Source organism: Seohaeicola saemankumensis (genome assembly GCF_042678485.1).
GTDB classification, from domain to species: domain Bacteria; phylum Pseudomonadota; class Alphaproteobacteria; order Rhodobacterales; family Rhodobacteraceae; genus Seohaeicola; species Seohaeicola saemankumensis.
On sequence record NZ_JBHTKR010000006.1, the window covers coordinates 280,676 to 338,346 of the forward strand.

Sequence of the window (57,671 nt, forward strand, 5' to 3'; positions counted from 1 at the left end):
CACAAGGGTGTCATCCATTACACGATCGGCCAGCGCCGTGGCTTGGGCATCGGTGGCCTGGAAGACCCGCTTTATGTGGTCAAGCTGGATGTGGACACGAAGCGCGTGATCGTCGGCCCGAAAGAGATGCTGTCGACCCGTGTCGTGCCGCTGCGCGAGATCAACTGGCTGGGCGATGCGCCTTTCGACAGCGCAGCTGAATGGCATGTGATGGTCAAGGTCCGCTCGACCCGCCCCCCGCGCGAGGCGGTGATCCGCCCGCTGGGTGCGACCACGGCCACGGTCGAACTGCTGACACCGGAAGAAGGCGTGTCACCCGGACAGGCTTGTGTCTTCTACGATCCCGCCAGCACCCGCGTTCTGGGTGGCGGCTGGATCTGGAAAGGCTGAAGCCGCTAGGTCAGACCGATCAGGCAAGCCTGTCGAGTATCGCCTGCGCCGCGCGCAGGCCCGGCGGCGTGCCGCCCTTGCCAAGCCGCTCCATCGTCAGGCGCATTGCGTCCATCTGGGCATCAGGCGCACCCATCACCTTGTCCAGCGCTGTGGCGATTGCCGCGGGCGTGCAATTGCGCCCCAGGCATTCCGGGACGGCGCGGGTATCGGACACCAGATTGACCAAGGTGACGGTGTCGATCTGTAGCATCCGGCCAATCAGAAAACGGGTGAGAGGGTTCATGTCATATGCGATGACCATCGGCGTATCGGCTGCTGCCAATTCCAGCGACACGGTACCCGACGCCGCCAGCGCAACATCGGCTGCGCGAAAAGCGTCGCGTTTTTCAGAAACATAGGCATCGCTGCTCTGTTCCTGCGGATCAAGAATGATCGGCGTGACGGGCCAAGCGCCCACCAGATCCCGGACCAGCGCCGTCACATTGGCGGTCGTGGGCACCACGACGCGCATCCCCTGATGGGTCTGCATCACCCGCGCCAGCGCCTGACCGAAGCGCGGCGTCAGCCGCGCCACCTCGCCCCGCCGCGAGCCGGGCAAGGCCAGCAGCAAAGGCGCATCGCCAATCCCGTGACGGGCGCGGAAGGCCCGCGCCTCGGCCTCGGTCGCCTGCCGCTCGGCCACAACGGGATGCCCCACGAAATCGCAGTTCATGCCTGCGGCTTGCATATAGGGCGGCTCGAACGGCAGCAGCGCCAGCACATGGTCGATCACACGCGCCATCTTGACCGCGCGCCCCGGACGCCAGGCCCAGACCGACGGGGCCACGTAATGCACGGTGCGGATGCGGCTTTTTGCCTTGACCAGTTTCGCGACCCGCAGGCAGAAATCGGGGCTGTCGATGGTCACCAGCACATCGGGCTGTGCGGCGATCACCGCCTCTGCGGTCTGCGCGATGCGGCGTTTCAGATGCAGGTATTTCGGCAGCACCTCGGCCAGACCCATGATGCTCAGCTCATCCATCGGAAAGAGGCTGTCCATCCCCTCGGCCTGCATCAAGGGACCGCCGACACCAAAGAACGCAGGTGTTGTCAACTGCTTGAGGCCCGACATCAAGGCCGCCCCCAACTTGTCGCCAGAGGCTTCCCCCGCGATCAGGAACACCTTCATGCGGCACGCACCCAGAGGAACAATCCCTTGTCGTCCAGGATCCGCAGCACCGCGGGCAGATCAAGGACAAGGACGCCCCCCGCCTCTATCACGATCCCGTCCAGACCCGCATCGGCGGCGCGCATGGCCGTGCCGGGGCCGATGGTGGGCAGATCGACGCGGCGATCCTGGTCGGGCTTGGGCCCCTTGCAGAGGATGGCGCCGTCATGCTGGCCCGCCGCGCGCCCGCCCAGCCAGTCAAGCGCGCTGGTGGCCGCATCGGTGATCGCGTCAAAGCCCCAGGTCAGGGGATCGGGATCGTCCGGCCGGGCCGGACCGGATCCAAGCCGCGCCAGCATCGCGTCCGTGCCATCCGCCCCCTCGCGCGCCAGAACATCACCGCGCCGGACCACGCAGGCCTGGCCCTGATCGGCCCGCCCCATCTCGGCGATCGTCGCCTTGCCCAGGCGCGCGGGCGCGTCATGCTGCGGGCCGGGGCGCGCTTTGGTCGGCACGCCTTCGGGCAACAGCAGGTCGGGGCAGATCTCATGCGCGGCACGGATGGTGAAACCCGCCTCTTCGAACAGCGCGATCACAACGCGCAGCGCACCATCGTCGCCCTGTCCCAACGCCTGCATCATGCGCGGCACAAGGGGCATGGTGGCGGCGTCGATCATCGCAGGGTCAAGCGCGGGTCTGCCGATGGCACCCGCCATGCAGATTTCGGTCACGCCACGCGCCTGAAGATCGGCGATGAAGCTGCCCAACCGTTCCACGCGAAAGGTGATGTCGGGCGACAGGTGATCGGGGGCGAACCCCTCCAGCGCCGCCACCAGCGCAGGTTGCGACTGCGCGGCCACGATGTGATCCGGCAATTGCCCCCGCCCTGCGATCAGCGCCAGCATCAGCCCGGCGTCAGGAAGGACCGGTCTGACCCGGCGCTGACGAAATCGACGATCTGGCGCACGTAATCGCTTTGCGTCTCGTCACCAAGACGACGGGCCCGTTCCTGAAAGGCACCCTCGCCCTGGGCCAGCATCTGGAAGGCGGCGCGCAGGGCGGTGATATCCGCACGCGGCACACCGCGCCGTTTCAGCCCCACCAGGTTCAGCCCGTCCAGCACCCCGCGCGGCGCCTGCACCAGGCCATAGGGGATCACGTCATTCGTCACCATGGTCACCGCCCCGATGATGGCGCCCTGCCCGATCCGCACCCATTGATGCACGCCCGACAGGCCACCGATGATCACGTCATCCTCGATGATGCAATGCCCGGCCAGGGCCGCATTGTTCACCACGATCACCCGGTTGCCGATCTGCACGTCATGGGCCACGTGGCTGCCGGCCATGAACAGACCGTCATCGCCCACGCGGGTGATGCCGCCCCCGCCATCGGTGCCGGTGTTCATCGTGACATGTTCACGAATCCGGTTACGCGCCCCGATGATCAGCCGCGTCACCTCGCCCTTGAATTTCAGATCCTGCGGGATGCCGCCGATCACCGCGAAGGGATGGATCTCGGTTTTCTCGCCCACTTCGGTCTGACCGGAGATCACCACATGGCTGTGCAGATGCACACCGTCAGCCAGGCTGACATGGGCCCCGACATGACAGAAAGGGCCTATGGTGACATCCGCGCCGATCTGCGCGCCGTCCTCGATGATGGCGGAAGGGTGGATCCGGCTGGACATCGCTTACTCCTTGGGCAGATCCATCATGGCGGTGAATTCACATTCCGCCGCCATTTCCCCGTCAACCGTGGCCACGCCCTTGAAGCGCCAGACCTTGCCACCGGGTTTGCCGCGCAACGTGGTGATGGTCATGTGCAGCACATCGCCCGGCACCACCTTGCGGCGGAACTTGCACCCGTCGATCGCCATGAAATAGACCAGCAGTTCCTTGTCCGCCATATCCAGCGCCACGCCCACCATCACCGCGGCGGTCTGTGCCATGGCCTCGACGATGGTGACGCCGGGCATGATCGGATTGCCGGGAAAATGCCCCTGGAAATGCGGCTCGTTCATCGACACGTTCTTGATCCCCACGGCCGAGGAGGTGCCGTCGATATCGACCACCTTGTCCACCAGCAGGAACGGATAGCGATGCGGCAGGATCCGCTGGATCATCATTATGTCGGCGCTTTTCAAAGGCTCTGTCATCTGCCCCCCAAGGGTCTTGCTGTCCGGTTTGTGTTTGTCCGACCAAGCAGGCTGCCGATCAGGCCGGGTGCGGCCCATGGGCCTGCCCGGCCGTTTATGTCGTGTCTGTCAGTAACAATTCACCCCTGAAGGAGCAAGCGGATCGCGGTTCAGTCACCTTTCGGCTTGTCCGGCGCGTCCTGCGGTGGCGTGCCGCCGCCCGGACCCTCGCCGATGCTGCTGTTGATCCTGCGGATCGCCTCATCGGTCACGTCGATGGCGCTGCGGCTCATCACGACGCTGCGCGGATCGATGATCACCACGGCGCCGGCATCTATCATCAGCTGTTCCAGCACGGGCCGGGCGGCGGCGATGAACTGGCGCTGGGCCTCTTCCGTCCGCAGGGCAAGCGCGCGCGCCTTCGCGGTCTGTTCGGTCCTGATCCGTTGCACCTTGACGTCGAAAGCATCCGCAAGCGCGCGGAAGGCTTCGGGGCTCATCGCGGGCCGACGCTGGGTCAGATCCTTTTCCTCGGCCTCAAGCTCGGATTCGATCCTGCGATTCTCGATCTCGAGCTGTGCACCGTCCGCCTGCAACGCCGTCTCGAAGCGGCGACCGAAATCGGACAGGGCGAACATCCTGTCCTGGTCAAGCGACAGGATCGGGCTGCGGATCAGCTGGGTTTCCTGCGCGGTGACATCCCCCCCGACAAGGCAGAGGCACAGCGCAAGCACCAAGGCACATGCGCTCTGCCATGCAGCCCGCCCGCAATCAGAAAACGCCGTCATCGCACCGCGCCCTCCGGGCCGCATCAGAAACGGGTCGAGATGGTCAGGTTGAAGGTCTGCTCATCGTCGAAGTCTTCCTTCTCAAGCGCTTTCGAGAAGTTGAAACGCAACGGTCCGATCACCGAATCCCAGAAGATCGACACGCCAACCACATGCCTGAGCGAGAAATCGTCGTAGATCGTGTTCGCGTTGGTCAGGTCAAGATCCCAGACCGATCCCACATCGTAGAACAGACCGCCACGGATCCCGTATTCTTCGGGCAGACCCAGCGGGAATTCGGCCTCGATCTTGGCCACGGCATACATGTTGCCGCCAAGGGCGTCATTCACCTCGACTGCGCCGCCGGTCGTGCGTACCTCGCGCGGACCGATCCCGTCTGGTGTGAAGCCCCGCATGATCGAGCCGCCGATCAGGAAACGATCGGTCACGCGGCTGGAACCCGAGGTGAAGTTCAGCATACCGCCTTCCAGCGTCGCGCGCAGCGTCACCTCGTCGTTCAGGATAGAGGTCTGCGCCTGGGCGCGCGCGGTTGTCTTGACATAGGTGCTATCCCCGCCAAGCCCCGCGAATTCCTGGCCGAACTGCAACAGCACACCCGCATCTGGGTTCAGACCGCTGCGGCGGTTGTCATAGCTGTAGGTATAGCCAAGCGCGCTGCTCCACAATTGGCCCTGCGCTTCCTCATCCGCGATCAGCGTTCCGGTGAATTCGTAATTGCTGATCTCGACGCTTTCGGCCTTGTAGAAGGTCCGCAACCGCCCGCCCGCGCTGACCGGGAAGGTCAGGCCGGGGCTGAAACGTATGATCGACGTGTCATAATCCGCAAAGGAATTGTTGGTCTCGCGATAGCCAAGTTCCAGGTCCAGCGCCAGGTCGCGGCCCAGCAGCGCAGGCTCGGTAAAGCGGATCTCGTAGGTCTGGTTTTCCTCGGCACCCGAGACATCAAGCTGCAGACGCTGCCCGCGCCCGAGAAAGTTGGTTTCGCTGAAACTTGCGATCAGCGCAAAGCCGCCGTTGGTGCCATAGGCGCCGCCGAAGGACAGGCTGCCGGTGGGCTGCTCCTCGACCTCGACATCGACGATCACCTGATCCGGCGTGGTACCTTCGCGCGCATTGACGCGGGCATCGCTGAAGAAACCAAGCGCGCGGATCCGTTCGGCGCTTTCGCGGATTTCACGCGGGTTGAAGGGATCCCCCTCGGCCACGCGGAACTGACGGCGGATCACCCGGTCCAGGGTCGTGGCATTGCCTTCGATGTCGATCCGTTCGACGAAGATGCGCGGCCCGCGCACCATCGCGAATTCCACGTCCAGGGTCAGGTCGCGCTCGTTGCGGACGATCCGGGGTTCGACGCGGATGAAATTCAGCCCCTTCTGGATCGCCAGACGTTCCAGCCGGGCGATATTGTCTTCCACGATCATGGGCGAATAGACACCGCCTTCGCGCACATTCAGGGCGGCGCCGAATTCATCGGCGTTCACATCCGGAAGATCCGTTGTGGCCGTGATCGCGCCAAAGCGGAATTGCTGACCTTCCTCGACGTTGAAGGTGACGAAAAAACCATCACGTTCACGGGCAAGTTGCGTGTTCACGGCGGTCGTGCGGAAATCGACATAGCCGCGCGAGAAATAGAAATCCTGCAGCACCTGCTTGTCGAATTCGATGCGATCCGCCACGAAAGTATCCCGCTGGATCAGCGCGCGCAGCAGCCCGGCCTGCTTGGTTTCCAGAACGCGGCGCAGGCGCGAGTCGGAAAACACGCGGTTTCCGACGAAACCGATCCGCTCGATCTCGACCAGGCCGCCCTCGAATATCTCGAACACCAGATCAACGCGGTTGTCCGACCGGCGGATGATGGTGGGATTGACGGTGGCCGCCAATCGTCCGGCCTGTGCATAGGCGTCGGCAATGGCGGCGGCGTCGCGCTCTGCGGTGGCGGGGTTAAACACGCGCCGCGACTGCGACTGGATCGCCGTTTCCAGCACCTCGGTCTTCAGGCGGCGATTCCCCTCGAAGCTGATCTGGTTGATCGTCGGGAATTCCGTAACGCTGATCACCAGCGTATTTCCACGCGGTTCCAGCCTCACCTCTTCGAACAACCCGGAGGCGAGGATGCGCTGATAGGCGTCGTTCAATTCCGCCGCCGAGACGGTCTGACCGCGGGAGATACCGGCATAGCTGAGAATCGTCGCTGTCTCGATCCGCTGGTTTCCGTCGATCTGCACAGTGTTGAAACTGTAGGATTGCGCCCAGGCTGGCGCTGCGGGAATCGTTCCCAATGACAGGCCTGCCACCAAAAGCGGCGCAATCCATCCCGAAACGCGCCCTCGCGCGGCAGTCTGCCCCTTGCGGAAAGAGATACTGTCCCTGCTGCGAACGCGGCGCCGCCCACCCATCTGATTGGTCATCGGTCAACCCAGTCATGCATTGCTATTGACCAAGTGAGTATCGGCATTGCGGCCCGTTGTCAAAAGCCCAAAGGCCCCACGCCCTGTGCAAAACGACAGCCTGCGTCCCGGCCCGGAACAATTACACGTTAAAGGCGCGATTTGGCCCGCATATCGCGGCAAAGGACATGCGCGGCCCGGGCCATGCCTGTCTGTCCGGTCATGCGGCGAAAGGTGGAACGGTCCCCGACGGATTACAGCAGTTTCAGCAGGGTACCGACATTCAAGGCCAGGATGATCGTCGCCAGATACAGGATACGGTCCCAGTTAAGGGATACGAGAAGCCCAAGACCACGGCCACTGTTCTGAATCATTTCCATCGGATCATACCCTGCAAACTTGCGTCATCAGGTCAGATAACCATGGAATATGGCCAGATTTTGACAAAGACCCGTTTTCAGGGGGAATCCCCCGACGGTTCTTTCAGGATCAGGGACAGAAGATGTCGTTGCTCAGGGCGAAGACCATCAGCGACAGGATGAGGGTCAGACCGACCGCCATCAGCACCCGCAGCACCTTTTCGTTGGGCGGCTTTCCGGCCACAGCCTCATAGGCGTAGAAGACCAGGTGCCCGCCATCCAGAACAGGGATCGGAAACAGGTTCAGCAGCCCCACCGCAGTCGACAGGACGGCGATGAAATAGATGAAGTTTTCAGTACCCTGGCTGGCCATCGCCCCCGAGACTTCGGCAATGCCGATCGGCCCGGACATGTTGCAGGTGCTGATCGCCCCGGTCACCATGTGATAAAGCCCCGACAGCGAACCGCGGATGATCTGCCACATGTTGGCGACCCCGTTCGACAAGGCGTCGATGACGCCCGGCGTTTCCGTCATCGGGTCGAAGAAAAGCCCGCCGATGATGCCGATACGCCAGTTGGTCTCGAACCCGCCGCCATCCTGCGGCTCGTCGACGCGGCGCGGGGTCAGCGTGACCTGCAAGGTCTGATCGCCACGGCGCACATCCAGCAGCAGGGGCGCGCCCTCTGCCCCTTCGACCTTTTCCCGCAACTGGCTGAAGGCATGGATCGGATCGCCATCGACCGCCAGAATCACATCGTCCGGCTCGAGATCAGCGGCGATGGCCGCCGATTGCGGGGCAAGCTGGGTGATCACGGGCGGCATCGGATGCGGCCCTTGCACCGACATCTCGCGACCGTCGCGCAGAACGGTATAATCCATCAGCGCCGCATTCGGCAGCGCGGCGGTCAGTTCGGCAAAGCCGGCCTCGCCCGCCTGTGGCAGCGGGTGGCCGTCGATCGCCAGGATCACATCGTCCGGCTGGATATCATGCGCCGCGGCCACGGGACGCAGATCGCCCACCGTCAGCGGATCGACCGCAACGCCGCGGGTCAGCCCAATCGCGGTAAAGACCACGATGGCGAGAACGAAATTGAAGATCGGCCCAGCCGCGACCGTGGCCGTGCGCGCCCAGAGCGGCGCCCCATGCATGGTGCTGCGTTTCTCGGCCTCGGTCATGGTGCGGATCACCTGACCGTCAGTTCCCGCCGATGCGGCATCGGCATCCCCGCGAAACTTGACGAACCCGCCAAGCGGCAACAGCGCGATCTGCCATTTCGTTCCCCGCCTGTCGACCCGCGCAAAAAGAACCGGCCCGAACCCCAGCGAGAACACATCCGCATGGATGCCGGACCAGCGCCCGACGATGTAATGGCCGTATTCATGCACCGCCACGATGACCGAAAGGGCCACGACAAAGGCCACCAGGGTCATGGCAAGACCGCCGAACTGGGGAAGAAACGAAACGATATCCAAGTGCTGGTCCTGCTTTCTGATCTGACGGCCGACTTAACGGCCCGTTTGCGCCTGCATGGCCTCATCCGCCCTTACCCGTGCGAGATGGTCCACATGGGCCACCGTATCAAGGGTGATCTCGGCATCAATGAGGCCGCTTTCGGATGACATTCGCGTCAGCACGTCCTCGACAACGCCCGCCATGTCCAGAAATCCGATGCGGCCCGCGATGAATGCGTCCAGCGCACGTTCCTTGGCGGCGTTGAAAACAGCCCCCGCCAGCCCGCCGCGCTGCATCACCTCGCGCGCCAGCCGCAGGGCAGGATAACGTGCCGGATCGGGGGCGCGGAAATTCAGCGTCCCGATAGCAGCAAGGTCCAGCCGTGCCACGGGCAGATCGCGCCTTTCGGGCCAATGCAGCGCATAGCCGATCGCATGACGCATATCCGAGGCGCCGACATGCGCCATCAAGGCGCCGTCCCGGAACCCGACCAGCGCATGGACCAGCGATTCAGGATGCAGGATCACCTCGATCTGATCGGGTGAGACGCCGAAAAACTCGCGCGTTTCGATGACTTCCAGTGCCTTGTTGAACATCGAGGCGGAATCGATCGTGATCCGCTGCCCCATGTCCCAATTGGGATGGCTCGACGCTTCGGCCAGCGTTGCCCCGGCCAGACGTTCCAGCGGCCAGTCGCGGAATGCGCCGCCGCTGGCGGTGATGATGATCCGCTCGACCGCGGCGATATCCTCACCGACCAGGGCCTGGAAGATCGCGGAATGTTCGCTGTCCACGGGCAGGATGCGCGCGCCGTGCCGGGCGGCGGTCGCCATCAGCAAGGGACCGGCCGTCACCAGCGATTCCTTGTTCGCCAGGGCCAGTGTCGCCCCCTGCCTGAGGGCCTCCATCCCCGGTGCAAGCCCCGCCGCACCGACAATTGCCGACATCGTCCAGTCCGCGGGCCGGGCTGCCGCCTCAAGCAGGGCGGCCCGGCCTGCCGCCACTTCCATGGACGTTCCGGCCAGCGCCGCACGCAGGTCATCCAGCAGGTCGTCATGCGCCGTGACGGCAAGCTGCGCGCCCAACCGTCGGGCATCCGCGGCAAGCCGTTCGATGTTGCGCCCGCCGGTCAGGGCGACCACCTCGTACTGGTCGGGCGCCCTGCCGATCAGATCAAGCGTGTTCTGCCCGATCGACCCCGTCGCCCCAAAGATCGAGACCCGCTTCATCGTACGACCGGTACCTGTCCGTAAATCAGCATCACGATCAGCACCAGAAGCGCCGCACCGATCAACCCGTCGAAACGGTCCAGAACGCCGCCATGACCGGGGATCAGGCGCGAGCTGTCCTTGACCCCCACGCGCCGCTTGATCGCGCTTTCGGCAATGTCACCCATCTGCGAGGCAAGCGATGTCCCCATGCTGATCAGGATCAACACGGGCCCCGCGCCGCTGATCGACATGAAAACCGCGCCCAGCACCCCTGCCCCGATCCAGCCTGCGACCGTGCCTGACCAGGTCTTCTTTGGGCTGATGGCGGGCCAGAATTTCGGCCCCCCGATCATGCGGCCGGCGAAATAACCCGCGACATCCGTGATCACCACAACCAGGATCAGCCAGATCAACCAGGTCAGCCCATCCTCGCGATCACGCAAGATGACCAGCGCATAACCGGCCAGCATGATCACCGGGGCATAAAGGTTGAAGATCAGCCTGTGACGTTTGATCAGAACCGCGCCGCAAAGAACCGGCACGGCCAGCGCCAGCACATCCAGCAAGGTGTTCCCGACAATGGCGACCGGCACCCCAAGCGCGGCAAGACCACCAAGCGCGCGGGCCAGACCCTCGGCCCCCGGCACCAGCATCCGCACCAGTTCCCAGAACATCAGCCCGCAAACCGCCACGATCAGCGCCATGAACCACGGGCCACCCAGCCAGATCTCACCGGCCCCGACGGCCACCATGAACAGGGACGACGCGGTCCGGGTCTTCAGGTCATCCCATTTCGAGGTTGCAATCATGGGCTGCTCACGCCTTCACACCGCCATAACGACGGTCCCGCGCACCGTAGCCATGCAGCAGTTTCGCGAATTCGGCGCGGTTGAAATCAGGCCAGAGCGTATCGACGAACTCATATTCCGCATAGGCCGACTGCCAGAGCAGGAAATTCGAAATCCGCGCCTCTCCGCTGGTGCGGATCACAAGATCAGGATCGGGAAGAACATAGGTATCCAGATACTTCGGCAGGGTCTCTTCATCCACATCCGCCGGATCAAGACGCCCCAGCGCCACATCCTGCGCCAGCCGTTTTGTGGCGCGCGCCACCTCGTCCCGGCCGCCATAGTTCAGCGCGATGGTCAGATGCACCCGGTCATTGTCGGCGGTCATCAACTCCAGCTCGTCCATCAGCAGGACCAGCTTGTCATCAAGGCGCACACGGTCACCGATGAACCGCACGCGCACCCCCTCGTCCCGCAATTGCCGCGCCTCGCGGGTGATATAGCGCCGAAACAGGCTCATCAGCCCGGCGACTTCAACCTGGGTGCGGCGCCAGTTCTCGGTCGAAAAGGCGAATATGGTCAGATATTTGACCCCAAGATCGGGGCAGGCCTCGACGATTTCGCGCACCCGCCTAGCCCCGGCGTGATGCCCGAACAGGCGCGGCCGCCCGCGCATCGTGGCCCAGCGGCCATTGCCATCCATGATGATGGCGACATGGCGCGGCCCCTGACGCCCGGCCCCGTCGATCGTGGCGGCGTCGGCATCGCTGGAAGTCGGCCCGTCAGCCGAGATGGTGTCAGAAGTCCGGCGCGCCATGAATGGCCCTTTCATGAAGCGGATCGGCAGGTCGTCAGACCTGCATGATCTCGGCCTGTTTGCCTTCAAGCGCGGCGTCAACCATCTTGGTATAGCGGTCGGTCAGCTCCTGCACCGTGGTTTCCCAGAACTTCTGGTCATCCTCGGACATGCCCTTGGTCTTGGCTTTCTTGACCTGGTCCATGCCGTCCCGGCGCACGTTCCGCACGGCCACGCGGGCGTTTTCGGCATATTGCGCGGCCACACGCGTCAGTTCGCGGCGGCGTTCCTCGTTCAATTCGGGGATCGGCAGCATGATGATCGTGCCGTTGAGCTGAGGGTTGATCCCCAAGCCGCTGTTGCGGATAGCCTTTTCGACAGCACCCACCATCGACTTGTCCCAGACGTTGATCGTCACCATGCGCGGTTCGGGCACGTTGATCGTGCCGACCTGGTTGATCGGCGTCCGCTGGCCATAGGCCTCGACGACCACGGGTTCCAGCATCGAGGCCGAGGCGCGGCCCGTCCGCAACGAGGCGAATTCGGTCTTCAGCGCCGCCATGGCGCCATCCATCCGCCGCTCAAGGTCATCTGTATCGATCTCGAACTCTTCGTCAGACATGGTGGTGTATTTCCCTTGTAACGCCCCGGTTATCGTCGGGGTTCGATCTATCTAGCCTCAACCGTGCACGGTTGTATAGGTACCCCGGCCCGCCAGGATGCCCCTGAAACCGCCGGGCTCGTCCAGCGAGAAGACGATGATCGGCAGGTTGTTGTCGCGCGCCAGCGCAATGGCGCTGGCATCCATCACGCCCAGATGCTGGGCCAGAACCTCGTCATAGGTGACACGATCATAGCGTTTCGCGTCGCCATGTTTCTTGGGGTCCTTGTCATAGACGCCATCCACCTTGGTGCCCTTGAAGATCGCCTCGCAGGCCATTTCATTGGCCCGCAGCGTGGCGGCCGTATCGGTGGTGAAATACGGGTTGCCCGTGCCTGCCGCAAAGATGCAGACGCGCTTCTTCTCAAGGTGGCGCACCGCCCGGCGGCGGATATAGGGCTCGCAGACCTGATCCATCGGGATCGCGCTGATGACGCGGGTGTGGATGTTCAGCGCCTCGAGCGAGGATTGCATCGCCAGCGCGTTCATCACCGTGGCCAGCATCCCCATGTAATCGGCGGTGGTGCGTTCCATCCCCTGGGCGCTGCCTTGCAGCCCGCGAAAGATGTTGCCGCCGCCGATCACCATGCAGATCTCGACGCCCATGTCATGGACCGACTTCACCTCCTGCGCGATACGCTGGACCGTGGGCGGATGCAGGCCGAACCCCTGATCGCCCATCAACGCCTCGCCCGAGATCTTCAGCATCACGCGGCGGAATTTGGTCTGCGGCGGCGGCATGGACTGAGGGTCGGATTGGTCTGACATGGGGGCTCCGTTCGGCTTGTGCAGGTCGCGGGCAAAATGTCGCAAAACGCGGGCAGGTTCAATCCGAGATGCACCGCCTTTGCGATTTCGACGATTTGAGGATAGAGGCAGGGCATGACCATGCCCGACCTGACCGCCATTCCCCCCGACCGCCCCGTGCTGATCGCAGGCCCCACCGCCAGCGGCAAGTCCGCGCTTGCGCTGCGGATCGCCGAAACGCAGGGCGGTGTTGTCGTGAATGCCGACGCCATCCAGGTCTTTGCCAACTGGCGCTTGCTGACAGCGCGCCCATCGCCCGAGGATGAGGCGCGCGCGCCGCACCTGCTTTATGGTCATGTGCCGGGCAACGCGCCCTATTCCGTGGGCCATTGGCTGCGCGAGGTGGCCCCGTTGCTGCACGCGTCCACCCGTCCGATCATCGTGGGGGGAACCGGGCTGTATTTCACGGCATTGACCGAAGGGCTGGCCGAAATCCCGGCCATTGCACCAACTGTCCGCGCCGCAGCCGAGGCGCGTCTGCGTGATGGTGGGCCGGGCGCGCTGCTGGCCGATCTGGATCCGGCCACGCTGGCCCGCATCGACCGGCGCAACCCGATGCGGGTTCAGCGTGCCTGGGAGGTGTGGCAAGGCACCGGGCGCGGGCTTGCGGATTGGCAGGACAACACGCCACCGCCCCTGCTGCCGCTGGCCCGGGCAACGCCGATCCTGGTCGATGCCCCCAAGGACTGGCTGAACGCGCGAATCGCGCGCCGCTTCGATGCGATGCTGGCCGCCGGCGCGCTGGAGGAAGCGCGCGCCAATCTTGACCGCTGGAACCCGGAGGATCTGTCGGCCAAGGCGATCGGCGCGCCGGAACTGATCGCACATCTGCGCGGCGAGATCAGCCTTGATGCCGCGCGCGAGGCCGCGACCATCGCGACCCGCCAATTCGCCAAGCGCCAACGCACCTGGTTCCGCGCCCGGATGCGCGCCTGGACCCTGCATCGGCCAGTTCCCGCCTGAACTGCACGAAGCTGCACCGTGCGAGACTTGTCTTTTTTCAACCATTCCCCTTTAACGGGAGCAGCGGTGTTGATAGCCTGTGCGGATCGGGCGCGCGATACGCCTGAACGGAGCGATATCCATGCAAGCCAGCAACAAAATAACGGATCACGGCACGGCGGCACCCGTGACGATGACGGGCGACATTCGCATCGGCAGCATTGCACAGATGGCCCGCGGCGCGGCCTGGCGGCTGGAACAGTTACACAGCCACGATCATGACCTCCTGCTCTGGATCACACGCGGACAGGGTCGCATGATCCTTCAGGGTCTTCGCAGCGGCATCGGTACGCATAACGCGGTTTTCGTGCCCGCCCATACTCTGTTGGCGCTGGACCTGGGCAAACAGGGGTTCGGCCTGGCGTTGCATCTGCCGGCCCGGCATACCCTCGGACTGCCGGACGAGCCGCACCATCTGCGGATCCGCGACGTGCAGGCCCAGGCCGAAATCGCGGCCATTCTCGACGTCATGCAACGCGAGCAGTCCGGCAACCGGCACTATTCCGACGAGTCGATGCTGGCCCATTCCATGCTTCTGTCCGTCTGGATGCGGCGCCAGATACTGGAACATGCGGATGACAGTCTTCGCATTCCCGCGGCACACCGCCTGGTGCAGGCCTATTGCGCGATGGTCGCGCGCGATTTCGCCAGCCCGAAACTGATGGGCGATTACGCCAATGACCTGGGCGTCACCCCGACCCACCTGACCCGGTCCTGCCGCGAGGCGTCGGGCCTGACCGCGGCCGAGATCCTGACCCAACGCAGCCTTTATGCGGCGCGTGACCAGATCGAAACCACGGATCGTCCGCTGCAGGATATCGGGCAAAGCCTGAATTTCAGCAGCGCGGCCTATTTCTCGCGCTTCGTGCAACATCACACCGGGAAATCGCCCAGCACCCTGCGACGCAATGCCAGGCGGCAAGAGACGTCAGGCGCCGCCAAAGCGCCCACCCCCGGCAAACCAGCCCCCGGAAAACCCGCCCCCGGCCAACCCGCCTCAGGCAAGCCATGACCGGGACGGCTTGGCGCGCCAGCCTGACAGCCTGTGCCTGACACCCTGTGCCTGACACCCTGTGCCAGCCCCCGGCGGGCCAATCCCCGGCAGCACCGCGACCCTCGGATCGGCATCGCCATGTCATCCTGACGCGACGCATCCGTGACACGGGAAATTGACAGGTCTGTCGCGTTTATGGCTTGCATGCGACATCGATGTCGTTTTTGGTACGGGGTGATGTCGGTTTCCGCATGCAAAATGCCGAAACCATGCGTTGACGCAAAGCCCGTTCTGGTGCCGAATGCCCGCAGGGATGAAGCGCGGAAGCGGTCAGGAATCTGCGGACATAATGCAGGCTGACAGGCTGTCGACCGATCAGCCTAATAAAAGCAACAGGGAGTTGAACATGAACGATATGACCTTCAAGGGGCAGCCGGTACACAAGGCCGCCCTGATGTATGCGGATGAATTCAAGGCCGGCAAACTCAGCCGCCGCGAATTTCTGGCGCGCACCACCGGACTGGGCGTGACCGCCGCCGCGGCCTATGCGCTGGGCGGGCTTGGCAGCCCGGTACAGGCACAGGCAACCCCCGCGATGGGTGGCACGCTGCGCTGTCAGATGAGCGTGCGCGCCCTCAAGGACACCCGCACCGCCGACTGGTCCGAGATCGCCAACCAGACCCGCGGCACGCTGGAATACCTGGTCGAGTACAACAATGACGGCTCGATCCGCGGCATGCTGCTGGACAGCTGGACCGTCAATGACAACGCCACCGAATACATGCTGAACGTCCGCAAGGGCGTGAAATGGAGCAATGGCGACGACTTCACCGCCGAGGACGTGGCGCGCAACCTGACCCGTTGGTGCGAACGCGATGTCGAAGGCAACTCGATGGCGGGCCGCGTCAGCGCGCTGATCGACGACGCCACCAACAAGGCCGCCGAGGGTGCGATCAGCGTCGTGGACAGCCACACCGTCAAGCTGACGCTGCCGCGCCCCGATATCTCGATCATTCCGGGCTTCTCGGATTATCCGGCAGCCGTGGTGCACAGCTCCTACAACCCCGATGCGATCCAGAACATCGGGACCGGCCCCTATGTGATCGAAGAGCTGGAGGTCGGCGTGAAATGCACGCTGGTCAAGGCGGATGGCCACACATGGTGGGGCACCGATGTCTATGGCGGACCCTACCTGGACCGCATCGAATACATCGACTTCGGCACCGACAGCGCGGCCTGGCTGGCAGCGCTTGAATCCGAAGAAGTGGACATGCTGCACGAATCCGTCGGCGAGTTCATCGAGATCATGGACGGTCTGGGCCTGATCAAATCCGAGGTCGTGACCGGCGCCACCATCGTGGTGCGCCCGAACCAGCTGGCCGAAGTGAACGGCGTGCGTCCCTACGAGGACAAGCGCGTGCGCCAGGCCATCCAGATGGCCGTCAACAATGCCGTCTGCCTGGAACTGGGCTATGGCAACCTGGGCATTCCGGCCGAAAACCACCATGTCGCACCGGTCCATCCCGAATATGCAGAACTGCCGCCGCAGAAATACGACCCCGCGGCCGCAAAGGCGCTTCTGGATGAAACCGGCCTTGCCGATTTCGAGCATGAGATCATCTCGATCGACGATGACTGGCGCCGCAACACCACCGATGCCGTGGCCGCACAGCTGCGCGACGCGGGCTTCAACGTGAAGCGGACCATCCTGCCCGGATCGACCTTCTGGAACGACTGGACGAAATATCCGTTCAGCTCGACCAACTGGAACCACCGCCCGCTGGGCGTGCAGATCCTGGCGCTGGCCTATCGTTCGGGTGAAGCCTGGAACGAATTCGGCTGGTCCAACGCCGAATTCGACGCCCTGCTGGAAGAGGCCCTGTCGATCGCGGATGCCGACAAGCGCCGCGCGGTCAGCGCCAAGATGCAGGCCCTGATCCAGGAAGAAGGTGTCACGATCCAGCCCTACTGGCGCTCGCTTTATCGCCACATGCGCGAAGGCGTGATGGGTGCGGAAATGCACATCGCCTTCGAGCATCACCACTACAAGTGGGGCATGGCCGCCTGATCGGCCTGACCTGCAGGACCGCGCCCCCCGACCGGGGGCGCGGCACCGCGCCGGTACGCCGGACACGGCAACCGCGGGATGCGCGCGCCGACAGAAAAAGGACAGGTCACCGAAGACCTGCCGCAGCCCGTTTCACGGCGGGCACTTAAACCAGGGGGCACAGCATGGGCCTGTTCATCTTGCGCCGTCTAGGGATCATGATCCTGACGGCGATCTGCCTGACCTTCATCGTCTTCTTCATGACGAACCTTTATCCGAACCTTGAGAAACTGGCCAAGACCCAGGGCAACTTCCGCATGAGCGATGCCGAAGTCTCAAGCTACCTGGGGCGCAACGGATACCTGGAACCCCTGCCCGTCAAATACGGGCAATGGCTGGGCGTGCTGCCCGGCTGGACGGTTCAGGTCGACGACGGCATGCGCGGGCGTTGCGTCGAGGGTACGGTCGCGCCCGAGGTTCTGGCCGCCGCGCCAAGGTTCTGCGGCATCCTGCAGGGCGACTGGGGCTTTTCGACCGTCTTCAAGGACGATGTCAGCGGCATCATCGCAACCCGCCTTGGCCTGACCGGCAAGCTGATGTTCTGGGTCATGATGCTGATGGTGCCATCTGCGCTGCTGGTGGGCGTGCTGGCGGGGATGCGCGAAGGCTCGCGCACCGACAGGACGCTGTCGACCTTCGCCATCACCACGACGGCAACGCCGGAATATGTCTCGGGCGTGATCCTGATCGCGGTCTTCGCCTCCTCCGCCGTGGGGCTGAAATGGTTCAACGGCACCGCGACAAGCGCGATGGAGGATGCCACCTTCAACAATTTCTTCCTGCCCGTGCTGACCATCGCACTTTACGGGATGGGCTATATCGCACGGATGACCCGCGCCTCGATGGCCGAGGTGATGACCGCGCAATATATCCGCACCGCGCGCCTGAAGGGCGTCAAGTTCAGCGACATCGTCATGAAACACGCCCTGCGTAACGCGCTGATTGCGCCCTTCACCGTGATCATGCTGCAGTTTCCCTGGCTTCTGAATGGCGTGGTCATCGTGGAGACCCTGTTCAACTACAAAGGCTTCGGCTGGGTATTGGTGCAGGCCGCAGGCAATAACGACATCGAGTTGCTGCTGGGCGTTTCCGTCGTATCGGTGATTGTGGTTCTGGTGACGCAGCTGATTTCGGACATCGGTTACGTCTATCTCAACCCGCGCATCAGCGTGTCATAGGAGGAGGGGCGTATGGACATTATCGGCTGGGGTGAGATCATCACCCGAATCCTGACCCAATTCACCCCTGTCTGGATCGCACTGGCGGTGACCTTTGCGCTATCCATCAGCTTCAAGCGGCGGCTGGGGCTTTATGGCAAGCTTTTTGACAGCGTGATCGGCATGACCGGGTTCGCCCTGGTGATGTTCTGGGTCTACACCGGCATCTTCGGTGGCGCCTTCGGATGGATCGTGACGCATGACACGCTCTCGCAGATCTCGGGGCTGAAGAACAAGGTGCCCGGCACGCCAGTACCCGATGCCGCGGCGCAGGGGCTCTACCCCTATTACCTGATGGGTGGCGACAACCTGGCGCGCGACGTCTTCAGCCGCATGATCGTGGGCGCCTGGGAGGTGATGAAGATCGCCCCCTTCGCCACGCTTTTCGCCTTCATGGTGGGGATCACCCTGGGCCTGCCGGCAGGCTATTACGGGGGGCGGCTGGATACCTTCCTGTCGTTCCTTGCGAACCTGATCCTGGCCTTCCCGGTGATCTTGCTGTTCTACCTTCTGGTCACGCCGGAAATCGTGCTGACGGGCATTCCGGTCTACATGGCGGGCGTGCTGTTCCTGTTTCCGATCATCTTCCTGACGATCCTGTTCAACTCGCGCTTCTTCACGCAGCCCGCAAAGCGAAACCTTTACGTGGCGCTGACGCTGGTGATCGGGCTCTGGGTCTATCTTGGCATCGCCTGGGACGCGGACCCGCTGGGGCTGATCAGCTTTCCGCCGAACCTGCTGGTGGTCTTCGTGGCGGTGGTCTTTGTCAACTCGCCCACCGTGTTCCGTATCGTGCGGGGCCTCGCGATGGACATCAAGACACGCGACTACGTGGCCGCCGCCCAGACCCGTGGCGAAGGACCCTGGTACATCATGCTGTGGGAAATCCTGCCCAATGCACGCGGGCCGCTGATCGTCGATTTCTGCCTGCGTATCGGCTACACCACGATCCTTCTGGGTACGCTGGGCTTTTTCGGCCTGGGACTGAGCCCGGAAAGCCCCGACTGGGGCAGCACGATCAATGAGGGGCGCAAGCTTTTGTCGATCTATCTGCATCCCGCCCTGCCGCCGGCCATGGCGCTGCTGTCGCTGGTGCTGGGGCTGAACCTGCTGGCGGATGGTCTGCGCGAGGAAAGCCTGCGCGATTGAGGTCGGGTTTCGCGGGGCTCTGCCCCGCACCCCGGAGTATTTTCGGAACGATGAAACGGTCAAACGGGAGTTGAGCGATGGCGAAATGGGACCATGACGGGCCGATCCTCGAGATCGACAAGCTGTCGATTTCCTTCTTCACGCGACTGCGCGAAATCCCTGCGGTGATGGATTTCTCGGTCACCGTGCAACCCGGCGAGGCCGTGGGCCTGGTCGGCGAAAGCGGCTGTGGCAAATCCACCGTGGCGCTGGGGGTGATGCAGGACCTTGGCGTGAACGGCCGCATCGTGGGCGGGTCGATCAAGTTCAAGGGCCGCGACCTGGGCGCCATGTCGGCGGAAGAGCTGCGCGATATACGCGGCAACGAGATCGCGATGATCTACCAGGAACCCATGGCCAGCCTGAACCCGGCCATGCGGATCGGCAAGCAGCTGATGGAAGTGCCGATGATTCACGAGGGCATTTCCGAAAAGGAAGCCGAGGCGCGCGCGCTACAGGTGATCCGCGATGTGAAACTGCCGGACCCGGAACGGATCCTGCGGGCCTATCCGCATCAGCTGTCCGGTGGCCAGCAGCAACGCATCGTCATCGCCATGGCGCTGATGTCGAAACCGGCCCTGCTGATCCTGGACGAACCCACCACCGCGCTGGATGTGACGGTCGAGGCGGCAATCGTGGAACTGGTCAAGGATCTGGGCCGCAAATACGGCACCTCGATGCTGTTCATCAGCCACAACCTGGGGCTGGTGCTGGAAACCTGCGACCGTATCTGCGTGATGTATTCCGGCGAAGCGGTCGAGCGGGGCAGCATCACCGATGTCTTCGACAAGATGCGCCATCCCTATACACAGGCGCTGTTCCGGTCGATCCCGCTGCCAGGCGCGGACAAGAACGCAAGCCCGCTGATCGCCATTCCGGGCAATTTCCCCCTGCCCCATGAACGCCCCGATGGCTGCAATTTCGGCCCGCGTTGCGATTACTTCGAGGCCGGTCGCTGCGATCAGGGCTATATCAAGATGGCCCCCGTGGATGAGGCGGAGACGCATGAATCGCGATGCCTGCGCTTTGCCGAGATCGACTGGAGCGCGCCACCCGCCAAGGCGGAGGTCAAGCAGAAAGGCGAGATCGGCAAGGTGGTCCTGAAGATGGACAACCTCAAGAAATATTACGAGGTCTCGGCCAGCAAGCTGTTCGGCGGCGGCGCGACCAAGGTCGTGAAGGCCAACGAGACGCTGAGTTTCGAAGCGCGCGAAAGCGAGACCCTGGCCATCGTGGGTGAATCCGGCTGCGGCAAATCCACCTTCGCCAAGGTGCTGATGGGGCTGGAAACCGCGACGGACGGCCAGATCCTGCTGGACAATCGCAGCATCGGCGATATCCCGATCCAGGAGCGCGACACCAAGACGGTGGCCGATGTGCAGATGGTCTTCCAGAACCCGTTCGACACGCTCAACCCCTCGATGACCGTGGGGCGCCAAATCATCCGCGCGCTGGAAATCTTCGGCGTCGGCGCCTCGGAAGAGGAGCGGCGCAACCGCATGCTGCAACTTCTGGATCTGGTGAAACTGCCGCGCGCCTTTGCCGATCGCATGCCGCGCCAGCTGTCGGGCGGGCAGAAGCAGCGCGTGGGCATCGCGCGCGCCTTTGCAGGTGATGCGCGCATCGTCGTCGCGGACGAACCCGTCTCGGCGCTGGACGTGTCGGTTCAGGCGGCCGTGACCGATCTGCTGATGGAGATCCAGCGCGAACATGGCACCACGCTGCTGTTCATCAGCCACGACCTGAGCATCGTGCGCTATCTCAGTGACCGTGTGATGGTGATGTATCTCGGCCATGTGGTCGAACTGGGCAGCACCGATCAGGTCTTCAGCCCGCCCTATCACCCCTATACCGAGGCGCTGCTGTCGGCCGTGCCCATCGCCGACACGCGGGTCAAGAAAAAGCATATCGTGCTTGAGGGTGACATCCCCTCGGCCATGAACCCGCCGCCGGGCTGCCCGTTCCAGACGCGCTGCGGCTGGAAATCGCGTGTGCCGGGCGGGCTGTGCGAGCGCGAGGTGCCGCCGGTGCGCCAGTTGGGCGAAGGGCATCAGATCAAGTGCCATCTGTCCGATGCTGAACTGGCAACCATGGAGCCGGTGATCCAGATCGCCGCGGAGTAGGACCTTGTCAGGCTTTGCCGCGCTGCCTGATCCGCCTTATTACGCGGTGATCTTCACCGCGCAAAGGGCCACGGGTGATCACGGCTATGCCGCAATGGCCGCCCGCATGAGCGACATGGCCCTGGCCAGCCCCGGATGTATCGGCATGGAAAGCACCCGTGACGCGGATGGCTTTGGCATCACCGTCAGCTACTGGCGCGACGAGGCGTCGATCCTGGCATGGAAAGCGGATGCACAGCACCTTGTCGCGCAGCAGCTTGGCCAGGATCGCTGGTACACGCATTACAGGCTGCGCGTGGCGCGGGTAGACCGTCATTACAGCGGCCCCGAGAACCGGCCCGCCCTGCGACCCTAGCCGCCCAGGATGACCTTGACGTAGTTCTGTGTCTCGCGGAAGGGCGGCACGCCGCCATGTTTCTGCACCGCACCCGGCCCCGCGTTATAGGCCGCCAGCGCCAGCCGCCAGTTTCCGAAGGCGCGATATTGCTGCATCAGGTAGCGCGCCCCGCCATCGAGGTTCTGATAGGGGTCCGTCGGATCGACGCGCAGAAGACGCGCGGTCTCAGGCATCAGCTGCGCCAGACCCAGCGCGCCCTTGTTTGATCTGGCTTTCGGATTGAAACCCGATTCCTGCTGCACCAGCTTCAGAAACAGATCCTCGGGCACGCCATGACGGCGGGCGGCATCGCGCGCCATCGCAAGATAGGGCCCGGTATAGCGCCCCTCAAAGGACGGCCCGGCGCCCCATTTCGTGGGCGTGTTCACCGATGGGGGCTGCAAGCGTACCGATGAATTGTATTGCTGGCTGGCGCGGTTATCCAGAACACGGGTCTGCGAGGCAAAAAGCTTGACCCGCGATTGCGTGGACAGGACATCGGCCTGCGCGCTGCCGGCCAGTCCAAGGGCCACGATCATGGCGCCTGCAATGGTCTTGTACATCTCTGTCAGCCCCAGGTTTCAGGCAGGCACTATATCGTCCCCGGCGCGATAATCCAGAGTTTGTGGCCCTGTCCCGACCCCATGGGCGCCGCATGGGCCGTTTTCTGCTTCCGTTCCGACGTTAGGCCTGTTTTAACCATGTTGCAGGAAAACAGAGGACGTGATCCACAGGGTCGCGCATCTGACAGAGATTCGAGGAGAGACAGGCATGGCCGGCTCGGTGAACAAGGTAATTCTGATCGGCAACCTGGGCCGCGACCCCGAGGTCCGGACCTTCCAGAATGGCGGAAAGGTCTGCAACCTGCGGATCGCCACATCCGAACAATGGAAAGACCGCGCCACGGGAGAGCGCAAGGAACGCACCGAATGGCACAGCGTTGCTGTCTTCCAGGAAGGGCTTGTCCGTATCTGCGAACAGTACCTGAAAAAGGGCTCGAAGGTTTATATCGAAGGCAAGCTGCAGACGCGCAAATGGCAGGACCAATCCGGCCAGGATCGCTATACGACCGAAATCGTGCTGCAAGGTTATGACGGCACGCTGACCATGCTGGATGGCCCGTCGGGCGGTGGCGGCGGTGGCGGCGGCGGCGGTGGTGCCAGTTATGGCGGTGGCGGCGATTACGGCGGCGACTACGGTGGCGGCTACGACAGCGGCCCCTCGCAGGGCGGTGGCGGTGGCGGTGGCGGTGGGCGCGCCCCTTCGCGCGATATCGACGACGAAATCCCGTTCTGACCTGATGATACCGCCCGCGCCACAAGGCGCGGGCGTTTGACGTAACGACCGACGGAAGGTGCTGCCCATGGCATGGTCTTTCCCCATAGCACGGTTGTTCGGTTCCGAGTTGCGCGTTCACGCCACGTTTTTCCTGATCCTGATCTGGATCGGGATCGTGGGATACGGCGCGGGCGGCATGCCCGCCGCGATCGAGAATGTGATCTTCATCCTTGCCCTCTTCGCCTGCGTCGTCGCGCATGAATTCGGCCATGCCCTGACCGCGCGCCGCTACGGAATCCGCACCCCCGACATCACGCTGCTGCCGATCGGCGGGCTGGCCCGGCTGGAACGGATGCCTGAAAACCCGCGCCAGGAGATTACCGTGGCGCTGGCCGGTCCCGCCGTGAACATCGTCATCTGGGCGGTGCTGATGCTGGCGTTGGGCGGGCGCATGCCGCAGGTCGATGACATGCTGCTGTCGGGCGGCACGCTGGAGGGGTTTCTGGCCCGTCTGGCGGGCTTGAACCTGTTTCTTGCGCTTTTCAACCTGCTGCCCGCCTTTCCGATGGATGGCGGCAGGGTGCTGCGCGCGGCGCTGTCGGCGCGCATGGACCGGGTCCGCGCCACCCAGATCGCGGCGGGCGCTGGCCGAGTGCTGGCCTTCGGAATGGGGTTTCTGGGGCTGCTGTCAGGCAATCCGATGCTGATGCTGATCGGTGTCTTCATCTTCATCGCCGCCGGGGCCGAAGCGCAGGATGTCAGCCTGCGCGCGCTGTCGCGCCGCCTGCGCGTCAGGGATGCGATGATCACCTCCTACGAGGCGCTGCGCCCCGAAGACACGCTGCAGGCCGCCGGACAGGCGTTGATCCGCACCACGCAGCACGAATTCCCGGTCCTTGACCAAGACGACCGGCCCGTCGGACTGCTGACCCGCAACACCATCTTCGCGGCCCTGGGCGATCCGGCCGCGCAGCTGACCAGCCTCAGCGCGGTTCAGCTTGATCCGCTGCCCTGCCTGGCGCCGCATCTACCGCTGACCGATGTTCTGGACCTGATGCATGCCGATCAGGCAGGCGCCGTGGCCATCTGCACGGCGGAGGGCCGGGCCCTGGGCTATGTCACGCGCGAAAACCTGGGCGAGCTGATGATCCTGCACAGCCGCGATCCCGGCTAGGCTCCTGCGGCGGCAAGATCGCCACGCTGCAATGCAGAAAATCGCCTCGGCGGGGTTCTGCGGCCCTTTGCGTCTGGTCTTTTTGGCAAATGCCATGTACCCCGCCGCAAACTTCCCCAAAGGACAGACAATGGACCTGCGAAATATCGCCATCATCGCGCATGTGGACCACGGCAAGACAACACTGGTGGACGAGCTGCTCAAGCAGTCGGGCACCTACCGCGAAAACCAGGCAACAACCGAACGCGCCATGGACAGCAATGACCTGGAACGCGAACGTGGCATCACGATCCTGGCCAAGGCGACCTCGGTCGAATGGAAAGGCACGCGGATCAATATCGTCGACACCCCCGGCCACGCCGATTTCGGCGGCGAGGTCGAGCGGATCCTGTCCATGGTCGATGGTGTGGTGCTGCTGGTCGATGCCGCCGAAGGCCCGATGCCCCAGACAAAATTCGTGACATCCAAGGCACTTGCGCTTGGTCTGCGTCCGATCGTGGTGCTGAACAAGGTCGACAAGCCCGACGCCGAACCCGATCGCGCGCTGGATGAATGTTTTGACCTTTTCGCCAACCTGGGCGCCAATGAAGACCAGCTGGATTTCCCGCATCTCTACGCCTCGGGCCGCTCGGGCTGGGCCGATGCCGATCTGAAGGGTCCGCGCAAGGACCTGGCGGCACTGTTCAATCTGATCGTGCGCCATGTGCCCGCGCCCAGGCAGCAGAAACACGCGGATGAACCCTTCCGCATGCTGGCGACCACCCTCGGGTCCGATCCCTTCGTGGGCCGCCTGCTGACCGGCCGCGTCGAATCGGGCCGTCTGAAAGTGGGCGCCACCGTGCAGGCGTTGTCGCGCATCGGCCAGAAGATCGAACAATTCCGCGTGACCCGCGTGCAGGCCTTCCGGGGCCTTGGACAGCAGGATATCGACGAGGCCGTGGCCGGCGACATCGTCAGCCTGGCCGGCATGACCAAGGCGACCGTGGCCGATACGATCTGCGCCCTGGCCGTGGACGTGCCCCTGCCCGCACAGCCGATCGATCCGCCCACGATCACCGTGACCTTTGGCATCAACGACAGCCCGCTGGCTGGCCGTGATGGCAAGAAGGTGCAATCGCGCGTGATCCGCGAACGCCTGATGAAAGAAGCGGAATCGAACGTCGCCATCAAGATCTCGGACACGCCGGGCGGTGAAGCCTTCGAAGTGGCCGGTCGTGGCGAACTTCAGATGGGTGTGCTGATCGAGAACATGCGCCGCGAGGGCTTTGAGCTGAGCATTTCGCGCCCGCAGGTTCTGTTCCGCGAAGGCCCCAATGGCGAGCGTCTGGAACCGATCGAGGAAGTCACCATCGACGTGGATGACGAATATTCCGGCGTCGTGATCGAAAAGATCACCGGCACCCGCAAGGGCGAACTGGTCGAGATGAAACCCGCAGGCGTGGGCAAGACCCGCATCATCGCGCTGGTCCCGTCCCGCGGCCTGATCGGCTATCACGGTGAATTCCTGACCGACACGCGCGGCACCGGCGTTCTGAACCGCGTGTTCAACAGCTGGGCCCCCCACAAGGGCGCCATCCCCGGCCGTCGCGCCGGTGTGCTGATCTCGATGGAAAACGGCACCTCGGTCGCCTATGCGCTGTGGAACCTGGAAGAGCGTGGGCGCCTGTTTATCGGCGCGCAGGCCGATGTCTACCAGGGCATGATCATCGGCGAACACAGCCGTGACAACGATCTGGACGTGAACCCGCTGAAGGGCAAGAAACTGACCAACGTCCGCGCCTCTGGCACGGATGAGGCGGTACGCCTGACCACCCCGATCACGATGACGCTGGAACAGGCCATCGCCTATATCGACGATGACGAACTGGTCGAAGTGACCCCCCATGCGATCCGTCTGCGCAAGCGCTACCTGGATCCGCATGAGCGCAAGCGCCACGCAAAATCCAAGTGATATCAATGTGTCAGGGCGCGATGCTTATGCGCCCTGACACCTCCAGCCCGCCGTCGGGCAAACGCCGCACGACGATGATCTCACCCGAGGATGGCACGACGCCGGTCAGGGCCGAGATATTGACCTGATGGGTCACCAGCAACAGCCGCGCATCCAGGGGCTGCTCTGCGATCGCGGCCAGGGCCTCACGCGTCTGTGCGGGCCCGTCGGCGCGATTGCCGAAGAAAGAATGCAGGAAAGGCCGTACCTCGAACGTGCCCATGTCCATCAGACGCGCGGTATCGACACAGCGGCACCACCCGCTTGACCAGACCTGATCAAAGGCAATGCCCTGCGCGCGCAGCGCATCGCCGGTACGGCGCGCCTGTTCGCGACCGCGGTTGTCCAGATTGCGCTGGGTGGAACAGTCGCCAAGCACGAAGCCCGCAGGATCCCCCCCGCCTGGCGCGATGGCATGGCGCATCAAGGCTATGGCGCCCGGTTCGCGCAGGGCATCCCAGTCATTGGCCAGAAGGGGCGTCGGCAAGACGAGAAGAAGAAACGCAATAATACGGGACAGCATGGCACCTGCTTTCGGAACGATTGTCCGAAACCTAGGCCAAAGGCTGCCCCGGTCCAGTCCCGCGCGGATTACTCGGTGATCTCGACAATCACCAGTTCGCGTTCGGATGCGCCGCGCGCATGGCTCAGCGCTTCCTGATACTCGGGCGAGTGATAGCAGGCTTCGGCCGCTTCCACAGAGGGAAAGCGCGCCACGACATTGCGCGGACGTTCCTTGCCTTCAAGCTGGACGAAGCGCCCGCCGCGCGCGATGAACGCGCCGCCGTGCTTGGCAATGGCCGGTCCGGCCAGTTGCGCGTAACGGCCATAGGCTTCGGGGTCGGTCACGGTCACATGGGCAATCCAGAGTGCGCTCATCGGTCTTTTCCTTCTTCAGATCCCGTCCACGACGACAAGATCGCGGCGGCTGCTGCGCAGGGCGATCGGCAGGATCGCCTGATATTCGGGGGATTCGTACCAGGCTAGTGCCTGTTCGCGCGTGGGAAAGCTGATGATGACATGGCGATCAGGACCAGAGCCTTCGATCTGTGTCATCGGGCCACCCTTCACCAGGAAAGTGCCCCCCGCCTTTTCGGCCAGGGCCACGGTCTGGCTGGCATAGGTCTTGTAATCCTCAAGGTCCGTGACCTCGATCCGCGCGATGATATAGGCTGTCATTGTCTGTGCTTCCCCTCAGGCGCCAAGCATTGCTTCGACCGCGGCAATCGCCTCGGCCGCTTTCGACGCATCGGCGCCGCCGCCCTGGGCCATGTCGGGACGGCCACCGCCGCCCTTGCCACCCAGTGCCGGCACCGCCGCGCGCACCATGTCCACGGCCGACACGCGACCAGTCATGTCAGGCGTTACGCCCGCCGCCACGGCCGCCTTGCCATCGGCATCCGCGATCAGCAGCACCGCCCCAGAGCCGATACGCTGCTTGTGCTCGTCGATCAGCGCCGGCAGATCCTTGCCGGATACGCCCGACAGGACCTGTGCAATGAAGGCCACACCGTTGATGTCCTTGGCTTCCGGCGCCGCACCTTGCCCGGCGCCGCCGGCCATGGCCAACTCGCGGCGCAGTTGCGCCACTTCGTTGGACAGGGCGCGGCGCTCATCCAGAAGCGCGCGCAGACGGTCCGCCAGATCGGCAGGTTGCGCCTTGAGCGTGTCACAGGCCTGCGCCAGGCGTTGCGCCTCGGCACGAATATGCGCCACAGCCGCCTCTCCGGTCAGCGCCTCGATCCGGCGCACACCCGCGCTGGACGCGCTATCCCCCAGGATCACGCAAACGCCGATATCGCCAGTGCGCGCGACATGGGTGCCACCGCAGAGTTCGATCGACCAGGTCTTGCCGCCATGGCCTTTGCCGGTATCGGCACGGCCCATCGACACGACCCGCACCTCGTCACCGTATTTTTCACCAAACAGCGCCTGTGCACCGATGTCGCGGGCGTCGTCGGGCGTCATGATCCGGGTTTCGACTGGGCTGTTCTGCCGGATGAAGGCGTTGACCTGATCCGCCACACTGGCCAGTTCCGCAGCACTCAGCGCCTTGGAGTGGCTGAAGTCAAAGCGCAAACGATCCGGCGCGTTCAACGAACCGCGCTGTGCGACGTGATCGCCCAGCGTCTCGCGCAGCGCCTCGTGCAGCAGGTGGGTGGCCGAGTGATTGGCCCGGATCGCCGCACGGCGTGCGTGATCGACTTCCAGCGCGCCGTGACCGCCCTTGGCGATCTCGCCTTCCAGGACCTCACCGAAATGGATGAAGACACCCGCCGATTTGCGCGTATCGGTGATCCGCACCAGCAGGTCATGCCCGCGCAGATAGCCGGTATCGCCGACCTGGCCGCCGCTTTCCGCATAGAATGGCGTCTGGTTCATGACGATCTGCACGCTCTCGCCCGCCTTGGCCGAGGGAACTTCGGCCCCGTCACGCACCAGCGCCACAACCTGGCCTTCCGCGGTTTCGGTATCGTAACCCAGGAAATCCGTCGCACCATGCGTGTCGGCAATGTCGAACCAGATCGTGGCATCCGCCGCCTCGCCGCTGCCGGACCATGCCGCGCGGGCCTTGGCCTTCTGTTCGGCCATGGCGCTGTCGAAGCCTTCGGTATCCACCGCACGGCCCTTTTCGCGCAGCGCATCCTGCGTCAGGTCCAGCGGGAAACCATAGGTATCATACAGTTTGAACGCCGCCGCCCCCGGCAAGGCCGCCCCATCCGGCAGGTGGGACAATTCATCATCCAGCAGGCGCAGACCGCGATCCAGCGTCTGCTTGAAGCGGGATTCCTCAAGCCGCAGGGTTTCCTCGATCAGCGCCTGGGCGCGAGTCAATTCAGGATAGGCCGCACCCATCTGGCGCACCAGCGCGGGCACCAGCTGATGCATGACCGGATCCTTCGCGCCCAGCAGATGCGCATGGCGCATCGCACGGCGCATGATCCGGCGCAGCACGTAACCGCGTCCGTCATTCGACGGCATCACACCATCCGCAATCAGGAAGGAGGTCGAGCGCAGATGGTCCGCGATCACCCGGTGATGCGTCTTGCCCGGCCCATCGGGATCGGTCGAGGTGACATGCGCGCTGGCCTCGATCAGGCTGCGAATCAGATCGGTCGCATAGTTGTCATTCGTGCCCTGCAGCAGCGCCGCGACCCGCTCGATCCCCATGCCGGTGTCGATGGACTGGGCCGCCAGCTCGCGCCGGGTGCCATCCTCGAACTGCTCGTATTGCATGAAAACAAGGTTCCAGATCTCGACGAAACGGTCACCATCCTCCTCGGGGCTTCCCGGAGGGCCGCCCCAGATGTGATCGCCATGATCAAAGAAGATCTCGGTGCAAGGTCCGCAAGGCCCGGTCGGCCCCATCATCCAGAAATTGTCATTGGTCGGAATACGGATGATCCGGTCATCCGACAGCCCCGCCACCTTTTTCCAGATATTCGCAGCCTCGTCATCGGTATGGTAGACCGTGACCAGAAGCCTGTCCTTGGGAATATCGAAATCCTTGGTCAGCAGTTCCCAGGCGAAGGGGATCGCTTCGGATTTGAAATAGTCACCGAAGCTGAAGTTGCCCAGCATCTCGAAGAAGGTGTGATGCCGCGCGGTATAGCCGACATTGTCCAGGTCATTATGCTTGCCCCCGGCGCGCACACATTTCTGCGCCGTGGTCGCACGCTTGTAATCGCGATGTTCGACCCCGGTGAACAGGTTCTTGAACTGCACCATTCCCGAATTCGCGAACATCAGCGTCGGGTCATTGCGCGGCACAAGCGGGCTGGAGGGCACAACCTCGTGCCCCTGCTTGGCAAAATAGGACAGGAAGGTCGATCGGATATCGTTCAGCGTTGGCATGGGCGGACTTTCCGTTAAGGTCACGGGCTTTGCGCTGATGTAACGGCCACGGGCGCGCCTGTCCACAGGCGCTTGGTGCACAGTGCCGCGCAAATGCAAAAGGCCCGCCAATCCGGGCGGGCCTTCATAGGGGAACAGGTCGTGACGGACCGCGCCCGTTCAGCTTTCGACAACATCCTCGTCATCCGCGCCTTCGCCGCCCATGTTGAACTCCAGCCCGTGAGAGGCGCGGATCTTGTCCTCGATCGCAAGGGCGACCTGCGGGTTGTCGCGCAGGAACTGTTTCGAATTCTCGCGCCCCTGCCCCATGCGTTCATCGCCATAGCTGAACCAGGCACCCGATTTTTCGACCACGCCGGCCTTGACCCCAAGATCAAGCAACTCGCCGGTCTTGGAAATCCCCTCGCCATACATGATGTCAAATTCGACCTGCTTGAAGGGTGGCGCGACCTTGTTCTTGACGACCTTCACGCGTGTCGCGTTGCCCACCACCTCGTCGCGGTCCTTGATCGCGCCGATACGGCGGATGTCCAGGCGCACGGAGCTGTAGAATTTCAGCGCATTGCCGCCCGTGGTGGTTTCGGGGCTGCCAAACATCACGCCGATCTTCATCCGGATCTGGTTGATGAAGATCACCATGCAGTTCGAGCGGCTGATCGACCCGGTCAGCTTGCGCATGGCCTGGCTCATCAAACGGGCCTGCACGCCGACGTTGCTGTCACCCATGTCGCCTTCAAGTTCGCTTTTCGGGGTCAGTGCCGCGACACTGTCCACGACGACCATGCTGACCGCGCCGGAACGCACCAGCGTATCCACGATCTCCAACGCCTGTTCGCCGGTGTCGGGCTGGCTGATCAGCAGCTCTTCCAGGTTGACGCCAAGTTTCTTGGCATATTGCGGATCCAGCGCATGTTCGGCATCCACAAAGGCGCAGATCCCGCCCTTTTTCTGCTCTTCCGCCACGCAATGCAGCGTCAGCGTGGTCTTGCCCGAGCTTTCGGGGCCGTAGATTTCGATGATCCGCCCCTTGGGCAGCCCGCCGATCCCCAGCGCGATATCGAGACCGAGCGACCCGGTCGAGGTCGCCTCGATGTCGCGCATGACGTTCTCGCCGCCCAGCTTCATGATCGAGCCCTTGCCGAACTGCCGTTCGATCTGGGCCAGCGCACTGTCGAGCGCCTTCTGCTTGTCCGCGTTTTTCTTGCTGTCCATTGAAAGAAGATCTGCCATTGCCATTGTTATGACCCCTTATTCCACACCCGGTCGCGGGCGGCAACGATTGCCTGTGTTCCTGTCTTGTTCTTGGTTTTGGTTATGAGACCAAAACAGGAACATTTCAAGATCAATTTTCACTGTTCCACTTTTGCCCAAACTGGTTAAGGAGTAGTTTAAGGTTGTGAAGACTGTTCGGTATCCCGCGACAAGAGAGGTCACATGCTAGTTTTCTGGAAGCAAGGTCTGGTCTTTCTGTCGGTTCCGAAAACGGGAACCACCGCCTGGGAGGAGGCCCTCGCCCCCCATGCCTCGATCGCGGTTCTTGACCCGCCCGAGCTGAAACATGCGCCGCTTTATCGCTACAACCGGTTCTTTCGGCCGATGTTCGAGAAGGCCTGCAAGACCGACACGGTCGAAACCCTGGCCGTGATGCGCGAACCGATCAGCTGGCTGGGCAGCTGGTACAGGTTCCGCAGGCGTCCCTTCATGCAGGGCAAACCCAATGCCACCTTCGACGTCAGTTTCGACGATTTCGTGACCGCCTACATGCAGAAGGAGACGCCCGGCTTTGCCAATGTCGGAAGCCAGGCCCGCTTTCTGGAACCCCGCCCGAACGGCACCGCGGTCGATCATCTGTTTCGCTATGAGGACCAGGCGGGGCTGTTGCGCTTCCTCGAAGCGCGGCTGGATATGCGAATCGTCCTGCCACGCAGCAATGTCTCGCCCGAGATGGATCTGGAGCTTTCGCCAGCGGTCCAGAGCAAGCTGCGGCGCGTCTGCGCCGAAGAGTTCGACCTGTGGGATGCGATCCCGGTGCGCGGCGCGTGACAGGCTACGCCGGCCGGGGGCAAGGCCTCAATGCAACTGCCCCTTCACCGTTTCTGTCAGATCATTGAGCGAGAACGGCTTGGGCAGAAAGACCGAGTTCGGAATGCTGGCCTGCGCGTCGCCGAATGACTCCTCGGCATAGCCCGAGACGAAAACCACCCTCACGTCTGGCCGCTGCTTGAGCGCCTCGCGCACCCAGCTTGGCCCATCCATGCCCGGCATGATCACATCGGTCACGAATATATCAACGCTGAGGCTGGCATCTTCCAGCGTACGCAGCGCCTGTTCGGCCGATTCCGCTTCGATCACGGTATAGCCGCGCAGCCGCAGGGCGCGTGATGCGAAAGCGCGCACAGGCGCCTCATCCTCGACCAGCAGCACCACGCCATCGCCCAGGCGCTGGCCCTTGCCCGACACCACCGGTGCTGGCGCCGGTGCGGCCGGGGCCATGACAAGGTCATGCCCCGGAAACAGCAGCGTGAAACAGGTGCCCTGCCCCAGGACGCTGTCCACGAAGATGTAGCCACCGCTCTGCTTGACGATTCCATAAGCCGTGGACAGGCCAAGGCCCGTCCCCTCGCCCGTGCGCTTGGTCGTGTAAAAAGGCTCAAAGACCTTCTGCAACTTGTCGGCCGGTATGCCATGGCCGTGATCCGACACCTTGACCGAAACATAGGATCCGGGCGGCAGCGTCACCCGGTCGCGCTCCATCGGCTTGCGCAGCAGCAACCCTTCCGTCTCGATCCGGATTTCGCCACCCCCGGGCATCGCATCCCGCGCATTGACCACCAGGTTCATCAACACCTGCTCCAGTTGCCGCTTGTCGGCGCGCACGGCCTGCTGCACCGGTTCATGGGTCAGCGTCAGGGTGATCTTCTCACCCACCAGCCGGTTCAGCAGATGGGTCAGGTCCGACAGCGTGTCACGCAGATCCAGCACCTCGGGCCTGAGGGTCTGCTTGCGCGAAAAGGCAAGCAGCTGCCCAACAAGAGCCGCGGCGCGATTGGCGTTCTGATGGATCTGCACCAGGTCGCCATAATCCGGATCGCCCTGATCATGGCGCAGCAACAACAGGTCGCAATGCCCTGAAATCGCGGTAAGAAGATTGTTGAAATCATGCGCGACCCCGCCCGCCAGTTCGCCAATGGCCTGCATTTTCTGGCTCTGGACGAATTGCGCCTCGAGTGTCTTGAGTTCGGTCGCATCGGACAGAACCGCGATCAGCGCGGGGCGGCCACGGTCCTGCACACGGTTGAGCGTGACCTGAACGAAAACCTCGCTATCCGCCCGCGTCAGACGCAGGAATTCGCACTGCGGACCGGCACGCCCCATCGCGGCCTCGGCCAGCCAATCGGCGATCGAGCGGCCCAACCCCTCCATCAGATCGGACATGCGGCAAGGTGCGCCATCCCGAATCCCCAGCAGTTCCCGTGCCGGACGATTGGACAGAAGAACATCCCCGTCGGGATCAAGCTTCAACAGTGGAACCGGCAAGGCATCAAAGAAGTGCCAGCCTTCATGCAGATCGGTGCCGCCCGTCTGAACCGTGCCGGCGCTGTCGGGCATAGGCAGCAGGAACAGCTCGCGCCGCCCGATGCCCGGTTCGGTTTCGATCACAAGGCAGGGCCTGTGCCCCTGCGACGTGGTAATCCTGTGAATCTGCCCCTGGCGAAACGGCAATTCCGCACACAATCGGTCCAGCGACTTCACACGCTCCCCGACCAGGCGCCGTGCCGCGTCATTCATCGACAAAATCGTGCCGCCGCGCCCAACCGTCAGCATCGCGACATCCGCCCCGGAAAGGCCGCGTGCCGCCACCGGACGGTTTGCGATATCTTCGGCGCGCCAGAGATAACCGCCCCCTTCCAGCCCCTGTACCGCAAGACGCAGGTGCCCCCCACGGATCACGATATCCTCGCGCGCGGCACCTGTGGACGCGGCCTTGGCCTGAAGCCGAAAAAGCACCGCGTCGGGATTCGCCAGGACGCCACGAAATACCGATTGCAGGGTCTGGCCAGCCAGGGGCGCGAAACGCGTCACCGCGGCAGGATTGCTAAATGTCACCTCGCCATCCGCATCGGTCAGGATCGTGGGGGTGATGTCCCGGGCCACAAGGGTCCGGATCGCCGCCGCGCGCCGCATCGCGGACATGCGCTGCAGGCGCTGCCCCGCCCAAGCCAGGAAAAGCGTGGCCACCAGCACGGACGTCGCCGAAAGGAACAGTTGCGCCACAGCGTCGTCGGCAATCGTCAATGCAAGCGCAAGCGACAGCGCCGCAAGCCCGGCCAACGCGCCCGCACGGGCCATGATGCGGCTGCAAACCCGGGCTATCGACCCGCTGTCGCTGTCACCTGTTACCCAATCCAAACCACTTACACCCGACATCAACCGCGAATCACGTATTCACAGAATGACCGCTGAAAGCTTAATCGCTATTTAATTTTCGCCAAAAACGCGATTCCTGAAAGATTTTTCAACCCTTGCGTAGCTGCGCCAGGAAAAATCCATCCCCCGAGGGGCCGGGATCCCAGCGCCGGACCGCGATCTGCCGCCAATCGGGATGCGCCGAGACAAACGCCGCGATCCGGGCTTCGTTCTCGTCCCGCAACACCGAACAGGTGGCGTAGGCCAGAACCCCTTGCGGCGCCACAAGCCCGGCCGCCTGTTTCAGGATGCCATCCTGAATGGCGCAGAGCTCCACCAGCCGCTGCGGTGTCAGATCCCACTTGCCCTCGGGCGCACGACGCCACGCGCCTGACCCGCTGCAGGGGGCGTCGCACAGGACCAGATCAAAGGGAGCCGCCTGCGCCAGGGCGGCCGTCTCAAGCGTCTGTATCCGCACCCCGGCGCGCGCCGCCCGCGCCGGAAGATCCTTCATTCGCGCGGGCTGAATATCATGCGCCATGACCTGCGCGCCGCCTCGCGCGGCCATCGCAAGCGACTTGCCACCGCCGCCAGCACAGAAATCCAATATTTTTCCGTCTCTTGGCAGAGAAAGCTCATCCATCGTGGCCTGGCTTGAACCATCCTGCAATTCGACAAGCCCCTCAAGATAGGCCCGCGATTGCGCCACCTTCCGCGCCCCGTCACCCACCTTCAGGGCCGTGCCGGAAACCGGATCGGGTTCCGCGATGATCCCGTCCTCGGCCAGTGCGGCAAGCGCCTGGCCCGGATTGGCCTTGGCCAGGTTGACACGCAACATGACCGGGGCACGGCTCTGCAGGACGGTGGCGACCTGAGCCGCCCTGTCGCCAAGGCTGTCCAGCAGCAGGGGCCACAGCCAATCGGGCATATCTGACGCCTCTGGCCCTGGCGCGGGCGGGCGTCCTGCCTGCCGCTCGTCCGGGGTGAGGGGCGGCAACGCATGGCCCTGCCCCGTCAGCAGCGTGTCGGGATCACGCCCTTCGGCCCGCAGCAGCCCCAGCATCAGCCCGCGCCCGGTCATCGCCCCGCCAAGGGCCGCAAGAGAGCGTTTGCGACGCAGCGCATCGAACACAAGGTCACGCAGGGCCGCGCGATCGCCCGATCCGGCAAACCGGCTGCGTCTTGCCCAACCGATCAGCGCCTTTTCGGCGGCCTCTCCGGCCAGCACCTGGTCAAGCACCTGTGCCGCCGCGGCAAGCCTGGCCGCCGGTGTCATGACGGCACCGTCACGGCGGGCGCAGGCACCGGGCCGGTCTGATCTGGCGCGGCAGGCGCGTGTCGGTGCTTCATTTGCCTTGCTCCATTCCCTTGGGCGCATTACCGCGTGGCAGCCCTGCGGCAGGGCCTCTATCTGGACGATCCGCAGCGGCGGCGCAAGCTTGGCCTCGCGCCGGGCCATCGCGTGATGCTTGCATTCGGCACAGGCTGATAGGAATGTCGCCCCATGGATCAGGACCCACAACGCCCCCGCTTGCGCATCCGCATCGTCTTTGGCGCAGACGAGATGATCGGCCCCGGAAAGGCCGAATTGCTGGAACGGATTGCCCGCACCGGATCCATCGCGGCCGCGGGCCGGGAGATGGGCATGAGCTACAAGCGCGCCTGGCAATTGATCGGCACCCTGAACGAGATGTTCAATGACCCTCTGGTCGACAGCACGCGCGGTGGCCCGGGCGGCGGTGGCGCGCGCCTGACCGAGGCGGGCCAGCGCGTGCTGACCCTATACCGCGCCTTCGAGCATGAGGCCTCCGATGCCGGGGCCACCCAGCTGGACGCCCTATGCGCGCTGCTCAAGGATGACGCCCGACAATAACCGCCCCCGCGCCCAAGGAACGCAGGCACAGATCAACAGGCACAGCCGTTCCTCAGGATAACCCTTGCGGATATTCACCCCCCTGCGTCACCCTCACCTCGACGCGCGCGCCGAAATGGCTTTGGCCGACGGAAAACGAAAAAGCATCAAGGGCCGCATCGGGAAGAACCGCCGCACCATCCGTCAGCGCGTTCAGGCCGGGCCAGCCATCCCTGATCCAGATCGCCCCTGCGGGTATCCGTGCGGTGACCCTGGCCCGGGCGCGAAAACATCCGCCCGCGTTCCACGCCTCGATCTGGTCCCCGTCGGCAATCCCCCTGGCCTCGGCATCAGAGGGGGCGATCCAGAATTCGGGCGCGGCCTCGCGCGCAGCAAGCGTCGGAAGCGCGCGCGCATGGTCATAGAAGGAATGGAAATGCGCGAAGGTGCGCCCATGGGCCAGGATCAACCCGCCGGATCCATCCGATGTATCGGCCGCCACCGGAAGCGGGGGCAGCCCCATCGCGGCGGCCCGTTCGGAATGGAATTCGATCTTGCCGGACGGGGTCGCGAAGTCGAATGTCGGATAAGCCACATGCGATATCTTCAGCGGAACCCGGCCACCGGCCGCGCGCATCATGGCAACCGTGGCATGGCCCGTGGCAGGATGATCAAGCGCCGCGTTCATCGCCGCCTCCTGATCCGCCCAGGGGTAGACGTCCGCGACACCCAGACGTTGTGCAAGCCCTTGATAGAGCGCGTATGCCGGCCGGGCATCACCCGCCGCAGGCAGAACGCGATCCGACAGATGCACATGCGTATTCGTGGCTTTCGCGCCGATCTCTTCCAGCCAGATCGTTCCGGGCAGGACGATATCGGCCACCTCCCGGATCATCTGGTTGGGGAAAATGTCATAGGCAATCACCATCTCGGCCTTGTTCAGGGCCGCGCGCACCCGGTTGGTATCGGGAAACGAGGACAGGAAATTGGACCCGATCGCGACAAAGACCTTGATCGCACCGCGTTCCAGCGCTGTGATCACCGCCTCCATCTGGTTGGGCACATAGGTGCCGGGCAGGCGACGATCGGCGGCGCTCAGGTCGGCGAAGCCGGCACCATGGCTGCGGCTGCCATGGCGCGGACCGATCCCGCCACCGGGACGGCCGAAATTGCCGCTCAGCCCGACAAGGCAGGAAATCGCGCGCGCCGCATTCCATGTATTGTCGCCCTTGTGCAACGAGGATCCGCCGATGACGATCATCGCAGGCCGGGTTGCCGCATAGCTGCGCGCCAGCGCGATGATACTGTCAGCAGGCACGCCCGTCTGTGCCTGCGCCCAAAGGGGTGTCATCGGCTGCACATGCGCCTTGAGGGCATCGAAACCCACCGTATGTTCCGCCACGAACCCTGCGTCCCAGTTGCCATCAGCGATGATCACATGGATCATCGCCAGCGCCAGCGCGGCATCTGATCCGGGCCGCACAAGGATCAATTCGTCGGCCAGCGCCGAAGCTTCGGTCTTGCGTATGTCGATCGCGACGATCCGCGCGCCGCGCCGTTTCGCGCGTTCGACATGACGCAGGGTATTGGCCTGGCTGACAGTATTCACACCCCACAGGATGACCAGATCGGAATGCGCGCTCAGATCCTCCTTGGTCGAGGTTTCAAGCGCCCCGGTCAACCCCAGGCCGAAGCCGCCCAACCCCCAGCATGTCATCGCCGGGTTCCAGAAGTGGCAGCCGTAAAGATTGGCGAAACGCTCCATCTGACCGCGCTTCAAGCCAAAGCCATAGTCGTTCACCGCATTGCCGTGACCCTGCCAGACGCCGACAGCCTCGCGCCCGACCACCTGCATCTGCCCCGCGATCCGGTCCAGCACATCGTCCCAGCTTGTGTCCGCCCAGTCCGCGCTGCCGCGCGACTGGCGCACCAGGGGCTTCAGCAACCGGCGATCGTTGCCGACGATCTCATGCGCGGCCTTGCCCCGCATGCACAGAAAGCCTTCGCTATCGGGGTTCGTCTCATCCCCCGCGATGGCGATGCCGCCCCCCTTTTCGACCGTGACGGTCATGCCGCACAGGGTCGGATGGCAGTTCATCGGACACATGGTCTTGAAGATGCCTTGATCAGCCATGATGCCCCCGCGTTGCGCCATGGGTCAGCATAGACCGCCCCCTTGCCGCAAGCCAGCCCATGGTGGTCCGGGCACATGGCTCCGCGTCAGATCGGACCATCGGGGCCGCCTAGAGGACAAAAGCATAGATCAGGACCCAGCAGGACAGCACAACGCCACAGACCAGCGTATAGGCGCCATTCCACACCACCCCCACCCGCAGCGCGCTGATCCCGGCGAAATGCCCGATCAGAAGCGTTGTCGCGGTGAAGGGGGAACTTGCACCGCTCAGCGCCCAGCCCGCCGTCAGCGCCACCACCAGCGCGGTGGGTTCCACCCCAAGGCTGGCGGCCTCGGGGATCAGGGGCGCCAGAAGCGTCACCGCAAGGATCGGGTTCATGCCGAATTGCCCGGCCAGCGGAATGATCCAGACGAACGAGACCAGGATCAGCCAGGGTTGAACCATGGAAAGATCCAGCCCCGCCCGCAGCATCAGGGGCCCGACCAGTTGCGCGCCGACCGTGCCGATGTAGCCCGCCATCATCAAAAGCACCAACTCGCCCCGGTAACCGGGCAGTTCCTGCAACACGTAATCGCTGATACGACGGGCCACCTTGGCAAATGGCACCTCGGACCAATGCTGGATGAACATCCAGACCAATGCGATGGAAGGGACAAGCACCGCGACAAGCCCCACGATACGAACATCCGTCAGTTGGGCCAGGCTGACCACGCCGACGACCAGGACGGCCAGAAGCGCCACAAGCGGCAACATCGTGGCCCAGGTTCCCTGCGGCGCGGTCCGGGTCGGCGTGACGGCCAGATGCGGTTTGAACACCGTATCAAGCGTCCAGCCGATGCCCGCCAGGATCACGGATGTGACCAGACCCGGCAGCATGGCCTGTGACCAGCTGGTTCCCGGGATCACGCTGATCGAGATCGCCACCGCAAAGGACAGGGGCGACCACGGCAGGGTGGACACAAAGGCCCGCTGGATCGCCAGCAGCATCCGCCTGATCCGGTGCGCGCGGATTTCGGCATCGGGTTCCAGTTTCGCATTCGCCATCGCCAGCGCGCCCAGCAATTGCAAGGAGCCGTAGTTCAGCAGCAAGGCAAAGGCCTGACCTCCCAGGGTCAGCGCGGCATAGCGCCGTCCGGGGCGTTGCCCCGCCAGAAACGTGCCGGCCCGCTGGATCGCGGGCGATGTCGCCGCGACGCTACGCAGCGTCGACAAGGCCGTGAAAAACGCGCCGATGAATGCCGATGTCACCAGCCCGTCGACCACGATCGCGCGCCAACCGGCATGGGTGGCCGCCAATGCGATGCTGATCAGGACGGCCACGGCGACGAAAGCCTTGCGCGACAGACGCACCTGAAAGACTAGGATCGCCATCAAGGCCAGCACCAGCATTGCCTTGAGCGGTTGCGTCCATGCGGCCAATCCCCACTCGTTGCAAATCACAAGAACGGTGATCGCGCATAGCAGAAGTCCCGATACCTTGTCGCCCAAGCTGCGCATTCCCATAGGCTGTTCGGTGGCTGTTCCGGGTTGCTGTTCCGGGTGGTGCTCTGCCCTTGTGTGCAGCCTTGCCTGCGGAACTGCAAGCGCCTTGGCCATGAAGGTTTCAGCGCCACGGGAAAAATGCGCCAAAGCCCCTGACGCAAGGCAGCGCTGCCCGTTTCGCAGCACAATCGCCATCCGGTCCGGCAGGATCGGCCAGAAAGGATCGGTGATGCGGGGTCGGCTATGCAGGATTGGCAGGGCAGGACCGCGATCACACGGCCACGCGTTCCCCCAGTTCCACCACGCGGTCGCGCGGCAAATGGTAGAAATCCGATGGATCGGCCGCCATGCGATAGAGCAGCGCATAAACCCGGTCGAGGATCCGCTTCCAGCCAACCGGGCCGGTCACCACTGGCCGTCTTCGGCCCAGAAAGAAGGTCGTGCGCATCACGTCGAACTTCAGCCCCGCGCGCCGCGCCGCACCCAGGGCACGCGACACATTGGGGGTTTCCATGAAACCGAAGCGCAAGGTCAGGCGCGCGATATGCGGCCCCATCACCTGAAAGCTGGCGCGCTCGGCGGGATCGGCCAAGGGCACGCGCAGCGTCTCGATCGTCAGGATCACGGTCTGCTCATGCAGCACGCGATTATGCTTGAGGTTGTGCAGCAGCGCCGAGGGCACGACCTCGGGATCAGGGCTGAGAAAGAAGGCCGTACCGGGCACGATATGCACAGAGCTGTCGGCCATCGACCTTGCGAAACCGTCGATCGGTACAAGCAGGCGGTGGGATTTTGCCAGAATGGTCTGCGTGCCGCGCCACCAGGCACACATCGCGGCGCCCAGCACCAGGGCGATGACCACGGGCACAAAGCCGCCATCCATGATCTTGGTCAGGTTGGACATCAGGAACACGATCTCGATCGCGGCAATGGGGGCCACGATCACCAGTGCCAGCGGCAGCGGCAGCAGTCCCGACCGGACCAGGTAAAGACAGGCCAGCGCGCTGGTCACGATCATCGTCCCCGTCACCGCGATGCCATAGGCATGGGCCAGCCCTTCCGAGGTTTGAAAGGCCAGCACCAGCCAGACCACACCGGCCAGCAGCAGCCAGTTGATCGTGCCGATATAGATCTGCCCGCTCTGATCCGCCGCGGTATGGCGGATCATCATGCGCGGCAGAAGGCCCAACTGGATCGCCGCACGCCCCATCGAGAAGGCGCCCGAGATCACCGCCTGCGCCGCGATCACCGTCGCTGCCGTGGCCAGCGTCACCAGCCATGGCAAGGCGCCCGGCGGCACCATCGCGAACAGCGGGTTCGACAGCGCGCCCGGATCTGTCAGCACCAGCGCGCCCTGGCCAAGGTAGTTCAGCATCAACGCCGGAAAGACCAGCGCGAACCAGGCCACCATGATCGGACGACGACCGAAATGCCCAAGGTCGGCATACAGCGCCTCGGCCCCTGTCACGGCCAGAAAGACCGCGCCCAGCACCGCGAAGGCGACCATCTGGTGTCCGGTCAGGAAAGCCACCGCCCAGACCGGGTTGAAGGCCGCCAGCACCTCCGGCGCCTTGAGGATATGCCACAGCCCCAGACCCGCCAGCACCGAGAACCACAGCACGGTGATCGGCCCGAAGGTTCTGGCGATTGTCTTGGTGCCGCGGCGCTGCACTGCAAAAAGCCCCGCCAGGATGCCCAATGTCGCAGGCACGACCCATGCATCCAGCGCGGGCATGACCAGCCCCGCGCCCTCGACCGCGGACAGGACCGAGATCGCAGGCGTGATGACCGCATCCCCGAAAAACAGCGCCGCGCCGATGATGGCCAGGGAAAGCACCGGGATCGACCGGCGCCCGATGGCCAGTCGCACCATCGTGTACAAGGCAAGGATCCCGCCCTCGCCCCGGTTATCAACCCGAAGCAGGAAGAAAACGTATTTGAGGGTGACAATCAGGATCAGTGTCCAGATCAGAAGCGACAGCAGACCCAGCACTTCGGCCGGTGTGACAGTGCCACCGGCCGCGACAGGGCGCAGCGCCTCACGAAAGGCATAAAGCGGGCTGGTCCCGATATCGCCATAGACAACCCCGACGGCCCCGATGGTCAGGGCGGCGAATGTCTGCTTCGCGGGAAGGGTGACGGGGTCATCGCCCTCTTCGCGAAGGTAGTCTGCAATGTCCAGTTCGTCCTCGTCCAAGACTGGCAACCGGCTTTCATCCCGTAAAAACGGGCCCTGCGTTTTGAATGATGTCATGATGTGTCTGAGCGACAGGTCCGGTGCACATCGCGCGGGTCTTCGCGCATGTCGCAGTTCCGGCGGGGATCCGCAAAGGCTCCTGGCAGCAACCGCATCAATGCGGTCGATTCGAATTTTATCACAGGAGCATGACACGCCGCAATGCAGCGCATGTGCCCGGCTGTCATGGGCGTGGGCCATGGTGGAGTGCCTCGCAACCGTCGGTCCACAAGGATCAGGACAGAGCCGAAAGGCCCGCATTCCGGCCACAGCGCCGCCGGTCAGAACCCGGGCTGAAAATATCCAAGGCCGGAAGGCTGGTGCAAAGGCACCGCGCGCCCCAATTAGGCAGGATGGAAAAGCTGAAGTCCCTCTGGCGGGGCGATCTTGCGCTAGGCGATGCGTTCTGGAACTGGGCCGTCATTGGCGGCCTGATGGTGAACCTGTCGACCAGTATCGCGCTGCTGATCCTGGTGAGTTTCGATCTGGTGTGGCAGGCGCTGATCGTGGGAAAGGGCCTGTCGCTGCCCTATAATGCCATGGCCCTTGTCGGTGTCTGGCGGTCGGCCGCGCGCTACGGCGGCCCCGCCTACCATGCGGATCTGGCGCGCGGCACCGGGCTTGCCCTGATGGCTGTCCTGAGCCTGACATGACCGTGAATGACCCGCAAACAATCTGCCGCGCCGCCAATCGTGGTCGATTGTCATTCCCCCGCGACGGTGGGATAATCTCGTCATGAAAGCCGCCCGTCTGATTGCAGGAGTGTCACGCCAGGCCCAGGCCGCCTGGACGGTGCTGCTGTCGCTGCTGCTGGCCTGGTCCGTTGGCACAACCGCGCCCCAGGCCGGGGCCGGGCCGTCTGTCCGCAGCGACGCGATCAGCATTCTGGGCACACCGGAACTGGCGGCCCTTCAGGTCAAGTCGGGCCCCGCGCAACGCGCCCCGGATGAGCGTTTCGGCGCAGATCCCGACCCTTTCCTGTCGCCCCCTCTGACTGCGCCGGGCTTTGCCGCAGATGCCGGTGGGGACCTGACAGGACAGCAGACGGTCAGCCGCCTTGCACATGATCAGTCCCCCCATGCCCCCAGGGCGCCGCCCGCAGCCTGACGGATCCGTGGCATGACGCGGGGGTATGAACATGCCCCCCTGCCACAAAACCCTTGATGCGGCGGCATCCGATTGCCATCCGATCCTTTGCCCCTTCCGGCGTGTCCGGCGGCGGCCTCTGCGGATCGGCAGGCACGCATGGCAGCCCGAACTTGCAGATCATACCGGCCTTGACGGACCGGGCCCCGCGCCCTGCCCTTGTCGGCCCAAGGAAACAACGATGTCGAAAACCATCTTCTGGAAACGCCTCCTGATCTGGAGCGTTTGCCTCTGGGGGCTTGTCTTTGCCCTTCCCAATGCATTCTACCCGCAGGTCGAGCGGTATAACGATGCCCTCGCCCTGCAGACCGAAACCGGCGCCCTGCCCCCGGAAAAAGCCGCCGATCTGGCGGGTTGGCAGGCGTGGTTGCCGTCCGGGCTTGTCAACCTCGGGCTGGATCTGCGCGGAGGCGCGCATCTTCTGGCCGAGATCCAGGTCGAAGATGTCCATTCCGCCCGCATGGATGCCTTCTGGCCGCAGATCCGCGACACGCTGCGCGATCAGCGCGACAAGGTGGGCACCATCCGCAGACTGGATGCAGCACCCGGCGAATTGCGGATCGCCCTGTCCGATCCCGCAGGGGAACAGGCCGCCATCGCCGCCCTGCGCGCGCTGGCCTCGCCCGTCACATCACTTGCGGGCGCAGGCCAGAGCGATATCGAGGTCCGGGCCGAAGCGGGCGTCCTGATCGTGACCCTGTCCGAGGCCGAACGCGCCGCATCCGACGAACGCACGCTGCAACAAAGCCTTGAGATCATCCGCCGCCGGATCGACGAGGTGGGCACACGCGAACCCACGATCCAGCGTCAGGGCCAGAACCGCATCCTGATCCAGGTGCCGGGCATCGGGTCGGCCTCGGAACTCAAGGCGCTGATCGGCACGACAGCGCATCTCAGCTTTCATCCGGTCATCGGGCGCGCCGCCAGCGCCGATGCGGCAACCCAGCCCGGCACGCAGATCCTGCCCGCGATGAACGAGCCGGACGTGTTCTACATTGTCGATCAAAGCCCGGTCGTCAGCGGCGACAACCTTGTGGATGCACAGCCCGCCTTCGACCAGAACAACCGCCCCGCCGTCAATTTCCGCTTCGATCCCACCGGCGCACGGGCCTTTGGCGACTACACCGCCGCGCATATCGGCCAGCCCTTTGCCATTGTCCTGGACAAGGAGGTGATCAGCGCCCCCGTGATCCAGAGCCATATCCCCGGCGGATCGGGTATCATCACCGGGCAATTCACCGTCGAGGACAGCACGGATCTGGCCGTGCTGCTGCGCGCCGGCGCCCTGCCTGCTGGAATGTCCTTTCTGGAAGAACGCACCATCGGGCCGGAACTGGGACAGGACAGCATCGCTGCCGGTCAGCGCGCAGCCGTCATCGGCATGGCGGCTGTGGTCGTCTTCATGCTGGCCTGCTACGGCAGCTTCGGCGTCATGGCGGTCGTGGCGCTTGGCATCAACATGACATTGCTGATGGCCGCGCTGTCGCTGATCGGGGCCACCCTGACCCTGCCGGGGATCGCGGGCATCGTGCTGACCATGGGCATGGCGGTGGATGCCAACGTCCTGATCTTCGAGCGCATCCGCGAGGAATTGCGCCAAGGCCGCCCCGCCGGTCGCGCCATCACGCTGGGCTTTGAAAAGGCCCTGTCCGCGATCCTGGACAGCAACCTGACCGGCCTGCTGACCGCGCTGATCATGTTCGCCATCGGATCGGGAGCCGTGCGCGGCTTTGCGGTGACGCTGGGCCTGGGAATCCTCACCTCGATGTTCACGGCGGTCTATGTGACGCGGCTGATCATCGAAACCTGGATGCACTGGCGCAAACCGGCCATGATCACCCTGCGGGGGTGGATCAGGCTGGCGCCCGACACGACCACGATCGACTTCTTCCGCGCGCAATGGGCGACCTTCGGGCTGTCCCTTTTCGCGGTTCTGGCCTCGCTTCTGTTGATCGCGACGATGGGGCTGAACTTCGGGATCGACTTCAAGGGCGGCACGACCTTCCGCACCGAATCCGTGCATGAGATCGACCTGGGCGCCTATCGCGCGGCGCTGTCCACCCTGCAGCTGGGCGATGTGACGATTTCCGAAGTCTTCGATCCGGCCTTCCGCGCCGATCAGCATGTCGCCATGATCCGCGTGCAGGCGCAGGACGGGATCGAGGCGATTTCGACCGCAACCATCGCGCAGGTCCAGGACACGCTGCGGGCTGTCGATCCGGCCATTGCTTTCACGGCGGTGGATTCGGTCGGCCCCAAGGTGTCGGCGGAACTGATCTGGTTGGCCCTGGCCGCAGTCGGCGCGGGCGCGTTCGGCATCCTTGCCTATGTCTGGATGCGTTTCGAATGGCAGTTCGCGGTGGGCACCGTGGCGGCGCTGGCGCATGACGTGATCGTGACGATGGGGGTCTTCGCGCTGTTCCAGTTGCGCTTTGATCTGACCATCGTGGCGGCGCTGCTGACGATCCTGGGCTATTCGGTCAACGACACGGTCGTGATCTTCGACCGGCTGCGCGAGAACCTGGCGAAATACAAGGCCATGCCGCTGCGCGACCTGATGAACCTGTCCGCCAACGAGACGCTCAGCCGGACCTTGATGACGGCGGTGACGACGCTGATCGCACTTGCGGCGCTGCTGATCTTCGGCGGCGATGTGATCCGCGGCTTTGTCTTCGCGATGCTGTTCGGCGTGATCATCGGCACGTGGTCAACGCTTTATGTCGCGAAAAACATCGTCCTGTTCCTTGGGCTGGACCGCAGCGACAAGGCGAAACGCAAGGTGCAGCATGAATTCGCCCATATCGACGCCTGAAGCCTGAAACCAGACGACCGGGCACACCTGCCACCGCGCCGGTGTGCCCTTTCCCTTCGGGGAGCCTGATCATGGACCGGGCATGGACCGGGCGGGGGGGGTGATACAGGCAGAACGCTATGCCGGACCAAGCCATCCAGACGTCTGCCAGCCCAGGATGCGCCTTGCGCGGCGGGCAATCGCCTCGTCGATCAGCTTGCCATCCACCACACCGGCGCCCTTCTCGTTTTCGGCCAGGGCGCGTTGCGCCCAGTCAATCTCGCTTTCGGTCGGGCGGAAACAGTCCATGATGGTGGCCACCTGACGAGGGTGAATGGCAGCCTTCCCGGAAAACCCGAAAGCCCGGGCGGCACGACATTCATCGGCCAGAGCGGCATTGTCCTGCACGTCAAAAAACGGCGAGTCGATTGCAGGCACACCGGCCTCGGCCGCCGCTTCCACAAGCCGGGACCGCGCGGATTGCAGCGGTGCCCAACTGCATTCCGCACCGATGTCCGAGGAATAATCGCCCGCGCCGAAAAACACCGCGTCTACCCGACCTGCCAGGATCGCACGGCTGTCGGCAAGGCCCGTCGCGCTTTCGATCAGGGCGACCACCTTCACACCCGGCGCCAGCATCATCCGCACCTGCTGAACCTGCCACCTGTTTTCGGTCTTGGGCAGAATGACCGCTTCGGGTGGATGTCCCGCCGCCTGCAGCATCAACAGATCCGACAAGCCTGCGGCAGTCGTGGTGGCATTCAAACGCACGACAACCGGCACGGCGCGGGCCTCAGGCATGGCAAGATGGGTCGCGACCGTCGTACGGGCCGCATCCTTTGCACCAGGCGCGACCGCGTCCTCCAGGTCCCAGATCACCGCATCCGCACCGGATGCCGCCGCCTTGAAAAAGCGATCCGGACGGTTTCCCGGAACAAAAAGCCAGTTGATCATGAGGCTCCCTCCTGTGTTGCGCCAGCCGCCATGGCCAGGTTGCCGATACCCTCTTTGCCCGTGACTGGCCGGGCTTTGCCTTGGTCAGCATGACGCCCCGGTTCTGGAATTGCCCGGCAAGGCGTGCTGGCGTGAACACCGAACGCGCCCAGTGCTTGCCCCTCAGGCCAGACAAGGTGATTGGACGCGACCACAAAATTCATCTGCCCTGCCGATGCTGCAACATCATCAGCAGCGCAATCATCACAGCGGCGGCAAGCGTCACCGCCAAAAGCGGCACCATGAAACTGCCGGTCCAATGGGCCAGCGTACCGAAGGCCACCGGCCCCAGAACCCCGCCAATCTCGGCCGAGGTGAAAAACAAGCCGCCGGCAAGACCCAGCCGTTCCTCGGGAACACCGGGTGTCTCCATGAGCAGCATGATCGCCACGGTCATCATGGCCCCCCGTGCAAGCCCTTGAAGCATCAGCCCCGTCGCAAGCAAGCCCGACTGTTGAAATTGCAAAAGCACGCTTGCCACAAGAACCGCGGCGAACAGGCCCCCCATGACAACCAGTCGCCGTTCGGGCGTGGCAAGACGCGGTATGACCAACACGCCCAGAATGCCGATCGCCGGAGGCAGTGCCGCCCAGTAGCCCGCGGCCACCGCCGAGAACCCGTAGCCGCGCAGGATCTCAGGCATCCAGTTGTTGAAGCCGTGATTGATGAAGAACACGCCCACGGCCATGGCCAGGATCAGACGCACGGCCGGTACGGCCAGGATTTCCGTGAAGGCGCCAAGGTTGAACTTCTTGCTGTCGCCTGCCGCGCTCAGGGACGAGGCCCTGCCACGGGATACCAGAAGCCAGACAAGCCCAGAGGCCAGAACAAGCCCCGCATATACCGCCATCACCCCGCGCCAATTACCGCCCACCAGCGGCAGGACCACCGCATTGGTCAGACCCAGGGCCACCAGCCCACCAAGATAGGGACCGGTCACATAAAGCCCCATGGCGGTGGCGCGTTCCTTGCCCTGGTAGAGCCTGGCGATGACGAGGGGCGCGCCCACCGAGATCATCGGCCCGCCCGCGCCAAACAGCGCAACCGCCAGAAACAGCTGAAACGGCGTCTCGGCCAGACAGCGCAGCAAGGCCGAAGCCGCCATGATGACCGTGGCAAGGGCCAGCATCCGCCTTGCCCCCACCTGATCAATCAGCATTCCGCAAGGAATGGCGCAAAGAATATAGGCAAGCGGCCAGGATCCCAGGATCGCGCCAATCACCGCGTTGTTGGCGTCGATATCTGTCCGGATCTCGGCCACCAGCGGGGCCATCGAGGCAATGATGACCCCGAAGCTGAAATAGATGCCCCAGACCCCCACCAGCACGGGCCAACGCGCCGCCCCGGCGGAAACCGGGCCTTCTGATGCATCAGTCACGCAAGGCCTCAATAACTGCGCGGCAAGCCGAGAACGTGCTGGCCGAGAAAGCCGTAGATCATGTTCTTGGAGATCGGGGCCGTCTGATACAAACGGGCCTCGCGCCACTTGCGCTCGATCCCGTATTCACGGGCAAAGGCGAAACCGCCATATGTCTGCATGCAGACCTCGGCACAAGCCCAGGAGGCATCGGCCGCCAGCAGCTTGGCCATGTTTGCCTCGGGCCCTGCCTTTTCGCCGGCATCGAACATGGCTGCGGCCTTTGTGACCATCAGCTCGGCGGCCTGCGCCTTTGCATAGGCATCGGCGATCGGGAACTGGATACCCTGGTTGGCGCCGATGGGGCGGCCGAAAACAGTGCGGTCATTGGCATATTCGCAGGCTTTTTCGATAAAGAACTTGGCATCACCGATACACTCATAGGCAATCAGGATACGCTCTGCATTCATGCTGTCGACGATATATCTGAACCCCTGCCCCTCTTCCCCGACAAGCGTATCAGCCGGAATTTCCACGTTGTCGAAAAACACCTCGCAGGTGTTGTGGTTGATCATCGCGTCGATCTTGGACAGCGACATGCCGCCCTTCCTGGCCTCGTTCATGTCGATCAGGAAGACCGAGATCCCATCCGACCGCTTCTTGCATTCAGCGACGGGCGTGGTGCGGGCCAGAAGCAGCATGAGGTCCGACTCGAAGGCGCGGCTGGTCCAGACCTTCTGCCCGTTGACCACATAGCTGCCGCTGGCTGTCTTTTCGGCCTTGGTCTTGAGCTGCGTCGTATCGCTGCCCGTGGTCGGTTCGGTCACGCCGAAAGCCTGCAGCCGCAACGCGCCCGATGCGATTTTCGGCAGGTATTTTTTCTTCTGTTCCTCCGATCCGTGCTTCAGCACGGTGCCCATCGTATACATCTGGGCATGACAGGCCGCAGCGTTGCAGCCTTTGGCATGGATCGTCTCCAGCACCGCGCCCGCCGCCGACAGCGGCAGGCCCGAACCGCCGTATTCCTCGGGGATCAACGCCCCCAGGAACCCCGACTCTGTCAGCGCATCCACGAAGTCATGCGGATAGGCGTCTTCCTTGTCGAGTTTCAGCCAATACGCATTCGGGAAATCCTCGCACAGCCGGGCGACCGCGTCGCGGATATCCTGCCAGCCGGGTTTGACAGGCATCGAGATCAGGTCGGAATCGTGTTGGGTCATTTGGGGCGTCCTTCAGATAACGTGCTTTGCGCGCAGCGCGGCGATTTCATCGGCCGACAGGCCAAGCTCGCTCAGGATTGCGTCGGAATGCTCGCCCGCGTCCGGGGCCGAGACATAGACCGATGCGGGCGTGCGTGAAAGTTTGACGGGTTGCGCGACAAGACGGGTCTGGCCGCGCACGGGATGTTCGACGGCTGCCGCCATGCCAAGATGCTGCACCTGCGGGTCGGCAAAGACCTCATCCATCATGTAGATCGGACCGGCGGGCACACCCACCTCCTCAAGCGCCTCGACCCAGGCGACAGTGGTCCTTTGCGCGAAAACGGGCCGCAGCAGATCCCACAGTTCCGGCCGGTGCCGGAACCTTGCGGGATTGGTGGCGTATCTGGCATCCTCTGCCCATTCCGGCTTGCCGATCAGCTTGCAAAAGGCCTGCCATTGCGCGTCGCTGCCCACGCCCAGGTTCAGGTGGCCGTCCTGTGTTGCCACCACGCCCATCGGTGTCACATAGGGATGATCATTACCGGTCGAGCGCGGCACTTCCCCCTCGACAAGATACCGCGCCGCCTGGAAATCCATCAGCGCGATCTGCGCCTCCAGAAGCGAGCTTTGCACCCATTGCCCCTGGCCCGATGCGGCCCGTTCCTGCAGCGCCACCAGAATGCCGATCGCGGCGTAAAGACCGGAAGAGCTGTCAGCCACCGCAGCGCCTGCGCGCATCGGCCCTTCGTCGGGATTGCCGGTGACCCCCATGAGCCCGCCCATGCCCTGCGCGATCTGGTCAAACCCCGCACGGCGGGCATAGGGTCCCGTCTGGCCAAAGCCCGAAATCGAGGCAAGGATGATCCGGGGATTGACCGCTGCCAGATCGTCATAGGCAAGGCCCAGACGATCCTTCACGTCGGGGCGAAAATTCTCGACCACCACATCGGCGCCTTCCACCAGACGCATGAACACCGCACGCCCTTCGGCTGACTTCAGGTTCAGCGTCAGCGACCGCTTGTTGCGGTGCAGGTTCAACATGTCGTAACCGTGCCGCGCGCCCGAAACGCCCGCCGATGGATCCGCGCCTTCCGGGGCCTCGATCTTGATCACATCCGCTCCGAAATCGGCAAGCACGCGGCAACAGGTGGGGCCGGCCCTTACACGGGTCAGATCAAGAACCTTGAGGGATCGCAGGGCCGTGGAACGTTCGGTCATCATCCTTGCTCCATGACGCGGGCCGCACCCTTGGCATCTGCCCTGGCATACCAGTCGCCAATGCCGCTGGACGTCAGGAAGATCGTATCGTCGCGCGCCATCAGCAGATCCAGCGCCGCCTCGAAATGATGGGCGATATGGGGCACGCCGATGATATGCGGATGCAGCGCCAGCGTCATCACGCGGGGCTGGGATTTCAGTTCCCGCTCGAACACGGCAAGCGTGGCCTCGACGCGCTTGAGGTATTCGTCGGTCGACCCGTTCTGGATCGCGTAGACCGGCACATCGTTAAGCTCGAACGTATAGGGCAGCGCCATCAGCGGACCATGCTTGGTCTTCATCCATGTGGGCAGGTCATCAAGCGCCCAGTCATGCAGGAACTCGACCCCCTCGGCCTTCAGGATGTCGGGCGTGTCCACGGTCTCGCCCAGCCCCGGCCCCAGCCAGGCGCGCGGCCGCGTGCCGCCCGCCTTTTCCAGACGGTCAAGGCAGCGGCGGATCACCTCGGCTTCGTTTTCCGCCTGCTTCAGTGATTGCTGGAACCAGCCGTGACCCACCAATTCCCAACCAGCATCGGTCACCGCATCCATCAGCGCCGGATAGACATCCGCCACCTGGGCATTCAGAAAGGCCGAGCAAGGCAATCCCTTCCGCGCCAGCATGTCCAGAATGCGGGGCATACCGCAACGCAGCCCGTATTCCACCCAGGAGAAATTCGGCACATCCGGCGGCGCGGGCGTCGCCCCGTGCGGTGCCGGGATGATCCCGCGCGGCATGGCCCTTTCGATCGGCCAGTATTCGATGTTCATCACGATATGGACAATCAGCGGCTTGCCCTCTGGTCCGACCAGGGGCGCGCGGTCCGAGGAAAGCTGGAACGGTATGCGTGGGTTTGACTGCATGCTCTCACTCCACATGTAGACGGATGTCGGATGGTTTCCAGGACAGCCGCACCTGCGCCCCCGCTTCGGGCATGGTGTCATCGCTGCCCGCAATCACGCGGCTGACCATCTCGGTCCCGTCCGGCAAGCGCACCATATGCGAGGTCGTCAGGCCAAGATAAACGCTTTCGTCATAGGTTCCGACGAACGAATGGCCATCGGGCGGCGTATTGGCGCCATTGGCGCGGTCCAGCAAGACGCATTCCGACCGGATCGACAGGCTGACCTGCTGCCCGGCCGCCACGACAAGCCCGCGCGTATCAACCATCAGGCTGGCACCTGCCACATCGACGGTTGCACGGGTCGCGTCGGTCTTGGTGACCTTGCCCCTGAGCATGTTGTTTTCACCCACAAAGCTCGCGGTAAAGCTTTTCTCCGGCGCGCGGTAGATGTCGCGGGCCCGCCCGTATTCCACCAGATCGCCATTCGCGATCAGCGCGATGCGGTCGGCGACGGTCATCGCCTCTTCCTGGTTATGCGTGACATGGATGAAGGTGATCCCCACCTTTTCCTGCAGATGCTTCAGCTCAAGACACATGTCCTTGCGCAATTGGGCATCCAGCGCCGCAAGCGGTTCGTCCAGAAGAAGAATGTCGCGGTCAAGCACGATGGCGCGCGCCAATTGCACCCGCTGCTGCTGGCCGCCCGACAGCTCATGCGGCTTGCGATGGGTGAACTGGGACAGGCCGACCTGTTCAAGGGCGTAATCGACCTTTTCGGCGATCTGCGCCTTGGGCAGCCCCGCAACCTTGAGGCCATAGCCGACATTCTGGGTCACGGTCATATGCGGAAACAGCGCATAGGCTTGAAACACCATCGTGGTGGGGCGCTTGTCGGGGGGCAGATGCCCGACGCTGCGCCCATGCAGCAGAATTTCGCCACGGGTGGGCTTGTGAAAGCCGCCGATGGTCCGCAGCAGCGTGGTCTTGCCGCCACCCGACGGCCCCAACAGCACGAAATACTCGCCCGCGGCGATCGAGACATTCACGTCCTTCAACGCAACGAAGTCGCCGTAATGCTTGGAAAGGTTTCGCACCTCGACGGCGGGTGCATTCTGTTCGGTCATGGCGGTCGTCCCGTTTTTTATGACATTACCGGCTCGGCCTTGGCGCGCGCGATGCGGCCCAGGCTTTCGGCGCGGATCATGGTGAAAAGGATGATGGAGCCGATAACGGCAATGGCGACAAAGCTGACCAATGCGGACATCGCATAGCTTTGCGGCGACATGCCCGTGTTCAGCATCTGGCTGATCAGCACGGTGGTGAACGTGTCGAACCCGCCCTTCAGAAGGCTGGTGCGCGTGTATTCGTTGAACACCAGGATCACCGTGAAGGCGCAGGCCGAAAATACCCCGGCGCGGATCTGCGGAAATTCGATATCCCAGAACGCCCGCCAGCCATTCGCGCCACAGGCACGCGCCGCTTCGGTCTGTTCCTTCCGGTAGCGCCCCATGGTGATCAGGATCACCACAAAGGAATAGGGGATGGTGTAGATGATCAGCCCGATCGTCGCCGTCAGGAAACTCAACCGGAACCAGCTATCGAAAACCGATGTTCCGATCTGATCGCCCAGCCAGATGAACGTGAAGTTCAGGTTCTTGAAGAACACCAGAAGCGCCGATCCAAGGATGTCCGGCGGCACAAAGAGCGGCGCCAGAAGCAGGAAGACCGGGAAAATCTTGTTCTCGGCCGCCTTGTAGTATTTCGCGGCCAGCAGCGCCATCGGCACGGCGATCACCGTGACCACAAGCGCAAGCGAAAGCGTCCAGCGCAAGGCACCTATCAGCAGCTCGTCCGAAAAGATCAGCCCGTACCATTCCCAGGTGAAGACATATTCGTTCGCGCCAAAGCCATTGGCGTTGAACGACACATACATCACGTAAAGGACCGGCGTCATCAGCGTCAGCACGACCAGCAGCAGATAGGCCCATTTCAGGCGATACAGCCAGATGTTGTCATAATCATTCATGTCTGGTCTCAGCTCAGCGGGGTGAGGATCTTGGTAAGATCGAACAGCTTGTGACCGATCCACAGCAGCGTCATCAGCGTCGTCATCATGATCGCGCTGACCGCCATGGCCAGCGGAAAATCAAGCGCGGTGATCGCCTGCGTCGCGATCAGCCCGGCATTCACGGCGCCCGCGCCGCCAAGGATGTTGGGCAAAAGCGCCACGCCCAGCCCGTTGACGAAGATGAAGACCGAACCGGCAAAGATGCCCGGCGCCGCCAGGGGCAGGATCACGTCCTTGAAGCGCCGCCAGGGCCCGACGCCAAGGTCGTCACAGACCTCGAAGATGTATTTCGGCACCGCCTCCATGGCGAGAAAGCCGGAAAAGACGATGAACGGCAGGAACGAAAGCACCTCTCCGATCACCACGCCGGTATGGGTATAAAGCAGGGCCGTGATCGGCTCGTCGATAAGCCCGAGATCCATGAGCGTGGAATTCACCAGACCGTTGCGCTGCAAGACCGGGCGCAGCGCGAAGACGCGAATGATCTCGGACACCATGAATGGCAGGATGAACAGAAGAACAACCCGATGCTGCGCCACCTGCGGGATCGACTTGCGTACGAACACGGCAATGGGAAAGCCCAGCACAAAGCAGATCGCCACCGAGATCAGCGAATATTTCATGGAGTTCAGGAAGTTGGTCAGCCGTGCGGAGAAAAAGAAATTCTCGTATGAGAACAGCGTGAAGCCCGGCTCCATCCAGAACATGGTCCGTTCAAAGACCGAGAAGACCAGCGTCATGGCCATCGGAATGGCAAAGAACATGACCATGAAGATCAGGGGCGCGCGAAAAACCCATGGCACGAGCCTGTCGCGCCATGGGGTCTTGTCAGCGCCAGCGAGGTGGACCTCGCTGGCTGGAGTGTTTGACATTTCGGCCATTGGCGATCAGGCCGCCTGAACCTTGGCCCACCAGTCCTGATAGGCACGCATGTTCGTGGGGAATACGTTCTGCCAGGAATTCCCTGCAACCAGGCTGCGCTCCTGCTTGCGGGCCAGACGCTCGGCCATGATGGCCTTGGTGTCGGCATCGAAATCGTCAGGGTGGGCATCCACGTATTCGCCAACCCCGGTCATCTGCGGGGTAAAGCCGAGACCGGCAAGCGTGCGCGCACCGAACCATGGCGACAGGTACACATTGGCCAGCGCATAGAAGGCATCTTCCATGCCACGTTCCTTGCCGCCACGGGTCAGCATGACGACATTGTTCCAGGTCTGGTGACCCTCTTTCATCGTGCCATAGCGAATGTCCTGACCGTTCTTGCGCGCGGCGAAAATCTGGATGACTTCCCAGCAGGACGACACCAGCACCTCTTCCGAGGACAACAGATCCGCCCCGTTCTGCACCCCGTCCCAGAAGGTCCGGAAATGGCCCTTTTTCTTGAGGTCGATCAGGAATTCGCAGGTCTGGCGCACCTCGTCCTCGGTCATGTCAGAGGGGTTGTCGATCGACCCCTTGCCCGATTGCTTCAGATAGATGGCCGTATTGGTCAGCGTCGGGCCGAAGTCGTTCTGCATGGCGGCGCGCCCGCGGAACTGGCTGTCGAACAGCGCCTCCCACGAGGTCAGCTCTTCGCCGATCACGCCGTGATTGAAGGCCAGGCTGTCGGCGTTCGAGATATAGGGAACCGCATAGACCTTGCCGTCATGGCGGATCGTGTCGGCCGCATCGCCCCCGTCAAGGTAGCGGGGCAGAATGTTCTGCCAGTTCGGGATCTTCGTGATGTCCAGATCGGCAATGGCACCCTGGGATGCAAGCGCATCCTCCATCCCGCCGCCATTGTCGGTCATGGCGTCGTAAAGCGCGTTGCCATCGCCCACGACCATCTTCTGGATGGATTCATCGGCACGGGCGGATTTGGCGATGGAATTGATGCCGATGCCGGACTGCGCTTCCATATCGGACCAGTCCTGCGCGCCCACCTTGGCAATGCCTGGCGCCCAGAGTTTCAGTGATTCCTGCGCGCGCGCGGGCAGGCCAAAGGCTCCGGCGGCGGCACTCGCCCCCATGAGGGTCATGAATGCACGGCGGTTGAACTCGTTCTGGTTCATGAGACGTCTCTCCTGATGGTTGGGCCCGACGCGATGCGGCGGACGGGATCTTTTTGCCCCCGGTCTTGCCGCCGGGTATCTCGCAGATGTCGCCCGATCTGCGCCTTCTGCCAGCCCTCGCAGGCCATGCGCTTTCGGTGCGCTGTCGGTGCGTGGCTTTGGATTATGTCGACAAAAAATCTAAATGCAAAAAAATTCTGTATACAGAAATGACTTTCGCGCAGAGGTCTATTTTTACGCTATTTTTTTGGCTCTTTGGCCGAAATATCCAACGGAACAGCGGAACGGCCGTGAAAATCTGGCTTGCTTTGCATGCCATCATAGGCGACTTTTCAACGAAATTGTCAATTTTTGCATGCGAAATGATCAAAAGCACAGTCACCACCGAATCAGAGCTGATACGGATCTGCCGTCGCGACATCGCGGACGAGGTGCTGTCGATCGCACGGCTGAGCCTTCTGGACTGGCTGGGATGCGTTTTTGCCGCGCGCGCCACACCCGTGGCAAAAGCATGGGCACGCGCGCTTGGTGCGGATGGCGAGGATGCGCTGCCCAACGCCCTGTCGCCCACGCGGATGGATCCGCAAGGCGCGGCGCTTGCGCTGGGCGCGTTCGGCAATGTTCTCGAGATGGACGATCTGCACCGCGCCTCCATCCTGCATCCGGGCGACACGATCTGCGCCGCGGCCCTTGCCGTGGCAATGCGTCGCCCGACCTCGGGCCCGGCGCTACTGGCGGCGATCGTGCGCGGATACGAGATTGCGATCCGCATCGGCACGGCCGTCGCCACCGGCGGCTATACGCCATTCTACAACTCGGGCACCTGCGGTGTCTTCGGGGCCGCGATGGCCGCGGGCGATCTGAAAAGGCTGGATCAGGAACAACTGGCCGATGCAATCGGCCAGGCGGGAATGCAGGCGGCGGGGATATGGCAATGCCGGCTGGAACCCGGCTTTTCCAAACAGCTTGCGACCGCCCATGCCGCGCGGGCGGGCGTTCTGTCTGCCGAGCTGGGCGCGGCCGGCTTTCTCGCCCCGCGACGGATCCTTACGGGCAAGATGGGTTTTTTCAAAAGCTACTATCCCGAGGCCGATACGACCGCCCTGACAGTGCCCGCGCCATGGGCCATCACCATGATGAGCTACAAGCCATTCCCCGCATGCCGACACACGCATCCCGCCATTTCAGCGGCATTGGCGCTTGGGGCGGGGCTGTCGGAACCCCTGCGACAGGTTGACATCCATACCTACCGCGCCGCCCTTGATTTTTGCGACAATGCCGCGCCGGACACACCCGATCAGGCCCGGTTCAGCCTGCAACACGCGGTGGCGATCGCGCTGCAGAAAGGCGCGCCGGAGATTGCCGATTTCGACCCGCCTGCAATTCAGTCACCCCCCTTGAAAACGCTGCGCGGGCTTGTCCGTCTGCATCTCGATCCGGAGTGCGACGCCGCCTTTCCACGCCAGTATGGCGCGCGGATCGTGGTCACGACCGCCGACGGCAGGGTACGGGACGCCACCTGCCCCGCGGCCTGGGGTGACCCGGAAAACCCGATGTCCCAGCCTGACCTGATTGCCAAGTTCCACCGCAATGCAGCACATGGCGGCCTGCCGCCTGC

At 63.5% G+C, this 57,671-nt stretch carries 49 protein-coding genes (2 of these 49 running past the window's edge); 17 read left to right on the forward strand and 32 right to left on the reverse strand.

Annotated elements, in window-relative coordinates:
• Positions 1-390: the 3' end of a tRNA 2-thiouridine(34) synthase MnmA gene (gene mnmA, locus ACFQ3C_RS16100; protein WP_380793892.1), read on the forward strand. Its footprint begins 753 nt before the window's first position; only the last 390 of its 1,143 coding nucleotides appear in the window; its start codon lies beyond the left edge, outside the window; its stop codon occupies positions 388-390.
• A gap of 19 nt (positions 391-409) precedes the next feature.
• Here mnmA and lpxB read toward each other — a convergent pair whose 3' ends face one another.
• From lpxB to pyrH, 12 genes are all read right to left on the reverse strand, one after another.
• On the reverse strand, positions 410-1,561 hold the full coding sequence (gene lpxB, locus ACFQ3C_RS16105; protein ID WP_380793894.1) for a lipid-A-disaccharide synthase: 1,152 nt from the start codon (positions 1,559-1,561) through the stop codon (positions 410-412).
• Positions 1,558-2,445: an LpxI family protein gene (locus ACFQ3C_RS16110; RefSeq protein ID WP_380793896.1), complete on the reverse strand. Its 888-nt coding sequence runs from the start codon at positions 2,443-2,445 to the stop codon at positions 1,558-1,560. The genes lpxB and ACFQ3C_RS16110 overlap by 4 nt, the downstream gene beginning before the upstream one ends.
• On the reverse strand, positions 2,445-3,230 hold the full coding sequence (gene lpxA / locus ACFQ3C_RS16115; RefSeq protein ID WP_380793898.1) for an acyl-ACP--UDP-N-acetylglucosamine O-acyltransferase: 786 nt from the start codon (positions 3,228-3,230) through the stop codon (positions 2,445-2,447). Before lpxA ends, ACFQ3C_RS16110 begins: the two co-directional genes overlap by 1 nt.
• A gap of 3 nt (positions 3,231-3,233) precedes the next feature.
• A complete protein-coding gene (gene fabZ / locus ACFQ3C_RS16120; RefSeq protein WP_380793900.1) occupies positions 3,234-3,698 on the reverse strand; it encodes a 3-hydroxyacyl-ACP dehydratase FabZ in 465 nt (154 codons plus the stop codon).
• 149 nt (positions 3,699-3,847) lie between these two features.
• Positions 3,848-4,465, reverse strand: a complete 618-nt coding sequence (locus ACFQ3C_RS16125; RefSeq protein ID WP_380793902.1) for an OmpH family outer membrane protein — start codon at positions 4,463-4,465, stop codon at positions 3,848-3,850.
• Positions 4,466-4,488: 23 nt separating this feature from the next.
• Entirely contained in the window at positions 4,489-6,873 is a 2,385-nt protein-coding gene (bamA, locus tag ACFQ3C_RS16130) for an outer membrane protein assembly factor BamA (protein ID WP_380793904.1), read from the reverse strand.
• Positions 6,874-7,341: 468 nt separating this feature from the next.
• On the reverse strand, positions 7,342-8,685 hold the full coding sequence (gene rseP / locus ACFQ3C_RS16135) for an RIP metalloprotease RseP (protein WP_380793906.1): 1,344 nt from the start codon (positions 8,683-8,685) through the stop codon (positions 7,342-7,344).
• 33 nt (positions 8,686-8,718) lie between these two features.
• On the reverse strand, positions 8,719-9,894 hold the full coding sequence (gene dxr / locus ACFQ3C_RS16140) for a 1-deoxy-D-xylulose-5-phosphate reductoisomerase (protein WP_380793908.1): 1,176 nt from the start codon (positions 9,892-9,894) through the stop codon (positions 8,719-8,721).
• On the reverse strand, positions 9,891-10,685 hold the full coding sequence (locus ACFQ3C_RS16145) for a phosphatidate cytidylyltransferase (RefSeq protein ID WP_380793910.1): 795 nt from the start codon (positions 10,683-10,685) through the stop codon (positions 9,891-9,893). Before ACFQ3C_RS16145 ends, dxr begins: the two co-directional genes overlap by 4 nt.
• 7 nt (positions 10,686-10,692) lie before the next feature.
• Complete coding sequence (uppS, locus tag ACFQ3C_RS16150) at positions 10,693-11,481, reverse strand: polyprenyl diphosphate synthase (RefSeq protein ID WP_380793912.1); 789 nt, start codon at positions 11,479-11,481, stop codon at positions 10,693-10,695.
• 34 nt (positions 11,482-11,515) lie between these two features.
• Complete coding sequence (gene frr / locus ACFQ3C_RS16155) at positions 11,516-12,082, reverse strand: ribosome recycling factor (protein WP_380793914.1); 567 nt, start codon at positions 12,080-12,082, stop codon at positions 11,516-11,518.
• 57 nt (positions 12,083-12,139) lie between these two features.
• A complete protein-coding gene (gene pyrH / locus ACFQ3C_RS16160; RefSeq protein ID WP_380793917.1) occupies positions 12,140-12,889 on the reverse strand; it encodes a UMP kinase in 750 nt (249 codons plus the stop codon).
• Positions 12,890-13,003: 114 nt separating this feature from the next.
• Between pyrH and miaA the strand changes: the two genes are divergently transcribed.
• The 7 genes from miaA (at position 13,004) to ACFQ3C_RS16195 (ending at position 21,914) form a co-directional block, all read left to right on the forward strand.
• Positions 13,004-13,891 (forward strand): tRNA (adenosine(37)-N6)-dimethylallyltransferase MiaA, encoded by an 888-nt coding sequence (miaA, locus tag ACFQ3C_RS16165; RefSeq protein ID WP_380793921.1) that lies wholly within the window; start codon positions 13,004-13,006, stop codon positions 13,889-13,891.
• A gap of 121 nt (positions 13,892-14,012) precedes the next feature.
• Entirely contained in the window at positions 14,013-14,942 is a 930-nt protein-coding gene (locus ACFQ3C_RS16170) for a helix-turn-helix domain-containing protein (protein WP_380793924.1), read from the forward strand.
• A gap of 397 nt (positions 14,943-15,339) precedes the next feature.
• Positions 15,340-16,992 carry an ABC transporter substrate-binding protein gene (locus ACFQ3C_RS16175; protein ID WP_380794124.1) on the forward strand — a complete coding sequence of 551 codons (1,653 nt, stop codon included), beginning with the start codon at positions 15,340-15,342 and terminating at the stop codon, positions 16,990-16,992.
• A gap of 164 nt (positions 16,993-17,156) precedes the next feature.
• Positions 17,157-18,209, forward strand: coding sequence for an ABC transporter permease (locus tag ACFQ3C_RS16180; protein ID WP_380793928.1), 1,053 nt, complete (start codon positions 17,157-17,159; stop codon positions 18,207-18,209).
• A gap of 12 nt (positions 18,210-18,221) precedes the next feature.
• Positions 18,222-19,397, forward strand: coding sequence for an ABC transporter permease (locus ACFQ3C_RS16185; protein ID WP_380793933.1), 1,176 nt, complete (start codon positions 18,222-18,224; stop codon positions 19,395-19,397).
• A 77-nt stretch (positions 19,398-19,474) separates the two neighbouring features.
• The gene (locus ACFQ3C_RS16190) at positions 19,475-21,559 is read left to right on the forward strand and encodes a dipeptide ABC transporter ATP-binding protein (protein ID WP_380793938.1); all 2,085 of its coding nucleotides are present in this window, start codon (positions 19,475-19,477) and stop codon (positions 21,557-21,559) included.
• A gap of 4 nt (positions 21,560-21,563) precedes the next feature.
• A complete protein-coding gene (locus tag ACFQ3C_RS16195; protein ID WP_380793942.1) occupies positions 21,564-21,914 on the forward strand; it encodes an antibiotic biosynthesis monooxygenase family protein in 351 nt (116 codons plus the stop codon).
• Here ACFQ3C_RS16195 and ACFQ3C_RS16200 read toward each other — a convergent pair.
• Positions 21,911-22,498 (reverse strand): lytic transglycosylase domain-containing protein, encoded by a 588-nt coding sequence (locus tag ACFQ3C_RS16200; RefSeq protein ID WP_380793944.1) that lies wholly within the window; start codon positions 22,496-22,498, stop codon positions 21,911-21,913. The genes ACFQ3C_RS16195 and ACFQ3C_RS16200 overlap by 4 nt on opposite strands.
• 208 nt (positions 22,499-22,706) lie before the next feature.
• Between ACFQ3C_RS16200 and ssb the strand changes: the two genes are divergently transcribed.
• From ssb to typA, 3 genes are all read left to right on the forward strand, one after another.
• Positions 22,707-23,231: a single-stranded DNA-binding protein gene (ssb, locus tag ACFQ3C_RS16205; protein WP_380793946.1), complete on the forward strand. Its 525-nt coding sequence runs from the start codon at positions 22,707-22,709 to the stop codon at positions 23,229-23,231.
• A gap of 67 nt (positions 23,232-23,298) precedes the next feature.
• Entirely contained in the window at positions 23,299-24,387 is a 1,089-nt protein-coding gene (locus ACFQ3C_RS16210) for a site-2 protease family protein (RefSeq protein ID WP_380793948.1), read from the forward strand.
• Positions 24,388-24,517: 130 nt separating this feature from the next.
• Positions 24,518-26,338 carry a translational GTPase TypA gene (typA, locus tag ACFQ3C_RS16215; protein ID WP_380793950.1) on the forward strand — a complete coding sequence of 607 codons (1,821 nt, stop codon included), beginning with the start codon at positions 24,518-24,520 and terminating at the stop codon, positions 26,336-26,338.
• Positions 26,339-26,348: 10 nt separating this feature from the next.
• Here typA and ACFQ3C_RS16220 read toward each other — a convergent pair whose 3' ends face one another.
• The 5 genes from ACFQ3C_RS16220 to recA all read right to left on the reverse strand — a co-directional run bounded on the left by ACFQ3C_RS16220 (position 26,349) and on the right by recA (position 31,468).
• Positions 26,349-26,900: a histidine phosphatase family protein gene (locus ACFQ3C_RS16220; protein ID WP_380793952.1), complete on the reverse strand. Its 552-nt coding sequence runs from the start codon at positions 26,898-26,900 to the stop codon at positions 26,349-26,351.
• 68 nt (positions 26,901-26,968) lie between these two features.
• Positions 26,969-27,256, reverse strand: coding sequence for a DUF1330 domain-containing protein (locus ACFQ3C_RS16225; RefSeq protein WP_380793954.1), 288 nt, complete (start codon positions 27,254-27,256; stop codon positions 26,969-26,971).
• A gap of 15 nt (positions 27,257-27,271) precedes the next feature.
• Positions 27,272-27,556 carry a DUF1330 domain-containing protein gene (locus ACFQ3C_RS16230; RefSeq protein ID WP_380793956.1) on the reverse strand — a complete coding sequence of 95 codons (285 nt, stop codon included), beginning with the start codon at positions 27,554-27,556 and terminating at the stop codon, positions 27,272-27,274.
• 15 nt (positions 27,557-27,571) lie between these two features.
• A complete protein-coding gene (gene alaS / locus ACFQ3C_RS16235; RefSeq protein WP_380793958.1) occupies positions 27,572-30,232 on the reverse strand; it encodes an alanine--tRNA ligase in 2,661 nt (886 codons plus the stop codon).
• Positions 30,233-30,391: 159 nt separating this feature from the next.
• On the reverse strand, positions 30,392-31,468 hold the full coding sequence (gene recA / locus ACFQ3C_RS16240; protein WP_380793960.1) for a recombinase RecA: 1,077 nt from the start codon (positions 31,466-31,468) through the stop codon (positions 30,392-30,394).
• A gap of 198 nt (positions 31,469-31,666) precedes the next feature.
• Here recA and ACFQ3C_RS16245 point away from each other — a divergent pair, with 198 nt between their 5' ends.
• Entirely contained in the window at positions 31,667-32,275 is a 609-nt protein-coding gene (locus tag ACFQ3C_RS16245; RefSeq protein ID WP_380793962.1) for a gamma-glutamyl kinase, read from the forward strand.
• A 27-nt stretch (positions 32,276-32,302) separates the two neighbouring features.
• Here ACFQ3C_RS16245 and ACFQ3C_RS16250 read toward each other — a convergent pair whose 3' ends face one another.
• A complete protein-coding gene (locus ACFQ3C_RS16250) occupies positions 32,303-34,582 on the reverse strand; it encodes an ATP-binding protein (protein WP_380793964.1) in 2,280 nt (759 codons plus the stop codon).
• 166 nt (positions 34,583-34,748) lie between these two features.
• The gene (locus tag ACFQ3C_RS16255) at positions 34,749-35,915 is read right to left on the reverse strand and encodes an RsmB/NOP family class I SAM-dependent RNA methyltransferase (protein ID WP_380794127.1); all 1,167 of its coding nucleotides are present in this window, start codon (positions 35,913-35,915) and stop codon (positions 34,749-34,751) included.
• 228 nt (positions 35,916-36,143) lie between these two features.
• Between ACFQ3C_RS16255 and ACFQ3C_RS16260 the strand changes: the two genes are divergently transcribed.
• Positions 36,144-36,512, forward strand: a complete 369-nt coding sequence (locus ACFQ3C_RS16260) for a winged helix-turn-helix domain-containing protein (RefSeq protein ID WP_380793966.1) — start codon at positions 36,144-36,146, stop codon at positions 36,510-36,512.
• A gap of 52 nt (positions 36,513-36,564) precedes the next feature.
• Here ACFQ3C_RS16260 and ACFQ3C_RS16265 read toward each other — a convergent pair whose 3' ends face one another.
• The 3 genes from ACFQ3C_RS16265 to ACFQ3C_RS16275 form a co-directional block, all read right to left on the reverse strand.
• The gene (locus tag ACFQ3C_RS16265) at positions 36,565-38,625 is read right to left on the reverse strand and encodes a molybdopterin-containing oxidoreductase family protein (protein WP_380793968.1); all 2,061 of its coding nucleotides are present in this window, start codon (positions 38,623-38,625) and stop codon (positions 36,565-36,567) included.
• 109 nt (positions 38,626-38,734) lie between these two features.
• Positions 38,735-40,129, reverse strand: coding sequence for a hypothetical protein (locus ACFQ3C_RS16270; protein WP_380794130.1), 1,395 nt, complete (start codon positions 40,127-40,129; stop codon positions 38,735-38,737).
• A 250-nt stretch (positions 40,130-40,379) separates the two neighbouring features.
• Positions 40,380-42,362 carry a potassium transporter Kup gene (locus ACFQ3C_RS16275; RefSeq protein WP_380793970.1) on the reverse strand — a complete coding sequence of 661 codons (1,983 nt, stop codon included), beginning with the start codon at positions 42,360-42,362 and terminating at the stop codon, positions 40,380-40,382.
• 335 nt (positions 42,363-42,697) lie between these two features.
• Here ACFQ3C_RS16275 and ACFQ3C_RS16280 point away from each other — a divergent pair, with 335 nt between their 5' ends.
• From ACFQ3C_RS16280 to secD, 3 genes are all read left to right on the forward strand, one after another.
• Positions 42,698-42,997 (forward strand): hypothetical protein, encoded by a 300-nt coding sequence (locus tag ACFQ3C_RS16280; protein WP_380793972.1) that lies wholly within the window; start codon positions 42,698-42,700, stop codon positions 42,995-42,997.
• 82 nt (positions 42,998-43,079) lie between these two features.
• Positions 43,080-43,451, forward strand: a complete 372-nt coding sequence (locus ACFQ3C_RS16285) for a hypothetical protein (protein ID WP_380793974.1) — start codon at positions 43,080-43,082, stop codon at positions 43,449-43,451.
• A 220-nt stretch (positions 43,452-43,671) separates the two neighbouring features.
• Positions 43,672-46,302: a protein translocase subunit SecD gene (secD, locus tag ACFQ3C_RS16290; RefSeq protein WP_380793976.1), complete on the forward strand. Its 2,631-nt coding sequence runs from the start codon at positions 43,672-43,674 to the stop codon at positions 46,300-46,302.
• A gap of 117 nt (positions 46,303-46,419) precedes the next feature.
• On the opposite strand, the gene ACFQ3C_RS16295 is transcribed toward secD, so the two are convergent.
• The 9 genes from ACFQ3C_RS16295 to ACFQ3C_RS16335 all read right to left on the reverse strand — a co-directional run bounded on the left by ACFQ3C_RS16295 (position 46,420) and on the right by ACFQ3C_RS16335 (position 56,053).
• Positions 46,420-47,235 (reverse strand): aldolase/citrate lyase family protein, encoded by an 816-nt coding sequence (locus ACFQ3C_RS16295; RefSeq protein WP_380793978.1) that lies wholly within the window; start codon positions 47,233-47,235, stop codon positions 46,420-46,422.
• A 199-nt stretch (positions 47,236-47,434) separates the two neighbouring features.
• Positions 47,435-48,652: an MFS transporter gene (locus ACFQ3C_RS16300; protein ID WP_380793980.1), complete on the reverse strand. Its 1,218-nt coding sequence runs from the start codon at positions 48,650-48,652 to the stop codon at positions 47,435-47,437.
• An 8-nt stretch (positions 48,653-48,660) separates the two neighbouring features.
• The gene (locus tag ACFQ3C_RS16305; protein ID WP_380793982.1) at positions 48,661-49,851 is read right to left on the reverse strand and encodes an acyl-CoA dehydrogenase family protein; all 1,191 of its coding nucleotides are present in this window, start codon (positions 49,849-49,851) and stop codon (positions 48,661-48,663) included.
• A 12-nt stretch (positions 49,852-49,863) separates the two neighbouring features.
• Entirely contained in the window at positions 49,864-51,051 is a 1,188-nt protein-coding gene (locus ACFQ3C_RS16310) for a CaiB/BaiF CoA transferase family protein (protein ID WP_380793984.1), read from the reverse strand.
• Positions 51,051-51,953 carry a polysaccharide deacetylase family protein gene (locus ACFQ3C_RS16315; RefSeq protein WP_380793986.1) on the reverse strand — a complete coding sequence of 301 codons (903 nt, stop codon included), beginning with the start codon at positions 51,951-51,953 and terminating at the stop codon, positions 51,051-51,053. Before ACFQ3C_RS16315 ends, ACFQ3C_RS16310 begins: the two co-directional genes overlap by 1 nt.
• A 4-nt stretch (positions 51,954-51,957) precedes the next feature.
• Positions 51,958-53,058 (reverse strand): ABC transporter ATP-binding protein, encoded by a 1,101-nt coding sequence (locus tag ACFQ3C_RS16320; RefSeq protein WP_380793988.1) that lies wholly within the window; start codon positions 53,056-53,058, stop codon positions 51,958-51,960.
• A gap of 17 nt (positions 53,059-53,075) precedes the next feature.
• Positions 53,076-53,960, reverse strand: a complete 885-nt coding sequence (locus ACFQ3C_RS16325; RefSeq protein WP_380793990.1) for an ABC transporter permease — start codon at positions 53,958-53,960, stop codon at positions 53,076-53,078.
• An 8-nt stretch (positions 53,961-53,968) separates the two neighbouring features.
• Positions 53,969-54,874: an ABC transporter permease gene (locus tag ACFQ3C_RS16330; protein WP_380793993.1), complete on the reverse strand. Its 906-nt coding sequence runs from the start codon at positions 54,872-54,874 to the stop codon at positions 53,969-53,971.
• Between the two features lie 15 nt (positions 54,875-54,889).
• Positions 54,890-56,053 carry an ABC transporter substrate-binding protein gene (locus ACFQ3C_RS16335; RefSeq protein WP_380793995.1) on the reverse strand — a complete coding sequence of 388 codons (1,164 nt, stop codon included), beginning with the start codon at positions 56,051-56,053 and terminating at the stop codon, positions 54,890-54,892.
• Between the two features lie 362 nt (positions 56,054-56,415).
• On the opposite strand from ACFQ3C_RS16335, the gene ACFQ3C_RS16340 reads away from it, so the two are divergent.
• Positions 56,416-57,671 carry the 5' portion of an MmgE/PrpD family protein gene (locus tag ACFQ3C_RS16340; protein ID WP_380793997.1) on the forward strand. Its footprint extends 121 nt past the window's final position, so 1,256 of the gene's 1,377 nt are visible here — the first part of the coding sequence; the start codon lies at positions 56,416-56,418; the stop codon falls past the right edge of the window.

Bases quoted from the DNA above. Each gene is read 5' to 3' on its own strand.
- lpxB (WP_380793894.1), bottom strand. From the start codon at position 1,561: ATGAAGGTGTTCCTGATCGCGGGGGAAGCCTCTGGCGACAAGTTGGGG.
- ACFQ3C_RS16110 (WP_380793896.1), bottom strand. From the start codon at position 2,445: ATGCTGGCGCTGATCGCAGGGCGGGGGCAATTGCCGGATCACATCGTG.
- lpxA (WP_380793898.1), bottom strand. From the start codon at position 3,230: ATGTCCAGCCGGATCCACCCTTCCGCCATCATCGAGGACGGCGCGCAG.
- fabZ (WP_380793900.1), bottom strand. From the start codon at position 3,698: ATGACAGAGCCTTTGAAAAGCGCCGACATAATGATGATCCAGCGGATC.
- ACFQ3C_RS16125 (WP_380793902.1), bottom strand. From the start codon at position 4,465: ATGACGGCGTTTTCTGATTGCGGGCGGGCTGCATGGCAGAGCGCATGT.
- bamA (WP_380793904.1), bottom strand. From the start codon at position 6,873: ATGACCAATCAGATGGGTGGGCGGCGCCGCGTTCGCAGCAGGGACAGT.
- dxr (WP_380793908.1), bottom strand. From the start codon at position 9,894: ATGAAGCGGGTCTCGATCTTTGGGGCGACGGGGTCGATCGGGCAGAAC.
- ACFQ3C_RS16145 (WP_380793910.1), bottom strand. From the start codon at position 10,685: ATGATTGCAACCTCGAAATGGGATGACCTGAAGACCCGGACCGCGTCG.
- uppS (WP_380793912.1), bottom strand. From the start codon at position 11,481: ATGGCGCGCCGGACTTCTGACACCATCTCGGCTGACGGGCCGACTTCC.
- frr (WP_380793914.1), bottom strand. From the start codon at position 12,082: ATGTCTGACGAAGAGTTCGAGATCGATACAGATGACCTTGAGCGGCGG.
- pyrH (WP_380793917.1), bottom strand. From the start codon at position 12,889: ATGTCAGACCAATCCGACCCTCAGTCCATGCCGCCGCCGCAGACCAAA.
- miaA (WP_380793921.1), top strand. From the start codon at position 13,004: ATGACCATGCCCGACCTGACCGCCATTCCCCCCGACCGCCCCGTGCTG.
- ACFQ3C_RS16170 (WP_380793924.1), top strand. From the start codon at position 14,013: ATGCAAGCCAGCAACAAAATAACGGATCACGGCACGGCGGCACCCGTG.
- ACFQ3C_RS16175 (WP_380794124.1), top strand. From the start codon at position 15,340: ATGACCTTCAAGGGGCAGCCGGTACACAAGGCCGCCCTGATGTATGCG.
- ACFQ3C_RS16180 (WP_380793928.1), top strand. From the start codon at position 17,157: ATGGGCCTGTTCATCTTGCGCCGTCTAGGGATCATGATCCTGACGGCG.
- ACFQ3C_RS16185 (WP_380793933.1), top strand. From the start codon at position 18,222: ATGGACATTATCGGCTGGGGTGAGATCATCACCCGAATCCTGACCCAA.
- ACFQ3C_RS16190 (WP_380793938.1), top strand. From the start codon at position 19,475: ATGGCGAAATGGGACCATGACGGGCCGATCCTCGAGATCGACAAGCTG.
- ACFQ3C_RS16200 (WP_380793944.1), bottom strand. From the start codon at position 22,498: ATGTACAAGACCATTGCAGGCGCCATGATCGTGGCCCTTGGACTGGCC.
- ssb (WP_380793946.1), top strand. From the start codon at position 22,707: ATGGCCGGCTCGGTGAACAAGGTAATTCTGATCGGCAACCTGGGCCGC.
- ACFQ3C_RS16210 (WP_380793948.1), top strand. From the start codon at position 23,299: ATGGCATGGTCTTTCCCCATAGCACGGTTGTTCGGTTCCGAGTTGCGC.
- typA (WP_380793950.1), top strand. From the start codon at position 24,518: ATGGACCTGCGAAATATCGCCATCATCGCGCATGTGGACCACGGCAAG.
- ACFQ3C_RS16220 (WP_380793952.1), bottom strand. From the start codon at position 26,900: ATGCTGTCCCGTATTATTGCGTTTCTTCTTCTCGTCTTGCCGACGCCC.
- ACFQ3C_RS16225 (WP_380793954.1), bottom strand. From the start codon at position 27,256: ATGAGCGCACTCTGGATTGCCCATGTGACCGTGACCGACCCCGAAGCC.
- ACFQ3C_RS16230 (WP_380793956.1), bottom strand. From the start codon at position 27,556: ATGACAGCCTATATCATCGCGCGGATCGAGGTCACGGACCTTGAGGAT.
- alaS (WP_380793958.1), bottom strand. From the start codon at position 30,232: ATGCCAACGCTGAACGATATCCGATCGACCTTCCTGTCCTATTTTGCC.
- recA (WP_380793960.1), bottom strand. From the start codon at position 31,468: ATGGCAATGGCAGATCTTCTTTCAATGGACAGCAAGAAAAACGCGGAC.
- ACFQ3C_RS16245 (WP_380793962.1), top strand. From the start codon at position 31,667: ATGCTAGTTTTCTGGAAGCAAGGTCTGGTCTTTCTGTCGGTTCCGAAA.
- ACFQ3C_RS16250 (WP_380793964.1), bottom strand. From the start codon at position 34,582: ATGGCCCGTGCGGGCGCGTTGGCCGGGCTTGCGGCGCTGTCGCTTGCG.
- ACFQ3C_RS16255 (WP_380794127.1), bottom strand. From the start codon at position 35,915: ATGACACCGGCGGCCAGGCTTGCCGCGGCGGCACAGGTGCTTGACCAG.
- ACFQ3C_RS16260 (WP_380793966.1), top strand. From the start codon at position 36,144: ATGGATCAGGACCCACAACGCCCCCGCTTGCGCATCCGCATCGTCTTT.
- ACFQ3C_RS16265 (WP_380793968.1), bottom strand. From the start codon at position 38,625: ATGGCTGATCAAGGCATCTTCAAGACCATGTGTCCGATGAACTGCCAT.
- ACFQ3C_RS16270 (WP_380794130.1), bottom strand. From the start codon at position 40,129: ATGGGAATGCGCAGCTTGGGCGACAAGGTATCGGGACTTCTGCTATGC.
- ACFQ3C_RS16275 (WP_380793970.1), bottom strand. From the start codon at position 42,362: ATGACATCATTCAAAACGCAGGGCCCGTTTTTACGGGATGAAAGCCGG.
- ACFQ3C_RS16280 (WP_380793972.1), top strand. From the start codon at position 42,698: ATGGAAAAGCTGAAGTCCCTCTGGCGGGGCGATCTTGCGCTAGGCGAT.
- ACFQ3C_RS16285 (WP_380793974.1), top strand. From the start codon at position 43,080: ATGAAAGCCGCCCGTCTGATTGCAGGAGTGTCACGCCAGGCCCAGGCC.
- secD (WP_380793976.1), top strand. From the start codon at position 43,672: ATGTCGAAAACCATCTTCTGGAAACGCCTCCTGATCTGGAGCGTTTGC.
- ACFQ3C_RS16295 (WP_380793978.1), bottom strand. From the start codon at position 47,235: ATGATCAACTGGCTTTTTGTTCCGGGAAACCGTCCGGATCGCTTTTTC.
- ACFQ3C_RS16305 (WP_380793982.1), bottom strand. From the start codon at position 49,851: ATGACCCAACACGATTCCGACCTGATCTCGATGCCTGTCAAACCCGGC.
- ACFQ3C_RS16310 (WP_380793984.1), bottom strand. From the start codon at position 51,051: ATGACCGAACGTTCCACGGCCCTGCGATCCCTCAAGGTTCTTGATCTG.
- ACFQ3C_RS16315 (WP_380793986.1), bottom strand. From the start codon at position 51,953: ATGCAGTCAAACCCACGCATACCGTTCCAGCTTTCCTCGGACCGCGCG.
- ACFQ3C_RS16320 (WP_380793988.1), bottom strand. From the start codon at position 53,058: ATGACCGAACAGAATGCACCCGCCGTCGAGGTGCGAAACCTTTCCAAG.
- ACFQ3C_RS16325 (WP_380793990.1), bottom strand. From the start codon at position 53,960: ATGAATGATTATGACAACATCTGGCTGTATCGCCTGAAATGGGCCTAT.
- ACFQ3C_RS16330 (WP_380793993.1), bottom strand. From the start codon at position 54,874: ATGTCAAACACTCCAGCCAGCGAGGTCCACCTCGCTGGCGCTGACAAG.
- ACFQ3C_RS16335 (WP_380793995.1), bottom strand. From the start codon at position 56,053: ATGAACCAGAACGAGTTCAACCGCCGTGCATTCATGACCCTCATGGGG.